Genomic DNA, 57,671 nt, shown 5'->3' on the forward strand with positions numbered 1-57,671 from the left:
TGCATACTGAATCTGCTTGCTCAGTGCCCGAAGCACATCCGGTTCCACACGAATGCGCATTTACCATCACCTTTCCTCTTCCCCTGCAGGCTGTTTAAGCCAGTCCAGCAGCATCTCGTGAAACTGTTCTCTAGTCGTCAGTGCTGCAACTAGCCAATCATCTGAAGCCGCAGTGCTCATCCGGAACAACCAATTGGATACCGCACTTGCAGCAAATGCTGCAGACTGCGACTTCCACCCGTCTTCATTCCATACGAGCAAACGAAGCTCCCCATCTGACTCCTTACCCACCAGACAGCGTGCCAGCGCAAGCGAGCCCTCAGGATCACTTGTCTCCTGTGCGAGTTCATCTGCTACGGTCTGTACCCCGCTGTTCTCAAGCTCATTCATGACATCATAAAATTTTTTCTTGGAGCACATTAGTGCCGGTTTCTCCGCAGGAGAATGGCCGCTCCATTTCATCCGCTCTATCAGAACATCAATGGCTTCACGAACACTTCCCAGATCGCTAAGCCGGAACGAGTCCGGTACGTCGTCAACACGGGAAACTTCAACGACCCGCTCATCCGTGCAATGTATATAACTTTCATACGATTTGCCGTTGATCGTGTATCGAATCCAACAAGCTCTGTCGGACAATCCGGCAATGGCTACCCTGGAGAAAACGGTCGGTGTCATGATCAGCTCATCGGTATCCTGATCCCGAATCAGATATCCTTTGTCAAGCAGGGAGGTTTTCACACGCTCCCACTCCATCGCGATATCCTCCGCCATATAGCCGCGAAACGGATCTTCCACACCAAGCAGTCGGTCTGAACCGAGAATACCCGCCAGGAAAAAAAGTTCTTTTGTTTGCAACGTGACTACCTTTTGCTTAGAATCATGAACCGTCAACATTATGAGCCACCTCCCCTCAAACTACAACATGCCATCGGTCACGAATTTCAGAAATCCAATCGGTCATTTTCCAGCTGTCATCACATGGAACTGCACCTTTAACCCTGGAATATTTACGTTTTACATAATAACCTTGACCTGGAGGCAGTACCTTCAGCCCACCTGAACTACCTCCGGATTCCGAATAAGGTATACGGAAGAACGAGAGATCGTTAGGGTCTAAAGTCCCGAACAGCATTCCGCTCTGGGAAGCCTTCACATCCGTTACCCAATCCGAACCGAAGGTCGGGAAGTCTGCCGGAACCCCGGACAGAATCACGTGTACACCACGATCCCTTCCTTGACGAACAATCGCTCCCAATTGATCTTTTACATTAAAATCGTTTAGCTGTTTGGACAAGGTGTCCGCATCATCGATAACAAGCACAAGTTCCGGTCCACCGGAAATCTCGCCTCTTTTCAGAACTTCATCGTACAACTGTTGAATCACAGGTGCAAGCTGTTCTTCTCGCGATACATGTCCACGGACATGGGGCAAACTGCTGATTTCCCCCAGCCCACCTGCGCCATAACGCATATCTACTGTGTATATTTGTACATCTTCCGGAGAAGCATGATAAGCCAGTGATAACATCCATGTCAACAAAAATGTCGTTTTTCCGCCTTCCATCGGACTCGTCACCATGAAATGTGGACCTTCACGCAGATTAAGCTGGAATGGTTCAAGATCATCCGTAAGCAGTCCTACAGGGACAGTTACAGATGATGTATCCCATGCCTGACCATATGATCCTATCTGAATGAGCAGATCCTTGAGTTTGATCTCTTCCGGAAGCGGAGCAATCTGAGGTGCTTCTTCCCCTGTCCAGCCTTGGCGAATCTCAGCGATCGTGCGGCGCAATGCCGAGGAACGTTTGCCTTCATCTGCCCCGGAAGAAGGTAATGCCGCCTGGAACATCAACGGAGGCACTTGCCCTTTGACCAGACCTCTTCCTGGCGGAAGTTGGCTTGGTGCTTTGGAAGGTCTTCCCACGGCATAATAATAATCACTTGGATCAGATAACTCAAATGAAACCGCATTGGGAATATTGCTTCTGAATTTCTCAAATACATCTGTTACCCGATTCGCAGTAAGTACAAAGGTAATCCCCAGACTTCCGCCTTCACGCAGGATCGTCTCCAGAAGTTCATTTTCCTCCGGATAGGCATTGCGGAATGAAAGATAACCATCGATAACCACCACAACCTGTGGGACAGCCGCATGAGCTGTCCGTCGGTAGGCCGAGATCGTTTTAACACCCGCCTCCGAGATGATATCTTTGCGTTGTGCTGACAGCTTGAGGATATAACGGAATAACCGTTTGATCCGGTCTTCCTCCTCCGCCATCATCACGCCACCGATCTGTGGTAGTCCTGCAAAGTCCTTCATCATGCGGCCCATATCGATAATGTAACCATGCCAAGGCTCAGTTCTGTGAGAACGGGCCAGAGACATAAGCAAGGTCTGAACAAATGTTGTTTTTCCCAGTCCCGGCATGCCGTAAACGACCAGATGGCCTTGATCCACAGGCAATGCGAGCGGTTGTTGGCGCTGATTGGGGAGATCATCCAGCAAACCAACCAGGGGTTTCAGACCACTTGCCCCACCATCAAGCAGCAGATCCCGATTCTCTTCTTCCTGCCATTCCTGAAGACCTTCCCATTCCAGTGTTTCTGGTAAAGGTGGCAACCATGGTCCTGGCAACCGACGGATGCCCGCATCCGCTGCAGACTGAGCAACATAATCAATAAATACTTGAAGCTGTTTCGGAACATCTTCACCTTTGAGAACGGCTCTGCGCTCTCCCGTTAACAGGGGCTCCCGCTTACCGTTTAGGCGTACTTCCATGACAGGCAATACCGTCGTTGAATCCTCCTGTTGGTTATACGGTGCACCACTCCAGGCGAATTGCATTTCTTCAAATACTTCATCACTACCCACCTGAAAATATCCACGACCAGGCTTCGTAATCCAGGCAGCATTTGGAATCTTGATCATGTCCCTGCTATCTCCCTCACTCTGTACGCGAAGGCAGATCCGAAAGCGCGAATTACTCCATATTTTATCGTCCACAACACCGGCTGGCTTCTGGGTTGCCAGAATTAGATGAACCCCAAGTGTTCGGCCAATGGCCGCGATACTAATCAGTTCATCCATGAACTCCGGCTGGTCCCGTTTCAATTGAGCAAACTCATCAATGATAATGACGAGATGCGGGAGCGGCTGCTCATGTCTGGAACGCAGAATTTTATAGTATTCATCAATGTGCTGGAGATTTCCCGCATCATTTAATATTTTTTGCCTTCTGACCAGTTCGGCACGAAGTGAGATATTCGCCCGCTCGATTAGATTTCCATCCAGATTGGTGATTGTCCCTACCACATGAGGTAGATCAACAAATGTATTGGACATACCGCCACCTTTGTAGTCAATCAGCATGAAGGCCAGATCATGCGGATGGAATTCAGCAGCCAGTGAAGCTACGATGGACTGGATGACTTCACTTTTACCTGAACCGGTTGTACCTGCAATCAGACCATGGGGACCATGACCCTGACGTTCAATTTTGTCATGCAGGTTTATCGCTATTTTTTTGCCGCCAGCTCGTACACCCATTGGTACGGGCAGCGTGTCCGGATATCTCGTCTGCCCCCATCTGGATACCACATCCAGATCTTCCACGCGTGATGTGCTCAGCATATCGAATAACGGCAGCACTTGCGGGATATCTGATGCAGATGACCGTTTTAACCGGATCGGTGACATATAACGGGAAAGCGCCTCTGCCATTTCCTTCGAGATCACATCAGGTTTATACGTTTGTTGAATAACATCCGCATCTTCCGTTTTTTTGATATACACCCCTTTGCCTTTGGAGGCATCCATAATCAACTGACAATGCATTGGTAGAGACTCCTTGCGATTAGCCAGTATGATGGTGCATACATCGATGTCCTGAGCCGATTCCAGTAGCAATGGAAGCAACGGTTCCTCTTCAATTAATTGCGTATCGGAGAGAATCACAACGTAACACGGCGTTTGTATGCTTTTCTTGTAGCGGTCTTCCTTATTGTTGCGGCGCCGGTTCAACACGGAAAACAAGCTGTCCGCCAATTGATGCGCACCGCTGTGCCTGTCGGCCATATAGCGTTGTCCCTGGTCTTCATCCCAGATATGGGGCATCCAGCGAAGCCAATCCCATTCCTTGCTGTCCTTTTCTTCATAGAAAGCAGCAAGCTTCAGTTCATCCGGGGAGTGACGTACCGTCAGTTGTGAGATGATGACTCGCAGAGAAGCAAGCACTTCCTCCCGATCACCGACCAGTCCCATAACCTTCGATTGGAACAAAGGCAATGTAATGGAAGCATCCGGTACCGTCTGGAATTCACCCGCAAGTTCATGGGCGGCTTCAATTAGCTCATCCTTCTCATAACCATCAATCCGTGGAACCTGAAGTTTGATACGGAATGGAATCTCTCCCGTACCAATGCGCACCTGAAGGAAATCATCATCCTCTGGTGAACGCTCCCACAAGGAACTGTTCCGGTTCTTCACCACTTGAAGGCACACACCCGGATCCCCATGAATTTCATACAGGCTCTTCACTTGCTCCGCCTGAGCTTCTTTCAGTTCTTCCCGGTGTTTGTCCAGTTGGGCAAGATACATTGTTTTTCGTTCTTCCAATTTTTTGCGATATGATTTCTTGTTGCTCAGATACACGAAGAATGGAATGGTGTAAGAAGTAAGCATCATCATGACCGTCATCATCTGAAACATCATATAATTGCTGTTGCCCATTTTGCCGGTCATATTGATATATACGTAGAAACCAATGCTGACCATGGTCATCATGATCGGCACAATAATGGATATCATGGAAAACGTGGGTTTGCTCGGTTCTGTTGGAGGCCTGAGTATTTCGAGTCCTTCTTCCTTGAGAACCGGTGTCATTCTTGGAGAACGCTGATATAACACATTCACGAAGAGAAGACCTCCTTTAGTTCGTTCAATAGAATGTATACGTTCAAAAGCCCTATTCGTTGCTGTCCTTTTGAAATAATGAACGTCTCCCATATACAGGCGCTTCTTCCGAAGTCGTTGAAAAAGCCCGCTGGACACGTACGCAACTGCCTTGCCGCAGCCCTGTTTCCATTAACTGCTGTGCGTTCTGCGGAGAGAACCACAGCCCCTCCGGAAACTTGGCTTCAAGGATGTACTGAATGCCGTCTCCCGGTGCCTGTCCGAAAATGCGAACGCCAAGTAATGTCTTCAAATGTTCAATGGTGCATTCATCCGGAACATCGATGTCGAACCATTCTCCTTCCTCGCGGCCGGAATACACGGTTAGAATCATCCGAATCCCTCCCATGGTCTCATATGTAAATTGTCCTAATGTCAGATTAAATCAAAAAAAAGAGAATGAATCGTTATATCAACCCTATTTTCTTACATAAACACCCTGTTTGCAATGTGCCACCTGTAATTTTGTTACATATGACCCACGTATATATTAAAATATCGTACATTTGACTCAGAACTTTCGTGGCAGTTATGCTTTTGAATATTGCGAGGATACGAAAATTTTCATTTTCTATTCCATTTAAATGGTAATTAGGTTTTGTTTTTCGGGACTTTTATTCCTTCGCTCACAATTGAATTGTGAACACTTTTCAAACATTACCCACCTTTATGTTTTCATAAGCTGATTTTAAGGTAATTTTAAGCATTGGAATTTAATATTACCTGTATGAAATAACAACCGTGAGGTGATTTCAAGTGAGAACCCTAATAACCTTTCAAAACAAATCAATCCCCGTTTACTTTAATCAAGAAAACAAACAGCCTATGCAGAAGACATTAAGATTGCTTAGCAGTGCTCTTGAGCATAAAATTAGCAACGGTAAACGTGCCATTCAAAAATGTCTGCATTCTTTAATTAGTATTGAGATTGTTAATGGAGAAGCGATTCTCCACAGTCGAAGTGAAAACGACTCCCTTGCTTTATCATTATATTAGAAGGAGTCTACCAAGCCACATTTATGACAAGACATGAAAAAGGAAGCTGTCGTTATAGACAAGCTTCCTTTTTGAGGTGTATACACGTTAACAGCGGATTGCAGTTATGATCAGCCATCACTCAGTGCACTTTGCTAAGGACATAGGCGGCATCATGCTCTTCCGCAATCTCGGCTTTACGAATACGAATGACAAACAGCCGAACCAAATTGGCACGTGTATGTTCTTCCTGACAGGTATTCAGTTTCCTCAGAATAAAGCGGTCAATGGACATGAATTTAAAGCCCCTTTGCCATTGGATTTACGGATCGATTCTTCCGTGTATCCATAAATAACCAGATAGCGTCAGAGCCAAACAGCTTTTCCACTCTTATATTAAGCCGTATTTTGCTGTGGTGTAAAATTGTGCAAAAAGCCCGTCCCACCAAGCTGGGACGGGCTTTCGCATGATTTGTCGATCTTTTTGCAACTCACTCTAATCGTTCATAAACGACCCTGCTAGTTCATCCTTTTTCGACTTATTTCACTCCTGGATATTCCCGATATTGGTGCTGAATGCTGATCCAACGAGTACGTGTAAACTTCTCAATGGCCCAATCACCACCGAAACGTCCAATCCCTGAAGCCTTTTCACCGCCAAACATCACATGCGCTTCATCGTTCACGGACTGATCATTTACATGCACCATACCAGATTCAATGCGCTGGGCAACCAGATATCCTCGATTCAGATCTTTGGTGAATACGGAACCACTAAGTCCATAAGGAGTATCATTCGCCAAACGCACAGCTTCATGCTCATCATGAGCCTTCATGATCACTGCCACCGGGCCAAACAATTCCTGCTGCACAATATCTTGTTCAGGTTTAACATCAGCAAGTACAGTAGGAGACAGCACACTGCCTTTGTTGGTCCCACCAAGCAATAGACGTGCGCCTTCGTCCTTGGCTTTGTTCACAAGATCCTGCAATCGTGTTACCTCTTTTTCCCGAATGAGAGGACCTACGAGTGTTTTGGCATTAGCCGGGTCACCTGCCTGCACATTTTTCGTTTTGGTAACAAATGAATCAACGAATATGTCGTAAATATCAGCATGCACAATGATACGATTCAGAGCCATGCAGATCTGTCCCTGATGCAAAAACTTGCCAAAGACTGCGGCTTCGGCAGCACGTTCAATGTCCGCATCTTCCAGCACAACCATGGCGTTGTTGCCGCCTAGCTCCAGTGCCGTTTCTTTTAAATGTTCACCCGCCAGTTTGCCGATTCCCTGCCCAACTTCTGTGGAACCCGTGAATGAAATTACTTTGGGAATCGGATGAGCCACAAAGTAATCCCCGATCTCACTGCCACTTCCGGCAACGACATTTAGCACGCCCCCAGGCAGACCGGCTTGTTCGAACAAATCAGCAATGAGCCAACCTGCCGTAATCGGAGTGTCTGATGCCGGTTTAATCACCACCCCATTGCCGAGAGCAATCGCCGGAGCTACGGATCGAAGACATAGATGCAAAGGGAAATTCCACGGCCCGATCACACCGACCACACCCTTCGGCTCCCGAATTACACGATTCTCTTTACCAGGAGTATTGGATGGAATAATCTCACCCTTCATACGATAAGGAAAAGATGCTGACTCATCCACAATGCGTTTAGCCGCTGCAAACTCCGCCTCCGATTTGATTCGGGTACTCCCGGATTCTGTGATCAACAGTTGAATAATCTCCTCTTTTCGCTCTGCCATCAGAGATGAAACTTTCCGCAGTACCTCTTCTTTCACAGCAGGTAATGACTCCGCCCACTCAATCGAATTTTTATGAGCAGACTCATACGCCTTATCTATATCTTTTTTATTGGAAGAGCGCCATGTGGCAATAACTTCTCCCGTATAAGGGTTGATATTCTCCATTGTTTTCTCACCGGAGCCATCTACCCATCTGCCATTAATATATTGTTTCGTCCATGTTGTATGTTCGGTTTCCATTAAAGTCATATGAATACGCCTCCTGATCAAAATTGAATGTCACACCTGCACAACGGTGTAATACATCATTAACCTTGTTCAGAATTACGCAAACGTGCAGACCTGAATTAGCTATTCCACTCTTTAAGTTTAAGTAAACAATACACCCCGAGTATTCTGTCCCCCATCTGTACCTCTTTCATCAATCGGGCTGGCTCTTCTCTCCAAAGAGGCTCAATTCTTCCCATCCGTAGCCAACCTCAATCAGATCTTGACCACCAATACGGATAGACTGTGTGTGGACAGGAGTGCCTCCCATCTTCTCATAGAAGCGACAAGCTGAATTACGTTCCAAAGCCCATATGATCAAACGTTTCATATTGAAGGACTGCAGATGATTAACGACATGTGTCGCCAGTTGCCGACCTATCCCCGTTTGTTGCACTTCCTTCAGCAAATATATAGCGTACAACTCTCCATCATAAGGTAATTTGCCTTCACGCTCCTTCCCCCCACAAGCAAATCCGACAATGTTGCCATGATCCTGTTCAGCTACCACCAAGATCTGATCTTTTTCGCCAGAACGAATGGTCCTCTCCCACTGCGACAATCTTGATTCTATAGTCAAATGATCCAAAAAATCGTCGGGCACAATTCCTCGATACGTTGTTTTCCAACTCTCTGTATGTACATGGGCTATTCCTTGCGCATCCCCTTCGCGCGCCGGCCGGATTAACATCGCTATCACTCGCTTTCTCACATAACTGCCATAGCTTTACCATATTATATGTTCATCTTTCTACAATTCCAAATTCATCCACTTCAGTTCTGGTTGTAAGAACTTATTTGGTAACTGGCTATCTTAACCTTATAATACGTGTTCAAAAAGTCTGGTTTTAAGTACCAAGAAGATGGAATGAAGCTAGAAATGGAGTAGCGGAGCGTAGATAGAGCTACGTGAGCAACCACAATGTTTCCTCAGGAAACATACTTCGAAGCCACCCGCTTATTTCGGTTGAGTTTCATATTCGATACTGATCATGCCGCTAGGCATGATTCGTAATCAAAAGCGGACTTTTTGAACTACCTCCCATAAAGTGAAATCCGGCCCTAGGGCCGGATCGTTACTCTAGTGCCTACAGAAACCTTGGACGACAGATCCAGTACATCCGAGTTGTACATGCGTATACAACCATGGGAGACGGATTTGCCAATGGACCAAGGCTCATTGGTTCCGTGTATGCCATAATGGGGAGCGGACAGTCCCATCCACAACACGCCAAATGGCCCTCCTGGATTGGATTGCTTGTTAATAATCGTGAACTCCCCGTTTGGCGTCTGCGTGAGCATCTTGCCTGTGGCTACGGGATAGCCCTTAATCACCTGATTGCCATCAAGAAGATATAACATGTGGTCAGACAGATCTACAATAATCCTGTAATCTGGCATAATGACATCCCTCCTGACCTATCTTATGCAAGGTAACAGATGATGCCCGCCTGATTTCAGACTTCCTCCCACTCTTTCACACTGCGGGAGTGCTTGGGTTTGCGACTAGTGGCCGGTTTGCTGGAAGCGGTACGCTTTCTGGATGCCACTTCTTCCTTGCGTTGCTGATATTGCAATTCCTTCTGCATTTTCAGATAATTATTCAGTCTTTTTTCATCTAATGAACCATCCTGTATGGCCTCTTTCACTGCACATCCTGCTTCCCGTGTATGACTGCAGTCCAGGAATCTGCACGTTGCCGCAAGTTCTTCAATTTCTCCAAACGCATGCGACAGCCCATCATTCCCCTCATCCCATAGGTTGAGCTCACGCATTCCTGGAGTATCGATCAATACGGCTCCCTGTGGAAGTACAAACATCTCCCGGTGTGTTGTGGTATGTCTCCCTCGGCTGTCGCCCTCACGAACAGACTGTGTAAGTTGCACATCCTCACCCATCATCCAGTTCACCAGCGTAGACTTGCCACTGCCCGAAGATCCTGTGAGCGCAACAGTCAACCCTGGCTGCAAATATCGTTCCAGTAAAGATTTGCCTTGGTCCTCCACTGCAGATATCGCAAGCACTTCAACACCTGGTGCGATTCCTTCTACATTTCGGATCTGTTCTTCCACATTGTTGCACAGATCACTTTTGCTCAAGACAATGACTGGCCTTACGCCACCATTCCAAGCCATCATCACGTATCTTTCGAGTCGTCTAAGGTTGAAATCATGATTAAGTGCAGCCACGATTAACAGTGTATCCACGTTTGCGGCGATTAATTGTTCTTTGGTCACTGGACCTGCCGCCTGTCTCGATACCCTGCTCTGACGTGGCACCAGATGATGAATAATTGCTTCTTCACCTGCCTGGCCTGTAATCGCCACCCAATCTCCAACCGCTGGTACCAAACTCGTTTCCAGACTATCATGACGCATTCGGCCCGAAATTCTCCCCCAGCGTTCGCCCTCTTCTGTAATCAAACGTTGCAGGTGTCCATGATCTGCGATAATTCTGGCTGGCTTTCTATCCTGCTCTTCCATTCCTGTCACTTGCCACAGTTCCTGCCACTTTGCAGACCAGCCGTACTTTTCAATATGGTTATCTAAAATATAAATTCCTCCCAAAATAAGTTTGTTTGCTTTTGTTCAAGACCAGTGAACAATTATCTCCGGTTCAGATCAAAACAAAAAACCACGAGTAGAAATACACCCGCGGCAATAAGTAGTTAGACGAATTAAAGATCATCCCTTCTCGTAGATATACCGGATATCCTACTTAACCATCCGCTATATTCAATTCAGGAACACCCTTTTATCGGCAAATCAAAAAGCCACGGGTGCGTCACCCGTGGCTTCATCTGAGCATGACATACTTTACGTTACAATGGATACTGCTATCCAACTAACGCAAAATTACATGCTTTGATCCGTTCCGGAGACGCTGTTCATATTCAAATTAACGTATACTGCATTTAACTTTGTCATAAACAATCGCCTCCCTTGTAGAATTATCCATTATGTTACACACCGGGCTTTGCATTTGTCAAGCCCAAACTTTTTTTTCCAGCCTACTCTATTTGACCTGATCCCAGCGCGTCCACATTTCCTTCGGATTCAGTTCATAGATCCCCTCTTCCCGATACATGAACTGATGCATGATAAATTCCCGCCGAATGGTAGCGAAATCTTCATGATACTTCTGTATAAATGTATTCATTTCTTTCTCGGTATACTTCCGACCGAACTCAAGCTGCTCGACCAGATGACCAAGTACAATCAGCTTTTTCTTGTATTGAGCGGGAATCTGCCGCAGTCGTCCATCTTTGGAGAAAAAATTTCTCATGACCGACGCTTTCAATGTTTCGTTTACATCACTCATATCCGTAACCTCCTCTCGCTTAAAGATAAAGTCAACCGAAGCCTGCGCATTCTCGCGGATAAACGAAGGATTCAGTGTGAAGTACACTGTATTTTTCTCCCGTCGTTCCTTAATCAGCGCCGCCTCTCTCAGCTTGGATGCATGATGTGTCACGGTGGGCTGTGACAGATTCAGCCGCTCGGCAAGTGCCTGTCCGTGCAGTTCACCCTGTGCCAACAACAGCAGCATGCGAAGCCGGGTCGGGTCAGCCAACGCTTTATGATAAGCCACAATTTTCTCCAGCTGCATCATCGTTCATCTCGCTTTCATTTAGATAAATATCTAATTTGATATTAGTCTTTTCCTCTCTCTACGTCAACTCCTTTGGATTCAAGTAAGCTTGTCTGGGTTTAACTCTCTCTTGAACTGGCATTAGCTCGCTTTTTACGGTAGGATTATATTGCTTGAAATAAGGAGGATTAAGAACATGGAAGATGTCATTATTATCGGCGGAGGCCCATGCGGCCTATCTGCTGCCATTGAATGTGAACGGCTGGGACTGTCCGCTGTGATCGTTGAGAAATACAATATCGTTCAATCTATTTATCTGTATCCAACCCATATGCAGTTTTTCAGCACAGCGCCGCTGCTTGAGATCGGAAACGTTCCGTTCAGCACACCTAATGATAAGCCGTTTCGTTATGAAGCACTTGCCTATTATCGCAGGGTAGCCGAACATTTTGGTCTGCGTGTTCATAACTATGAAGAAGCCCGTGAAATCATACGCAAGGATGATGGTACGTTTGAGGTACATACGCTCAATCGCCGCGGGGAAGCCATCGTTCATGTTGGACGCAATGTCGTTGTAGCTACCGGTTATTTTGACCATCCTAACTATCTGGGCATCCCTGGAGAAGATAAAGATAAGGTAACCCACTACTTCCGGGAAGCCCACCCTTATACCCGTACACGTGTCGCCATTATTGGCGGAAGCAACTCAGCCGTAGACGCGGCCATGGAACTGGTTCGGGTCGGAGCACATATTGATATGGTGTATCGCGGCAGTGGTTTGTCCCAGCATATTAAACCATGGGTACGCCCGCTATTCGAGAGCATGGTGACAAAAGGTCATATCACACTGCACCTGGAATCACGCGTGAATGAAATACTCGATGATTCAATTCGTCTGATACACACGGATGGTTCCACTCGGGAACTGGATAATGACTTCGTACTGGCAATGACCGGTTTCCGTCCAGATCGTCAACTACTCACGTCGGTAGGTGTGGAGATGTCTGATGATATGGATAAACCTCTATATGATGAACAAACGATGGAAAGCAGCGTACCTGGTGTATATGTGGGCGGAGTCATCGCTTCGGGGCGTAATGCCAATGAAGTCTTTATTGAATCCGGGCGCTGGCATGGACGGTACATTGCGGAACATATCGTTAGCAAACAACGTGGACAGACTGAAGGGAAATGAAAACCATGGATATGACTTCCCTGCTGCTACTTGTTTTTGCGGCTCTCGGGATTATCAGCAGCAACACACCTGTGACCGTAGCGATGGTATTTCTGTTGTTGCTACGAGTCCTGAACCTGAATCAGGCATTTCCATGGCTTGAAAAATACGGACTTACACTGGGCATCATCATTCTGACCATTGGCGTGATGGCACCTCTTGCCAGTGGCAAGATGAGTCTGCAGACGATCGGTGAGTCTTTCCTGCACTGGAAATCACTGCTCGCCATTGGCGTAGGATTACTGGTGGCATATCTCGGAGGACGTGGCGCTACGCTGATGAGTACACAGCCAACTGTCGTTGCAGGGCTGTTAATCGGAACGGTACTTGGGGTTGCCCTATTCAAGGGTGTACCTGTGGGTCCATTGATTGCTGCAGGAATACTGTCACTGCTACTGGGCAAATCCTGATTCGGTTGTGATCGTTGTGACCTGACATGCTCTGCAGATTGGCTGTATTTCCCACCGTTGTGTGATATACTTCTATTCATGCAAATTATGTACACGAGTCTACAGCAGAATAACCCATATTATGGTTATGCTGTTGCATAAGATATAGATTCACTTTGCAACTATTAATGGCCCAGGAGGAATAAGGAACCATGTCACGTCAGTTTATTACAGAAGCCGTGATGGTGGCTATTTACGGTCAATTGCTAGCGCCGCCCGCGCCTGTTGAATATATTTTTCCTTATACCACCATCCTTGAGCTATATGAATTCCAGACCAGTCCTGATCCCATGATGGATAACCCGGCAGATGATCAGCATGTGAAATCCAAAATCAATGAAATGATTTCTTATTTCGAGGAACCACTGAATAAGAAAAAAATAGAGCGTGCGTTACTTGTTCCATGGGCCAAAAGCCCCTCCATTTTATTTGGTGACCAAGTATCCATTGCCATTATCAATGCAATAGATACGGCACAGTACGGGGAGTATTTCGATCCCATTGAGACAGAATTGCTGCTGACATCTCAGCGCCTGAGTATCCCGATTCTCACCGATCAGGTTGAATTGATCGCACGCATCATTGAGTCTGAATCACCTGTACAGGTATTCGATATCGATGATTTTGATTTTGCGATGGATGATGAATCACTGGATCAGGTGTAATTCATGATTAGAGCACGTGAATCCGATTTTCAAAAAAATGACCTTGTCACCCATTTTACGTGGATGCCAAGGTCATTTTTGCGTCAACTTATTTTATTCTACATTATCCCGAGCTAACAGAATTCGGCTAATTTCATTCAGAGGTGGTAACGACTCCTGTGCGTAAAACTTAAGACCCGCATCACTATTGACACGTGACTCCACAAGATCATCCTGAATGATCACTGTCCGGAACAGGGCAATGACATAATACTCTTCATCTCCGCTCGAATGCAGAGACCGAAGATCAGGCCCTGAATACAGACCTTCCAGTGTCATGGTATCAACGGTCCAACCTGTCTCTTCCCATAACTCCCGATGCGCAGCATCTTCTATGGCTTCCCCAGGGCGCATCTCACCAGCTGGCAACCGCCATTGACCGTGTTCCGCATGCTGAATCAGCAGTAATTCACCTTGTTCGTTCTCAGCCCGCACCGCCGCTTTTACAACAATATGAGAGCGTTTTGCGATATACTGGGCCAAATCTCGTGCTGGCAGATTCACTGCTTATCCCCTCCTCCTATTCGGAAGCCGGTGGCGACCTGTGATTCATTTATTGCCTAGCAGAATACTTCAAGGATTAGATATTTCAGTGTAACGATATTCGATATCCTCACCTTCATCAACGATATCCACATGCAGTTGGTGCCCTTTCAGATACCAATAATCGTGATCTTCCATAAAGAATTGAATTCCCGATACTTCGGTTTGATCGGCAGGATGTCTTGGTTTTTCCACAGCAATACCTAGCGAAAATCCAGGGTGAAGACCTCCGCCTGAGCTATAACGGGCAAAAAATCGAATGCTGTCTCCCTCGCTCAAATTCAGTTCTTCCTTGTACCAGCGAGCAGCTTGATCGGATACATGTATGGTACTCATTTGGTGTCAGCTCCTTCTGTATATATATGTTCCATCATATCTCTACAGGGACTTGAATACAAACCCGAGTGCTCCCATAAAGACAAAATAAATTGTGAAAAATGTTTGACAGATTGTAAAAGCCGGTGTTAAGATGCAAACATACGAGGTCTACATTGTATTTATTTCCAAAAAAGAAAGGGTGATTACGGTGTTTAACAAACATATGATTGTTCAATTCAACACACAATTAAATACCGGAGCACACCCGAAATCATTATTCCGTTCATAAGTCGGCATTACAGGCGGTCTTTCATTAGAACCTCTGTGATGTTTACTCACAATCGAACTTATATATGGTGGCGGCTCTGTTCTCTGAGCCATGCTGCCGTATGATGATATGAAGACATACCGCCTGCGTGCGGTATGTCTTTTTTTGTGGGTACATTTCGGCATACATGAACGGAATCTGCATTTTTCGGACATCGAAAGGAAGGGATAACACTTGTTCTCTGTACTTAAAAACCTGGCCTGGTTCTTCCGGCTGGAACGCAAACGATACCTAACCGGTGTCATTTTGCTTATTCTGGTGGGCATTGCCGAGCTGCTGCCTCCTCGTCTTCTTGGCAATGCCATCGACGAGATTGTGCGCGGTTCCATTACCGGCACCTCACTTACGCGTTATATCTTGCTTATTCTAGGAACGGTCATCATTATCTATCTGGTTACATACGTTTGGATGCACAAACTGTTTGGTGGTGCCAATCTGGTGGAACGGCTTCTTCGTTCGCGCTTTATGGACCACTTGCTGCGGATGACTCCTCCCTTTTTTGAGAAAAACAGAACTGGCGATCTGATGGCTCGGGCCACCAATGATCTTCGTTCCATTGCCACTACAGCAGGCTTCGGCATGCTGACTTTAACAGACTCTACAGCCTTTCTGGCCACCGTACTGTTCGCTATGGGTTTTCTGGTTAGTTGGAAACTGACCCTGGCGGCAATCCTGCCATTACCTTTTATCGCCATTGCCATGATGATCTATGGTAAAGCTGTACATCAACGTTACACCCTCGCACAGGATGCATTCGGAGATATGAATGACCAGGTGCTGGAATCCATTGCCGGTATCCGTGTCGTGCGTGCCTATGTGCAGGAACGTCTGGACGAAAAACGGTTCGCCGATGTGACCGAAGATGTGTATCGCAAAAACCTCGCTGTTGCCAGAATGGATGCCCTATTCGAACCCACCATCCGGCTCTTCGTTGGACTCAGTTATGTGATTGCACTGGCCTACGGCATATATCTTGTATTCCATAATGAAATTACTCTGGGTGATCTCGTATCATTCAATATGTACCTGGGGATGATGATCTGGCCTATGTTCGCCATCGGCGAATTGATTAACCTGATGCAGCGCGGTAGCGCTTCACTTGATCGGGTCAACGAGACATTATCGGTAGAACCTGCTGTACAGGATGTGGAGCAACCTGCTCACGTGACGAATCCGGAAGAAATTGCGATGCAAGATGTTACATTCCGTTATCCTAGCTCCACTGTCGACAATCTCAGTCATATCAGCTTTTCGCTGCGAAGGGGTCAAACCTTGGGTGTTGTGGGTCGTACGGGTAGCGGTAAGTCTACTTTGCTCAAACAACTGCTTCATGAATACCCTGCTGGTTCGGGTACATTAAGCATCTCGGGTCATCCGATTCAGGATATCGCCAAAGATGACTTGCATAGCTGGATCGGCTATGTACCACAGGAACAAGTGCTGTTCTCCAAGTCCGTTCGTCAGAACATTCAATTTGGTAAACCTGGGGCCAGTGATGAAGTCATCATGGAAGCCATCCGTACCGCCGCTTTTGACGGGGATCTGGGAACCTTATCGGATGGACTGGATACACTCGTTGGTGAAAAAGGAATCTCTCTGTCCGGTGGACAGAAACAGCGGGTATCGCTGGCACGTGCCTTTATTGCTAATCCTGATATTCTGATCCTCGATGATGCTTTATCTGCTGTCGATGCACGTACTGAAGCTAAAATCATTGAAAATATACGCAACAAACGCTCGGGCAAAACCACGCTGATCTCGACTCATCGCCTGTCTGCTATTGAACATGCTGACCGAATCATCGTACTGGAGCACGGGAAAATTACGGAAGAAGGCACTCACCAGGAACTGTTAGCCATGAACGGCTGGTACCGTGAACAGTATGAACGGCAACAGGTCGAGTCCAATCTGTCCACGTAGGAGGTCAATACATTGAAGTCTAATACAGGCAAAAGGCTGCTTGATTACGCCTTGAAAGCCAAAGGAACATTTATCGCTGCATTAATTATGCTTACCATTGGTGTTGCGGCCGAGCTTGCCGGGCCGTTCATCGCCAAATCCATGATCGACAATCACTTGCTCGCGATCGAGCAGCCTTTCTATGAGACCACAGCTTCAGATGAAGCCGCAGTCTACAACGGTAAGAACTACAAACGCGAAGGCTTGTTCGAACCGGATGAAAACAAAGGTTCCGAAGTGCGGGTACTACAGGCCGGCAAAAGTTTTTATTTTGTAAACGAACCGGTCAATGCCCCTGACGGAGACCGCACATATGCGGATGGAATCCTCACGGTTACACGCGCAGGTGAAGTAACAGGACAATATGCGGCAGCCCCCCTGTCCGCTGGTGAACTATTTGCTTTTTACAAACCGGAGATGCCCAGCATCTATCAATTAATTGTGTACTACATGATCTTCCTCGTGATCTCGGTCATTATGGAGTTTGGTAAAACATTCTGGCTGCAGTCCTCGGCCAACAAGGTCATTCAAAGACTGCGCAACGATGTGTATGCCCACATTCAGCGATTGCCGGTGCACTTTTTTGATAACCTGCCCGCAGGTAAAGTTGTATCTCGGGTCACAAACGATACAGAAGCCGTCAAGGATTTGTTCGTTGCCGTTCTTTCGAACTTTTTCTCAGGAATCATCACGATTACAGGTGTGTATGTCGCACTCTTCCTGCTCGATGTTCGTCTGGGCCTGATCTCATTATTCGTCGTGCCGATGCTTATTACATGGATTGTGCTCTATCGCAAGTTCGCCACTCGCTACAACACGATCATTCGGTCAAGGCTGAGTGAGATCAATGCGATCATTAACGAGTCCATTCAGGGGATGTCCATTATCCGCGTATTCCGCCATCAGAAACAAACCAAGCAGGAATTCGAAGATCTGAATGATGACTATATGAAACACCAGAACAAAATGCTCAACCTGAATGCCTTCACCTCACACAACCTGGTTAACGTATTACGGAATATCGCCTTTGCAGTGGTCCTGTGGTACTTCGGTTCCAGTGTGCTGGATGGCACAAGTATTATTTCCCTGGGTGTTCTGTATGCCTTCGTCGATGTCCTGGGCCGTTTGTTCCAGCCGATCACCGGTATGGTGAATCAGCTCGCCAACCTGGACTCCTCCCTCGTATCTGCTGGTCGCGTCTTTGAGCTGATGGATGAAAAAGGAGAACCCGTAACTGATGGCTCCATGCCAAGATACAAGGGGAATGTTGTTTTCGACGATGTATCCTTTGCCTATAAAAAGGACTTCGTGCTTAACAATATCTCGTTCAAAGCATCACAAGGTCAGACGGTGGCTCTGGTTGGTCATACCGGTTCGGGTAAAAGCTCCATCATCAACCTGCTGTTCCGGTTCTATGATCCGCAAAAAGGCAAGATCACAATCGATGGTCAGAACGTTAAGGATCTGCCTAAACAGTGGATTCGTGAGCATATGGGGATTGTACTTCAGGACCCGTATCTGTTCACCGGCACCATTGCTTCCAACGTCAGTCTAGGCGATGAGAAGATCTCCCGTGAACGCATTGAACAGGCGCTGCGTGATGTGGGCGCTGAGCGTATACTAGCTCATTTGCCTCAAGGCTTTGACGAACCTGTAATCGAGAAAGGAAGCACATTGTCTGCTGGTCAGCGTCAGTTAATCTCCTTCGCTCGTGCGCTGGCATTTGATCCGGCCATCCTCATTCTGGATGAAGCGACTGCCAATATCGATACGGAAACGGAAGCACTTATTCAGAACGCACTTGAAGTCCTCAAAAAAGGACGTACCACATTCATCATTGCTCACCGTCTCTCCACCATTCGTTCCGCAGATCAGATTCTGGTTCTGCATCGTGGGCGAATCGTTGAGCAGGGTGCACATGATGAACTGATGGAGCTTAAAGGCCGCTATTATAAGATGTACCAGCTTCAGCAAGGTGCGCAAGCAGCAGCGGTCGCGACACTCGAGAATCCATCGGGCGACACAGTTCGAACATCAGCCTCCTTTGCAGGAGGAAATGCATAATATAGTAAAACAGGCAACACAAAAACCGATCTACACAGCTACCTTAGGGGATTGCGGTGTAGATCGGTTTTTTTAGTTTCATCAGGAGCCATGTTCCTTTACCGCTTATTTCCCCCAGACAAAAAACAATCCGCGCGCAACCTCACGGCTGCTGCGGATTGTCTATCCATCCTTTGATCGTATATCCCATGTACATTACGGTCTCCCTTGCGAGAAAAGGAAACTTGCTGCGCCAGGTTCGATAAGCCGTTGTTCGTGTCGGAGAGGAAACGGCATCCATGCCTAGCCCGGCAGCCAGCTTCATGGCCCGTTTCATATGCAGCGGATCACTCACAATTGTATAGGTGTGATAACCGGCCTGTTCACCAATTGGAATTGAATTGACCAGATTCTCCTCGGTAATTCTGGATTTGGTCTCTATACGAATGTCCGCAGGATCTACTCCATGTGCGATGGCATACTTCTGACCCACTTCAGCTTCCGTATGTTCTCCATCATCAGCCGACCCGCCTGTGAAAAGCAGATTACGAACTGTACCCTGACGGTATAATTCAATCCCGTGTTCGATTCGTTCACGAAATACAGGTGAAGGATTATCTCCCTCCACTGCTGCACCCAGAATGATTGCTGCATCCGATACCCTCGATGAATCCTCATCCGTATAAGCAGATATTCGTACTGCCGTAACCACGGTCCATAGGATTCCAACGAATACTACAGTCAGAGCCATAATTAATATCCAGCGTTTCGTTATCCGTCTGCTTGTCATTCATCCTCTTCCAAAGCCCTTGCTTGCATACTCTCGGTATGCATACGCTCCAGCGTTTGCAGAGCTGCTGCGGATTCGGCATCCAGACCAAGCTCTGCAATCCAGGCACCCGTATATTGCTGAAGACGGATCTCCAACTCCTGTGCGCGGTCTTTGAAATCCTCCAATTCCTTAATCATGCGTGATCGTCCTTCCGGACTAAATGTCTCATGAATGCGTTCCTTGAAATAATGATGTACGATACGGTTACGTTGCTGCCATAATTCATTCAATTGGCGTGTCTCTTCCTCAGAGAATGTAAAATGATGACGTACTTCGTGAATGAGCTGCCCCAGTGAACTGCTCATCTTTCGTTCGTACAGATCTTCCAGGTCTTCTTCAGACACAGCCTTGCCCTGAGACATTTTCATTAATAAAATTAGATTGACCAGCTGCTGTTCAAGCGCCTGCCCGTAGTACACGGCCAATCCGTAATAGGCAAACAATTCCCTGGAGTGTTCGCTGTCCAGCATGTCACCATTCTGGATATCTGTATTTTGCATATGCGAGCGCCTCCTTCAACCGTACGATGTTATCCATTCTATGTCCCTCTATCCTAACCAAACCAAGAGCAACATTCAAGTTATCGGGAAGCGCGTCTTCTAACCCCGCAGATCTCTTCTTCCGGACAGCCACACATGGATAATCAGTAACCCCATTGCGTAGAGCACAGTCCAAAGCATAACCGAAACAAACGAGTCCATCTTTGATTCATCAAATAACATCATCTCACGAACCAGATAAAAGGCTGGTGGAAGTATGCGACCAAGCCATTCTAACGATTCAGGCAAACGTTCACTCAACGAGCCTTGGATAAACGATAGTAATAATACAATAATGAGGGCAGGCATACTGCGACTAAGCAAGGGAATGTACGATTTTTGAAAGAATACACTGATGCCTAATCCCAGCAGCGATAATCCCAGATGTCCTAACCAGGTCATCATCCACTCCTCACCTGTGGGTTGTCTTTCGAACATTCCAGCGAACACGGGATATAGCACAGTAATTGCGGTAAGCATGAATTGCATAATCCAGGCACAGATGAGTTGACTTGTTACAACCTTACGCCTGCTTCCTGCATGAAGGACCAGTAATTGAAACTGCTTCGCAGGTTCGGTATTCATCACCATGACTCCATGCCAAGCTGCTGCCAGAAATAACAACATAGCCGTGACACTGTAACTGTCCGCAATTGGGTTGGGTTTGTAAGAATAGATCAGTAACATGGCAATGATATAAAAGATAACCGGTGCAAAATATTTCTGTGAGCGAATGTGATGCCTTAACAAATATCGGGTCAGATAGATCATTCGGCTTCTCCCCCCGCACCATCCATGGAAGAGCTTAAGTCCACAGATTCTGTGACACCTCCACGACTCGCATGTACAGCTGGATGTTGTCCTCCAAGCAGACTTTCCATATGTAATTGACTTTCCTCCTGTTGTACAGACACTACCGAACCTCCGGAAGCCAGAATCATTCGGAGGACATCATCTGTGGATTGTTGAACCACTTTCCAATCCCACAACCAAGATTTTGCGTTCCCCAAGCTCGTATCATGATCTAAAGACAACACTCCCGGTTGATGTGAAATGGATGGATCATTAGCCAGATCCTCTCCAGCAGGAGCCAGACTTTGAATACATACAACCGGTTCGCCAGCTTGCAGTATATCCTCACGATTCCAGTAGCGGAGCACACTGCCTTTCTTCAACACAATCACCTGGTCTGCCAAACGTTCAATAAGCAAGGGTTCATGACAAGCTGTAACAATGCATGTCCCTTCATCCTTCCATTCCCCCAATAGGGATACGACTGCCTCTTGCGCTGGAATATCCAAGCCTGATAACGGTTCATCCAGCAACAAAAGACCACCCGGTCCAGCTAACAGGGCCTGAATCAAATTTACTTTTTGCAATGTGCCCTTGGACAATAGGAGTAACTTCTGAGCGATCGCGGTATCAAGATATAAAAGTTCGCTAAGTTCTCTTATCCGCCCACGTAGTTCTTCGGGGCGAATGCCCCGAATCCGTCCCATCTCCCACAAGTACTCCCTAGATGTAAAGGGTACACGTGGCAAGCCATCTACTGCATACTTTGCAGAACCCTTCAATGTGCGATGAATCGATCCTTTGTCAGGTAACAGAATACCCGCCACCATACGAAGCAATGTGCTTTTGCCCGAGCCATTTCTGCCAACAATCACAGCACATTCGCCCTGCTTCACTTCCAGATTAATTTGATCCAGTACCTGAGCATGACCTAATCGTTTGCTCACTTGTTGAAGCAGTATACCTCGGACTGATGAGTCTGGTGAAGCTTGATCCGACTTCCTGAAAAGACCACGTGTACTCCATGTCACTGGGATCACATCCGTTCTGGAGCTTGCACACCTAGCAAATGTAAACTGTAAGCGAGGCGTTCGGCAGTCCGTTTGGCCAATGCCACCCGGAAGGATCTTACATCAGATGACGCATCCGCAATCCGTTCGGCGTGATAGAAGCGGTTGAACGCCTGAGCGACATCTATTGTGTATTTGGCAATAACCGAAGGTTCATTCCGATGAATTGCTTTTGCCAGATACTCGGGATATTCACCGAGCAGTTTCAGCAACGCCCAAGCGGTATCTCCGATACCGGATGAAGTGGTCACTTTTTCATTCTCACCATCCGCAAGGCTGGCGTTAGTCAGATGGTTTTCATTTTCTACACGTATCGCCTCTTCTGCCTTGGCAAGCACACTTTGAATCCGAGCATGGGTATATTGCACATAAGGTCCGGTCTCTCCTTCAAAACTCACCGCATCTTCCAGTGAGAAGTCCACATCGTTTAAGCGATTATTGCGCAGATCACCGAAGATAATAGCACCTACACCAACAGCCTCAGCTACCTTCTGAGGGTTCTCCAGATTCGGGTTTTTCTCTTGAATAATCTGCAAAGCACGAGCGACTGCCTCATCCAACACTTCCTGCAAGAAGACGACTTTACCGCGACGTGTAGACATTTTCCGTCCCTCAAAACGCATTAATCCAAACGGGATATGTTCACATTTCGCAGACCATTCATGCCCCATCCGGGAAAGGACCGCAAATACCTGCCGGAAATGCAGCTTCTGCTCGCCTCCGACCACGTATAACAAGCGATCTGCCTTCATCACCTCATGACGATACACCGCCGTAGCCAAATCCCGTGTAGGATAGATGGTTGTTCCGTCTTTTTTGATAATCAGGCACGGGGGCATGTTCTCGTCCTCCAGACGTACCACGAGTGCTCCATCACTCTCTTCAAGTAAACCTTTCGCCTTGAGTTCTTCAACCACCGCGCCCATCTTATCATTGTAAAAGCTCTCCCCCAACGTATGGTCGAACTGTACATTCAGACGTTCATACATCCGGTTGAATTCCTTCATGCTGACTTCCACAAAGAACGCCCATAACCGCTGTGTTTCTTCATCCCCTTGCTCCAGCTTGCGGAACCACTCCCGTGCCTCCATCTCCAGGGAAGGATCGTTCTCTGCCTCATCGTGAAAGCGCACATACAGTTCCAGGGACGTACGGATCGGATCTGCCTGCAATGCTTCATCATTGCCCCATCTTTTGTATGCTGCGATCTGTTTGCCAAACTGGGTTCCCCAGTCTCCCAGATGATTCACACTTACAGAGGTATAACCCGCTTCGTTATACAACCGATACAGTGCTGCACCAATGACAGTAGAACGCAAATGTCCGATACCAAAGGGTTTCGCGATGTTAGGAGAAGACATATCAATCACGACACGCGAACCCTGACCAAGCTGAAGCTTACCGAATGCGGCATCTCCCAGTTCTTTTAGCAGATTCGGCGCGAGCTCCTCCCGATTAAAGCGGATATTTACATACGGCCCGGCCGGAGTCGCTTCAATTCCAGATGCCTGTAATCCCGTTGCGAGCTCAGTTGCAATGACTGCCGGTGCTTTTTTTAATGACTTCGCTAATGCAAAACAAGGGAATGCTGCATCCCCCATCTCCGCTTGTGGTGGAACCTCCAGTAATCTCATAACTTCTTCTTCAGTCAATCCCGTTAAAGGCGCAATATCGGCCGCAGCCTGCTTCATCAACATGTCAAACACTCCTTATCCATTCATTAGTGGCTGAAAATTAACACAAAAAAGCTCCCGTCTCTACATAAGAGACGAGAGCTGACTTAACAGTTCCCGCGGTACCACTCTAAGTGAACAGGTTGCTCTTCATATGCATCAACATGCATACCCGCAGAACCTGTTCCGCTCGATGCGTATAACGGTCGCAAGCCGAGTTACCCTCAGACAGATCTGGCCTATCCCCAATGGGGATACGTACATCTTTTCGGATAACCATCTCACGGGTGCGGTTCACACAGGTCATGTCATACCGGCTTCCACCTATCCCGGCTCGCTGTCATGTATGGATCTGGCTACTCTCCCGATCATTGATATTCTTCGTTTCAATTCATTCCCATCATTATACATACCACGTTTAGACTTGGCAACCTGCATTAAAAATCCCCTACAGAAAGGCAATACACATAGGCACATCGTCTCAGATGCCTGTGTTCACTACCTTCCCTTAGGGGACCAAGGTCATTATCGGTTTTTATTATATGTTCCAGTGAAATAGTAATTATGCTACTGCTGCCATCAACCGGCAAGCTTCTGCACATCTGCGGCAAGCCTCTGCACATGCTTGGCAGTGATCGTGGTTGTGTTTGCCACACTCTGCGGCGCAAGCTTCACAAGCTTTCACACACAATTCGCATATTTCAGCAATGAAATCACTTCCACGTGTCATCGCTTGTGCAGCAAAACTGCAGATCTCCGCACATTCCCGATTCAAACGGATACAATCACGAAGCATCGCCAGATCATATTCTTTCAGACTCGATATGTAACATACGTTGCAAGCATTCATGCACTCCAGGCAAGCATCGATACATTGTTGATATTGTTGTTGTGTCATTTAAAGTTACCTCCCAGGCAAAGTTTGCTATGCTTCTTAATACCCAGTTGGGAGGAATATTGAATCATCCAACTTACTTTATCGCTTCCAATTCCAGTAATTGGTCACGAATGACAGTTTGGTCAAAATGTTCACCTATAAACACAGCAACATTAGGGACATTTCCCTGAGGTGTGATCTTCATGTAGTCCGATTCACGGTAGGCATACTGGAACCAAAAGCGGCTCGCCGTGTCACTAAATGATAAAATACCTTTTGCTCGATACACATCACGTGGCAATGCGGATACAAATTGTTCAAACGCCTCGCTGTTCACCGGTTGACTGAAATAATGCGTATAAACCATGACATGTTCGTGTGAGGCATGAGGAGCGGAATGCTCGTGACTGTGGTCATGAACATGGCTATAGGATGCGTCATTATTCGTAGCATCGCCTTGAACCGACTGATGTCCATGATTGCATCCATGTGTACCACAGGTTTCCGTATGCTCATGGTGAGCCGGCTTATCTGCTTCAGAAGCTGAATCATGCACATGCACGTCTGCCCCACTGCGAAGCAACAGATCCATCTCCACCTCACATTTGACTGTAGGGATTACAGGTGCGAAGCCATTCCATTTTGCCAAAAGCTGTTCCAGGTCCTTCAGCTCCTGCGCACTCACCCGATCCGTTTTGTTCAAAAGAAGCACAGACGCGCAGCGAATCTGCTCCTGCATCAGTTTAAAGGTCTGCCCCTTCTGCTCCTGATACAGACCAGATAGATGTGCTGCATCCACAACCGTGATGAGACTTTTCAGTTCCAGTCGCATGTAGAGTGAGGTCTCCGTTACCGCATCCAGAATCTCCATTGGATTCGCCGCACCGGTTGCTTCAATAACGATCACATCAGGTGATTCCTCCTGAACGAGATCAGCAAGTTGCAATCCCAAGTCACCACGTACTGTACAACAGATGCATCCACCTAACATCTCTGTCATGGGAACGGCGGAATCCACAATCTGACCATCCAGATTGACTTCGCCTAACTCATTCATAACCACTGCGGGACGCAAACCCTGCTGTTGCCAATGTTCGATCAACTGAACAAGCAGTGTTGTTTTGCCACTCCCCAAAAAACCTGACAGTATATATACAGGTATGGATTGTTCTTTTAAAATTGTTTCATTCATGCGTATACACCTCTCTGATTGTCCTTCTTGTAACCTGATCTATTTGTATCTAGCGAGTGTACACCATCCCGCATTCGTTATGCAATCATGTTCAATTCTTCCCCAGTACATTGCCTGATGCTAACGGATGGTCTATGCTATGAGGACATGTTGATTGAAGGAGGAAGTTTCATGACTAGTTCAGTGGAACAACATCGCCAGGAAGCTCCGACCACGGTATCGTGCATGATTGTTACAGTGTCAGACACGCGCACCAAAGACACGGACACCAGTGGCCAGCTCATGCATCAGCTTCTGAATGAAGCAGGGTATCAGATTGTTGAATACATCATTACACCAGACGAAACGGAGAACATTCGAAGCATCCTGCAGGATGCAGCTGTTCGTGATGATATTGAAGCCGTGCTGCTTAGCGGCGGAACAGGAATTGCTCCCCGAGATACGACATACGAAGCGGTATCCTCATTGCTCGACAAGGAACTTCCAGGTTTCGGTGAGATCTTCCGATTTCTCAGTTACACCGAAGATATCGGTTCAGCTGCCATCCTGAGCAGAGCCGTCGCTGGTACGATTGGACGCACTGCGGTATTCTCCATGCCAGGTTCCAGAGGTGCCGTCAAATTGGCCATGGAAAAACTCATTTTGCCTGAACTGCGGCATGTCATGCGTGAAATATATAGACCCGTCTGAAAGATCAGACGGGTTTTCGGGTTTATTTTCAGCTGTAAGTTATAGTACGACGGGTATCTCACTCTACTTACCTTAGTTGCCCCAGCACATGTTGGAACACCTGCATGACATCCTGTTCATACTTGTCCTTTTCCCCACCCGAAGCTGTATACACGAGTGAGACGTATCCTTTGCTGCGAATCGTTGTCCGGCCAAGCGCATTCTCCAAGACAGCCTCATCAGCATTCTCACTATACATTTGTTTCATGCCGGCAGCACGGGTTGCTGCATCACTGAAAATGTGGACTTTCACGATATGTCTACTACTTCCATTCAACAAGTACATATAAGAGATCCCACCATGGCCATCATCTTCAAACATATTATTCATCAGCTGAATGCTTTTTGCTTCAAAACTCTTACTGATCTCACTTACCAATTCACCGTTTAATCCGTGTCCTTGACTCTGTGCCCGCACATTCCCTTCATCTGTCGCTTCACGGGTGTAGACCTTCCGCTCCTGCTCAATGGATGATGCCGAACAAGCCACCAGGGACCAGACACTTGTGATCAACACACCACTTACAAGTATCGACTTCATTTTTCTTCGAACCAGACTTCGTCCTTTTCTATCAAAACACATGCCAATCCTTCCTTTCCAGTCACATGTACTGTGACCCAATCAGGTAGAATTAGCATGTCTTAGGACTTGGAAACTTATGCGGATGGCAGATCTGATATTGTATTGACCACAGTCCGACCTACCGCACCACCTTGGAGTATCGTCTCAAGCGTGTGCGGCAACTGGTCTAGAGAAATTTCGCGGATTCCCAGTTCCAGCGCGCGCTCCGGTTTCCATTCTCCGCCGAGCAGTTCCCACAGCCGTTCCCGACGTTCCATCGGACAATATACAGAGTCTATACCAATAAGCTGGATACCACGAAGAATAAATGGAAGTACCGTAGATTCAAAAGCTGTGCCTCCGGTTAACCCGGATACCGCTACTGCACCTCCGTATTGAATCTGTTTCAATCGCTCCGCGAGAGCAGGTCCTCCTGTTGGATCAACAACACCCGCCCATAGCTGTTTCCCCATAGCTCCTTTAGCTGGAGCATCAGCTTCTTCACGAGTAATAACCTCTGAGGCTCCCAAGTTTCGGAGCAATGACTCCTCCTGATCCTTCTTGCCTGTGCTGGCTGTTACTTGGAAGCCAAGTTTCGCCAGAATCGCCACGGCCATACTTCCAACGCCCCCCGTTGCACCCGTAACCAGAATCTTGCCTATCGCCGGGGTTACTCCAGCCTGTAACAGCGCATCTACCGAAAGTGCAGCCGTAAATCCTGCGGTTCCAATTGCCATGGCTTCTTTCTCACTGAGACCCGGTGGAAGAGGCACCAGCCATTCACTGCGCAGACGAGCATACTCGCTGTACCCTCCGTAATGAGATACGCCAGGCTCGAACCCTGTACTGATTACCCGATCTCCTGGTGCAAAACGTCCACTCACGGACTCTTCTACCGTTCCGGCCAGATCGATACCCGGTACCATCGGGTATTCACGAACGACACCACCCTTCTCAAGAGTCGCAAGTCCGTCTTTATAATTGACACTGGAATATTGCACCTGTACCGTTACATCTCCATTCGGAAGATCTTCCTTCTTCAGTTGCTCTATACCCGCTTTCACTCCGCCCTGCTCTTCTTTACGAACAACATATGCGTTAAAATGGTTTTTCATCGATAGCCACTCCTTTTTCGGATTTTATATATTTTTCCATTAAGCACATGAATTGTTCGCATTCAGGCTTAACGTAATCATCAAGCTCTATCTCTCCTGAGCGTCAACAGATAAATTAGCGGACCCACAATAGGGATGATGCCTGCCGCGGCCCAAGCTGGTGAACGTCGACTACCTTTGGCGTCCCTGTATATTGCAATCACGGAAAGCAAGGTCAACAGTACAAAATCAATCGTCATAATATGTACAAAGGATGATTGCTTGAACGCCTCCACATATACATCCGGATGACCTTGCGTCACGGCGTAGAATGCGGTCCCCAGCGTCAACAGCAGAAGGACTACATGCGTCAACTTGTGAGCTGCCACTCTTCCAATTCCCGACTCCCGCTGACGACCAAAATGCAAGCTTGTATAACCCGAAGCTCTATTTGCGGATGATGACCACACATAGTAGGGAAGCAGGGCAAAAGCACCTAGTCCAAAAGAAAGCAGAACAAAAGGCCAAGCCGGTACACGGCCACTTCGTTCTTTCACCGATGTTCTTAACAGCATACAGGCATAAACTGCCGGGAAAATACCTAACCACGAAAACACAGTAAGTAACCAAGGCTCTTTGCTTTGCATGGTGATTAGTTCTTTGAATATCGGATCACTTCCAGGTGATTGCCCCGGTGCCAACAACAATGCATAGGCAATAAAAGCGATCCAGATCAGACCCAATATCCATCTCATGTCTGCACCTCCTCTTACTTTCATCCCCTACAGCTATGGGATTGAATCAATAGTTGCAGAATTTGGCGTCTCCTGCGCTTTCCCGAGAAATAATGACTGCTATTCCCTACAACTTCTTGAATTGCTGATGACCACTATCAGTATAGCCTGCTACCTTGGCGGTCTGTCCATGAGATTTCTTACATACGGGTCCGAGTTAATCGGATCATATAAAAAACGTCTATCGACATACTTTCTGAAGACAGACCACGTTTAGCTGAAATTTTGCTTGTAAGCGTCGAATCGTTCAACCTTCGCTAAACACGTATACATTCCATGATCATCAAAAAGGCATACGCCAGTATTCTTACCTGGTTATGCCTTTTTGTCATTCTTAAGTTTAGATCATTCCTCTGTGGATTTCACATGTTCCGCAATAAGCTTCTGCTTCATATTCCATGCCGCAGGGCTAATGTTTACACGGTAGATCTCCGGGTTGAGCTTCCGTTGGTATTCAGGCCAGAACAGATTCATCTGTTCCCGGTGATACGCCCGAATCTCATCCAGATTAGGCAGCTCATACACTTTGCGTCCGTTCACAAAGATCGGCTCCAGCATATTGACCGCTTCGTAGCGGGTAACGGTTTTTTTCAGGTAAGGGTGTAGCGGGTTGAACAGCTTGAGCGGTCCGCCTTGGAGCGGCTGCTCTTCATCTGGATAGCAGATATAATCCGCAATCGCTTTGCCATGTTTCGGATCAATGATCCGGAACACTTCCTTTTTACCTGGAGTGGACACCTTTTCAGGATTGGCAGAAATTTTGATCGTAGGCAGCATGGCACCGTCCACTTCACGTTCTACCAATTTGTACACTCCACCCAAAGATGGCTGGTCAGAAGCGGTAATCAACTGTGTGCCGACACCCCATGTATCAATCCGTGCTCCTTGTGCCTTCAGGTTGAAAATCGTGTTTTCATCCAAATCATTGGATGCTACAATTTTCACATAATCCAGGCCAGCCTCATCCAGCATCTGACGTGCCTGAATGGACAAGTACGCAAGGTCACCGCTGTCCAGACGAATCGCATTCATCTTTTTGCCTTGGCTCTCCAACTTCTTGGCTGTTTTGATGGCATGAGGTACGCCACTGTTCAACGTATCAAAGGTATCGACCAACAGCGTAACCTGGTCCGGCAACACTTTGGCATACACGTCAAACGCCTCCTGCTCGCTCATAAAGCTCTGTACCCAGGAATGGGCGTGTGTACCTGCTGTTGGGATTCCGAAGCGCTCTCCGGCCAGCATGTTGGAGGTTGCATGGAAGCCTGCTACATACGAAGCACGTGCGCCCCAGATGGCCGCATCCGCTTCCTGTGCACGCCGTGTACCGAATTCGAGCAACGTATCCTGTTGGGCTACCTGTTTGATCCGCGAAGCCTTGGTTGCAATCAACGTCTGATAATTCATGAAGTTAAGTATTGCCGTCTCCACCAATTGTGTCTCCATAATGGAGCCTTCTACCCGAATGAGCGGTTCGTCAGGGAAAACAATTGCTCCCTCCTTCATGGAATGAATCGTGCCCTGAAATGAAAACTGGAGCAACTCTTCCAGAAAGACCGGATCGTAATTTTCCTCTTGTTTGGATAAAAATTTGATGTCGTCCATTGTAAACCGAAGCTGGCTGATGTAGTTCACAATCCGTTCCAATCCGGCGAATACCGCATATCCGTTGCCAAAAGGAAGCTTACGGAAATAGGCTTCAAATACCGCCTTCCGCTTGTGAGTACCATTCACCCAATGGGCGTACATCATATTGATCTGATATTTATCCGTATGTAAAGCCAGGCTAGTTGTCTGCATTTGTCTCATCCTCTCTGACTTCCGCTCGTGCCCCCAGATTTCAATTGAGGACACGGGTTAACATATGGAGACTCATTCTTCATGATTCTGTTCATTCGCATTAAACAAACAAGTCTCCCGTAAAACTCTATACACCATTCACCACATTCATCCGGTTCTTAACAGGCAGAACCAAACAGAATTATCGATTAAATTACGCAAGGACTGTCTCACTCGCCTTAACCACCGAAGCACCCAGGCTGGAACGAAAATGTCCTAGCGCCCATTCATGTCCTGCCGGATTAAAGCTGGCAACAGCATCTTCATACACCGTAATATGAAATCCTTTATTGTAAGCGTCCACTGCGGTATGCAATATGCAAATATCCGTGCATACCCCTATGAGTGCAATATCCGTAATTCCACGTGCACGCAGTCTGAGTTCCAGATCGGTTCCACAGAATGCACTATATCTCGTCTTATCCATCCACCGAATATCGTTTTTCCGTACTTCCATCACTTGGGCAAGACGTCCATATAACTGTCTCCCCGCTGTATCTCTGATGTTGTGAGGTGGGAAAAGTACCGTCTCCGGGTGATACGGATCATTTTCTTCGTGCAGGTCCACGGCCATGATTACCTCATGTTTGTTATTACAATAAGCCTCGGTTACAGCTGCAATCGTCTCTTCGATCTCTACCGCCGGCTGCCCTACAGGTAAAGAACCTGTCACAAAATCATTCGTAAAATCAATCACAATCAGTGCTTTCATCGTCAACACTCCCTTAGCCCAGAAATGGTTGATCCTGATTCAATCCAATTGACACATCTGCACCTTTTTACGTGTAGATGGAAAGGCGTGGCACGAGTTCTGTAAAACGATATAGCTGCGCCGGACGTTGCGAGTACTGGTTGGAACTCACCAAGTTCCCCTCTTCATCCCGTACTTCTTCCACAATGCCTTTGCGACTGCGGGTAGACGTAATCTTGCGAATGAAGTTTGGTTCTTCAAAATCCGGTACTACACTTTGAATAACCTGATATAATTCACTTAATGTAAAATCACGTGGCAGGAACTGACGAGCAATCGTCGTCTCCAGCATCTGTTGTTGAATGCGTCGATATGCATCTTCAATGATTGTTCTGTGATCAAAGGCGAGTTCCAATTCTTGCAACGCCTCCTGAATCGTGAACAATCCAACGTCCTCAGCATCATCTGCTGCTTGGCGTTGATCCAGCATCCATTCTTCCACAAGCGCGAAAAATGCGTGAGAGATAATCCAGCCCCGCGGGTCACGACCCGGCTGACTGTATACATTCAAGTACTCCAGATGTCCACCGTCTACACCTGTCTCTTCCATCAACTCACGCTTTGCTGCACCGTAAATGGATTCATTCTCCTGACAAAAACCACCGGGTAATGCCCATCTACCTGCAAAAGGCCAGCCTTTGCGCTTAATCAGCATCACTTTCAATTCCCGAATGGGAAGTGTCTTGGTCACCGTCTTGCGCTCCCGCTTGGTCAAGGTGAACATAACGATATCCGCAGGAACTCCATCGGGGGTACGATATTTCTTGGAACTATAGGCACGTGCTGCTTGTTCGTCGCTCTCTGAATTGAAGTGTTCGTAGTTTTCGTTCATGGGCACCACCGACTATTTTCATTTTGATAATTTCATTATGACATAATAATATATTTTGTCAACAGCGGGATTCATACTTTACGTTCTCGGACGTGCTATACGGAAAGTAGCCGTAGCCATGCATCCCAACGTGCCAGATGCATCACGAACCTCTGATTGAGTCGTAACACTGCGTCCAGCCTGATGTAACACTGTAGCCGTCACCGTTAATTCCCCTTGTTTCATGGGTGCGAGAAAATGTACATTCAGATTGGTTGTCACACAGCCATCTACTTCCATTGCTGCTGTTGCAACCATCCCCATCGCCTGATCCATCAGTGAAGTTAATACACCCCCATGAATAATCCCCATGGAGTTGGTATGATGTTCGCCTGCTGTCAACGCGATCTGTACTTCTTTGCCATCTCCTTTAATATATCGACATCCGAGAAATCCCCAGAATCGTTCGGCTCCGTCTTCTACCATTTTGTCCAAAATGCTCATTATTCATTTCTCCTTTTTCACTGTACGTATCATGCTCTCTTGATGTCATGTGCCTTTAACATTAAAAAATCAGCGCGCCACACAAAATAACCCCACAACGTGGAGCTTTGCTTGGAATGATATTCCGAGTACTTGGCGACAGCCACTCCACGTTAAGAGTTATGCAATGTAAGAAAAGCTTCTGATTGAAGCCTTATCGATGATGCCACATTCGTGGTTTGGCAGTTGCTTTTCTTGCGATTATCGAATCCTTCAGCTCCGCTGAAAACTTATAATTCTATAATCGTCAAAAAAGGCGCGGACAGCGTCCGCACCCTTCCGTCATTTAACCGCAACTTGTCGGAGGTGAATCCGTTCCAGCCTCCACGTTTACTTTTTCGGAAACCGTATCCCGGATTACAGAGATCACTAACTGAAGCAAGTAGTTGATGTCGCTCTGGCTCTGCTGGAATTCCGTAACCAATGGAATACTGTCCAGTTCGCTTTGCAGATCTTCAATTTCCTGTTCAATTTTGCTGACCATCTCCACATTTTTGAAGCTCTCAAAAGCAACGATCTCTTTTTGTTTCTTCTTGATCGTTGCGATCAACTGCTGGATGCGCTCATGATCACGAATTTTGGTTTCAGCCTGTTGGAACTGTCTAACTTCCTCACTCGTTCCGAGCATATCAGCCAATTCTTTGGCTTTTCCCATAATGTCGTCGCGTATGACCAGATTGCGCGTATCGTAGGTAGGCATTCCGTAATGGTTGTACTGCACTTCTTCCTGCGCCACTGAAATCGCTCCATTCTATGAGATGATATAAGATGAGAACCTGGGCTCAAATGAGTTCAAACGTCTGCTCCATGACCGCTACGAGTACGGATCGTTCTTTTGATCGCTGTTGTCTCCGTTTTTTTCTAATTAAACTTTTTCAAGGTTAAAAATCCGGAGACAAAGGCGTAGCATATGCTTCCGATGTGGCTTTCTTCAGAAAGCCTTTAGCTTCGCTTCTACAGACCGATTCCGTCCCCTCCGCTACTTGGGCGAATGTCCGAACCTGATATTGAACCCCAAAGTTCTCATCTTATTGGTGTGTGTATTACTGATTGGCAGCTACCGGCTCAGAGAGCAGGTTGCCCCGAATATAAAAAGTCATCGGATCGGTGATTTCCACTTGTACGAAAGTACCGATCAACTCTTTGGGTCCTTCAAAATGCACCAGCTTGTTGCTGCGCGTACGTCCTGCCAGAACTTCGGAATTCCGCTTGCTCTCACCTTCAACGAGCACTTCAACAACTTTGCCACGTTGTTCTTCATTGCTTCGATGGCTATATATGTTGATCGTTTCGTTCAAGCGCTTCAAACGTTCCTTCTTCACTTCCATCGGTACGTTGTCTTCCATCACCGCAGCCGGTGTACCTTCCCGTGGGGAATAAATAAAGGTATAGGCAAAATCATACCCTACTTCACGGACAAGGGAAAGTGTATCTTCAAACTGTTCTTCCGTTTCCCCCGGAAAACCAACAATAATATCCGTTGTCAACACAACATTCGGGATGGCTTTCTTAATTTTGTCAGCCAGTTTCAGATAGTGTTCCCGGCTATACTTGCGGCTCATGCGTTTAAGTACTTCCGAACTGCCAGATTGCACTGGTAGATGAATGTGCTCTACGAGATTTCCGCCCTTGGCCAGCACTTCAATCAAGTGGTCATCGAAGTCACGTGGGTGACTGGTTGTAAACCGCACTCGCGGAATATCAATTTGACGAATGGCATCCATCAAGTCCCCAAAGCTGTACTTCAGGTCGGTGAAGTCCTTGCCGTACGCATTCACATTTTGACCAAGTAGAGTGATCTCCTTAAAGCCTTGTCGTGCCAAATCCCTAACTTCGGCAATGACATCTTCAGGACGACGGCTGCGTTCTTTGCCCCTCGTAAACGGGACGATGCAATATGTACAGAACTTGTCGCAACCATACATAATGTTCACCCAGCCGCGCATACCCTCACGTTTCTTCGGCAGGTTCTCAATAATGTCGCCTTCCTTGGACCACACCTCAACAACCATTTCTTTGCTGAACAGCGCTTCCTGGATTAGATGTGGCAGTCGATGCACATTATGTGTACCAAAGATCATATCCACAAAGCCATGCTTCTGCATGATTCGGTTGACGACGCCTTCTTCTTGGGACATACACCCGCATACGCCAAGTAACAATCCCGGACGTTCAAGTTTTAGCGTTTTCAGGTGACCAAGCTCACCAAATACTTTATCTTCCGCATTTTCTCGTATGGCACATGTATTGAGCAGGATAATATCAGCTTCTTTGCGATCCTCTGTAGCCTGATATCCCATTGATTCAAGAAGTCCTTTGATGGTCTCTGAGTCATGCTCGTTCATCTGACATCCATACGTATATACAATATAGTGTTTGCCTTTCCCTATGTTTTTCAGTTCATCGGGAACGGCATTTTCGTATAACACCTGGACGTCTTCCTTGCCCCGCTGTTTCTCCTGACGATGATTAGGTTCCGATTTGATGTTAATCTCACGACCCCGGATTCTTATCTTTTTGCTGAATTCATCTTGCGAAATTACTTTGGCATCGGAGAAATCAAAATATTGGGAGTAATCCTTTTTTGAGTCTTTAGCCATTTCCTTCGGTCACTCCTTACAGCCTCAATTAATAAAAAATCGTTCATTCATCCCTGTTCCACGTGAATTTCTTGCCGGGAACATTAAAAGAGCATTACAGCAAATTATAGCATGAATTGGGCTGTAGTTCCACATGCAAACCGCACGTCCCTTCGCCTAATCCGAGACATGCCATGCTCTAATGAACACTTAGAAAACAGAAAAACCTGAGCTTTGCCAACAGGGCTGGAATTAACCGACCCTTAATGGCTGTGCTCAGGTTTATACGTTATTCAGACTGCCCTAGTAGGCTGCTGAAGCTATTCCATGGTATTAATCGATGATTTCAGCAGTGTCGCCATTACGAGCGCCAGCAGCGTTAGCCTCATCCGTATCAATATGCATGTCCAGTGCGAAAGAATCAGATACACGAGCCAGTACATTTTCCAGTACCAGACCGCGATCTCCGCCGAGGCGAACTTTCAGCATTTGTTTGTCCTCGATACCCCATTTAGCAGCATCCGAAGTATGGAAGTGAATGTGACGAGCAGCAACGATGACACCTTTATCGATCGTTACTTCGCCAGCAGGACCTTTAATCGTGATTCCTGGTGTACCTTCAATGCTTCCAGATTCACGAACAGGTGCTTTAACACCAATCGCAAATGAATCTGTCATGGAGATCTCCAGTTGCGTTTCAGGGCGAACAGGTCCAAGGATACGCACTTTATCAAACTGTCCTTTCGAACCAATGACCGCTACAGTTTCGTTAGCAGCGTATTGGCCAGGCTGGGACAGAGGTTTAAATTCAGTCAGTTCATAACCTTTGCCAAACAAAATTTCAACGTGCTCTTGGGATACATGAATGTGACGGGCAGATACGCCCACAGGTACTGTTTTACTCATTGTAAATTTCACTCCTTGTTTATCTATGGCCTGAACTCAGGCTCTTAACAATCCAATGGTATTATACCCCTTTTTGGAGTGAAATGAAAACGAACTGGTGAAAATTCATGAAATACACTTATTTCACCATCATTCCCCTCCTTTATTTGGAAAACAAGCTTTATTCAACCCATTCTGTCCCACAGAACACTTTACTATTTCACGGAAGCCCCCTTTATTTTAGGATTTCCCTCTGGCAAGTGTTCCCTCAGATAACTCATCGCATTCCCCCACAACCAGCCGCGCACTAAATGTTCATCATAATGTTTGAGCAGGAGTTCCGTCAGTCTTGGATAATGCCCCGAGTGTTCAAGTCTCTGAATATACGTTGAGATTCCGTCAAAATCAGACCCCATCATCAGATGGTTCTGTCCGCCCTGAGAACAGATCTGCTCGATATGAGGCAGCAAGTCTTCGATAAGCACTTCCCCCTCCTGTTTAACAAACCAGGGTACAAACGTCAGTCCGATCCGCCCTTCGCGGGCAATGATGGCCTGGATCTGATCATCTTTCAGATTGCGCACATGGGGGCATACGCTATAGCTGTTGGAGTGGGAGGCGATAAAAGGACGCTTACTCAAGTCAGCTAGTTCCCAGAACCCTTTCTCCGTCAGATGCGACACATCCAACAGCATTCCGATTTCATTACACTGGCGCACCAGTTCTTTCCCTTTCTCGGTCAGACCCGCCCCCCGCTTCTCCATGACTCCGTCAGCCGCCCAATTGGCATAATTCCACGTTAGTCCAATGATTCGAACGCCCATCTGATAACATAACTCCAGATAGAACAGGTTGCCCTCCAGACCATCCACACCCTCCAGTGTGATTAATCCCCACGGACCCTCTGTTTGCTCCACCTGAGCCACCTGCTCACGCCATAACAACGTCTGTGTGCCGCTAGGCCGCCCCTGACTTCTCTCTACACGACTACGATAAATCTCCAACTGCCCCATCACATGTTCAAACTTGCCTCTGCCAAGTACTTCGGGTAAATAGATGGCGAACGCCTGCAACCCTACCTTCCCTTCTTTCAAGCGTTGCAAATTCACATCCAGTTCTGGAGCATCTTCAAAAGAAAGAGCAGGCTGCATCAAAATTTTGCTCAGTGCATCACAGTGAAAATCAGCTACACGCCAATCAGACATGGACAAACCCTCCTCAATATTTTATTGCGAAGAAAACGCAAAAAAACCTGTCTACATCCATCGTAAACAGGTTCAATGCATACTGCATGTATTATCTGGGCTCCACAATCAGCTTAATGGCCGTTCGGTCCTCGCCGTCGATCACAATGTCTGTAAAAGCTGGAATACAAATCAGGTCAACTCCGCTTGGTGCTACAAATCCCCGGGCTATCGCTACCGCTTTAATGGCTTGGTTCAGTGCTCCCGCTCCAATTGCCTGCAGTTCAGCATTTCCACGTTCACGAAGAACCCCTGCAAGAGCGCCGGCTACAGAATTAGGATTGGACTTTGCTGAAACTTTTAATACATCCATGGTAAGTACCTCCCTGGGAATGTTGAAAGTTTGTTTCCACTTACTAGATGTTATTCGCGGGAGGCAAAAAAATTCCTTCTTTTTAGACGGGTTTCCCTGCAAAATGGGACAATACCCCTATTCCATGCGCCACTCGTCCTCCATCAGACGAATTTTTTCGATGCGTGTTGCCGCACCTGTAGCTTCATCAATTTCAACAAACACACCATGGAAATGCCATTTGCCATCATCCACAACGAAACGTACCGGGAGCTGGGTGTAGAACTTGCGCAGCACGGCCTCACGCTCCATGCCCAATATGCCGTCACGCGGCCCTACCATGCCCGCATCCGTCAAGTATGCCGTTCCTCCAGGCAAAATCCGATCATCGTTACTTTGTACATGTGTATGAGTACCTACAACGAGAGACGCACGTCCATCCAGATGCCATCCCATGGCAATTTTCTCTGACGTCGCTTCAGCATGCATATCGACCAGAATACATTTATAGTCCTGACGCAGCTCATCAACAATCTCATCAGCTACACGGAACGGGCAATCCAGAGCAGGCAGGAACGTTCTTCCTTGCAGATTGACAATCGCCAGCTCTTTCCCTTCGCCTTTGACAACCGTGTATCCTCGTCCTGGTGTGCCTGGTGGAAAGTTCGCTGGACGAATCATGCGAGGCTCATCATCTATAAAATCAAAAATATCCTTATTGTCCCAAGTATGATTACCAAGTGTAATACCATGTACACCCCAGTTGAAAAACTCATTTGCAATTGCCCCGGTAATGCCGCGACCTGCTGCCGCATTTTCACCATTCACAATCACCACATGTGGCTTATACTTCGATTTCAGGTACGGTAAATTTTCCTTTAATGCCTTACGTCCCACGTTGCCTACAATGTCACCAATAAACAAAACTTTCACTGATTACTGCCTCCTCAATTCCTGCAAAGTTCTCTTTTTCGAATGTTGAACCTTTGCAGGACTCTATCTCTTGTTCCATGATCTGTATTTATACAAAAAGCCTTTGATTGAATATGGAATTCAGTCGAAAAAGCCTAGCCTCTTTTTGAAAACACACTTTAAGAGGCTATCAAAAGGAAAAGTGGCCCATTACCGCGGCCACTTTTCCGTATTGCTCTATTTTGCGTATTCAACCGCACGGGTTTCCCGGATGACGGTGACTTTGATGTGACCCGGATAGTCGAGCTCATTCTCAATCATCTTCGTGATGTCACGGGCGAGACGGAAGGCTTCAGCATCATCGATCTTCTCAGGCTGTACCATAACACGAACTTCGCGTCCGGCCTGAATGGCGTACGATTTCTCGACACCTTCGAAGGATTCCGAAATCTCTTCCAGCTTCTCCAGTCGTTTGATATACGTTTCCAGCGTTTCGCGGCGTGCGCCTGGTCTTGCTGCGGAGAGTGCATCTGCTGCACCAACCAACATGGCAATGACCGAAGTCGCTTCGCAATCTCCGTGATGGGACGCGATACTGTTGATTACAACCGGATGTTCTTTGTATTTCTTCGCCAGTTCCACGCCAATTTCGACGTGTGATCCTTCCACTTCGTGATCCAGCGCTTTACCGATGTCATGCAATAGACCTGCACGTCTTGCCAGAGTTACGTCTTCTCCGAGTTCGCCAGCCATCAATCCAGCCAGATAAGCGACTTCCATCGAATGTTTCAAGACGTTTTGACCATAACTTGTACGGAACTTCAACCGGCCCAAAATTTTTATCAGATCCGGATGCAGACCATGCACGCCAACTTCAAAGGTAGCTTGCTCACCGTATTCACGGATGCGCTCATCCACTTCTTTGCGGGATTTCTCAACCATCTCTTCAATCCGTGCCGGGTGAATACGTCCGTCAGCCACCAGTTTCTCCAGGGCAGTACGGGCAATCTCACGGCGAATCGGGTCAAAGCCCGACAGAATAACAGCTTCTGGCGTATCATCGATAATGAGGTCAATCCCTGTAAGGGTTTCAAGCGCACGGATGTTACGTCCTTCACGACCGATAATCCGGCCTTTCATTTCTTCATTTGGCAGGGTAACAACAGATACCGTTGTTTCCGCTACGTGGTCAGCCGCACAACGTTGGATAGCGAGTGTAATAATCTCGCGGGACTTTTTGTCCGCTTCTTCCTTCGCTTGTTGTTCAATGTCCTTGATCATTTGAGCCGTCTCATAACGAACTTCCTGTTCTACGTTGGACAGTATGATACTGCGTGCGTCTTCCATAGTGAGGTTGGATATACGTTCCAACTCTGTCACCTGGTTTTTGTAGATCATTTCGATCTGCTGCTGAGTCTCATCAATTCGTTTCTCTTTGTTAGCCACTTGCTCTTCTTTACGTTCGAGTGATTCCAATTTTTTATCCAGCGACTCTTCTTTTTGCAACAATCGTCTTTCTTGTCGTTGAATTTCATTCCGACGTTCACGAGTGTCTTTTTCAGCTTCAGCACGAATGCGATGGATTTCATCCTTCGCTTCCAGCACTGTTTCTTTCTTCAGTGCTTCTGCCTCTTTCTTCGCGTTCTCCACGATTTGTACGGCAGCTTGTTCCGCACTAGAGATTTTAGCCTCTGCAAGAGATTTGCGAATAAAATATCCTACTCCGAACCCAATGATTAGCGCGGCCACAACGAGAACGATCGTGATTGCAGGATTCATACTGTTCACCTCCTCGTTGGTTCCTCCAAGGCATTCCTTGGGTCAATTTGCAGTTTTCAAACCTTACATATTTTGGGAATAACGAATACTCACGGCGATCCCCCGCCGATTTTCATTTCACATGTACATGTTTCCACGTACTATTCACTGTTTCCAGCGAACCCATAATTAAGAATGGTATAAATCTTAAGAAACCGAAACCGCTTTTTTGGAAGGAAAAAGAGTTGTCCATTTCTTACAGACTCATGTCCATTTTAGTATTTGACGAAAGAAATTGTCAAGAGAATGCAGTATAGAGACTCTAGTCTGCTAATCCCATAACAACGCTTCGTCATCTTCGGCGTCTTCAGCCTCATCTTCTTCAATTAAACAATTCACGACCCGGCGCACCATATCCATTGAAAAACCACGTCTCATTAAGAAGGGAAGCGTTTTATTTTTCTTCTCTTTGACGTCCCCTTTGACCTGATTCCATTTTTTTCGTCCGGCACTCAATGCAGTCTCAAATTCCGCATCCGCACTGACACCTTCCAGCGCTTCAACAATAAGATCATTGGCAATGCCCTTTTGACGGAGCTCTTGCCTTATCCACAGTTTTCCCTTCCGCTTGCCCTCCATACGCTGTCTTGTCCATTCCTTCGCAAATAGGTCATCATCCACCAAATTCTCGCGCTCAAGTCGATCCAGCGTCTCTTCAATTAAAGGTGCAGCAAACTCTTTTTGACGAAGTTTCTGACTTAATTCATGTCGTGTACGCGGCTTATGCTCCAAAAAACGTAGAGACTGTGTATACGTCCGCTGTCGCTCGTCAGCTACAATGATTTCTTCCAGATCCTTCTTCATAAACGTATTGCCTTGAGTCATCCTGTATTTAATCATTACATCTTCAAGAACCGTTATGGAGTGGATGCCAAAAGAGATTCGATAACGAGCTTGCCTGTGCTTTGTCCGTTCTACACGCGTAATTATAAGTTCTTCGTTGTCCGGAAATTGGGATAGGCCATCCTGTTCTGCTTCTTCATATAAATCCTCGTCATGTTGATCCATTCAGGTCTCCCCTTTCACATCATTTTTATTCTGACTACGTCAAGCACATCTTCACATAAAGAATGCTAATACAAAAGGCCGGGAACTCAGCCCGGCCTTTATCTACACAGTAGCGTGCCAACAGCCCCTGTCCACTGGGACAGGGGCTGTTGGACAGCAAGAGCAGTCCCACTACAATCAACTTATCCAGATTGATCCAAGCTCAATCAGATAAGTTTATGGAGCCCAGTGGGAAACACCCTCAGGGCCTCCCAGTAAGGGAGGCTTTGAGAGATTACTCGTTGATTTCAAACAATTCTTGTTCTTCTTCTGCTTCTTTTTGTTGCTCTTCACTTGTTGGCGCAGGAACTGCGGTAGTCAAGTTACTAGCTACCCGAATTTTTTGTTCAATGATTTCAGCAATATCTTTATGCTCTTTCATGAACTGCTTCGCGTTCTCACGGCCTTGTCCTAAACGCTCACCTTCGTAAGAGTACCAAGCACCACTTTTATTAACGATGTCCAGCTCAGTACCAATATCAATGATACTGCCTTCTCTCGAAATACCCTCACCATACATGATATCCACTTCCGCTTGTTTAAACGGAGGTGCCACTTTGTTTTTCACAACTTTAATACGAGTACGGTTACCAATCATGTCATTGCCTGATTTGATACTCTCAATACGACGTACATCCAGACGTACCGTAGAATAAAACTTCAGAGCACGACCCCCAGGTGTTGTTTCCGGGTTACCAAACATAACGCCGACTTTCTCACGAAGCTGGTTGATGAAGATTGCGATTGTTTTGGATTTGCTGATTGCACCAGACAATTTACGCAACGCCTGAGACATCAAACGCGCTTGCAAACCAACGTGTGAATCACCCATTTCGCCTTCAATCTCTGCTTTTGGAACCAATGCAGCTACAGAGTCAATAACGACGATATCTACTGCACCACTGCGTACAAGAGCTTCTGCAATTTCCAGCCCTTGCTCACCCGTATCTGGCTGAGATAGAAGCAATTCGTCAATGTTAACGCCCAATTTACTTGCATATTGAGGATCAAGAGCATGCTCAGCATCGATAAAGGCTGCTTGTCCACCAACACGTTGTACTTCAGCAATCGCATGCAATGCGACAGTTGTTTTACCTGAAGATTCAGGTCCATATATTTCAACAATACGGCCTTTAGGCAAGCCGCCTGTTCCTAATGCAATATCCAAAGCCAAGGAACCACTGGGAATAATTTCCACATTCATATGAGTGGACTCACCCAGTTTCATGATGGATCCTTTACCAAATTGCTTCTCTATTTGACGGAGCGCCATATCAAGCGCGGCACGACGGTCTGACAATAAGCTCACACCCTTTACTGTTTATAAGATAATGATACCTTGTTTTAACACGTTTGCCAAGCTTTTTTTCGAACATACATTCGTTTTTTTTTGTAAAGGCCGAGGCGCCTCTTCCTCAAAGAAACTTTCCATTAAACAGAAAAAAGAACCGTAAACAAGGCTGTAAAGCCTAATTCTGCGGTTCTTCCGTCTTCCTTAATTATACTTCTTTAGAGCTTCAAATGCAATCGAAGCTATTAACTAATCAATCCATCGCCACAAGTTTTTGCCATAGGCGATAGAGAATCGCTTTGGCTGAACGAATGCGGACAGTCTCGCGATTACCATTAATACGCAGCTCATGAATTTCCGTCTCTTTTCCACGTTCAGCCAGAGCGATGAAGACAAGTCCGGGTGGCTTGCGTTCCGAATATCCCGGTCCAGCTACACCGGTAACAGCCAAGCCAAAATCAGCATCGCCAATCATGCGAATCTGCTCAGCAAGCACTTTTGCAACCTCAGGACTTACCGCTCCAGGTGCATCTTCACCTTCCAGATAATCATGAGGCACATTCAGCAGCTTTTCCTTAATCTCATTGGAGTAACATACGATTCCACCTTTGAGCATTGAGGCACTTCCCGGTACAGAAGTCAAACTTTGCATGACAAGACCTCCTGTACAGCTCTCAGCAGCGCTAAGCGTCAGCCCCATGTCAGACATCATGGTTACAATTGTGTACTCTATAGGCACATCCTCATTCGCGTAGAGATGTTCTGTCAAACGCTCCCGAATCTGAACCTCCATCGCATCCAGCTTCAGCTTCGCCTCTCCTTCACTCGCAGCCTTAGTGGAGACACGTACCGTAACTTCGCCTTCGCTCGCGTAAGGAGCAATTGTAGGGTCTGTCTGCGCGTCAATCAGATCCAGCAGTCGATCCTCCAGAGCAGATTCACCGATACCTGCGAATTTGAGCATTCGGGAATAGATCGGCATTTCTTCTGTAAGCACATGCTGGAACAGCCAAGGCTTGACTTCCTGTTCGAACATTGGAATTAGCTCTTTGGGTGGTCCAGGCATCACAACATAATGTTTATCATTATCAGAAATCGCATTTCCTGCCGCAAGACCCGTTTCATTGGCCAGAGGTGTCCCACCCTCAATAACAATTGCCTGACGTCGGTTATTCTCTGTCATGTCCACATTACGATCTCTGAAAAAGCTCTCAATTTTATCCATCGCCATTCGATCCGTATGCAGTTTTCGGTTAAGAACAGCTGCGAGCGCATCCTTGGTCAGATCATCTTGAGTGGGTCCGATGCCACCGGAAAATAAAATAACGTCAGCACGGCCCTGTGCAATGCGAATAGCTTCACTAAGTCGGTTCAGGTTATCCCCAACCACCGTTTGGAAATATACATCGATCCCCATCGCAGCCAATTCACGGGATAGGTATCTGGCATTGGTATTGACGATTTGTCCAAGCAGTAGCTCTGTGCCAACTGCAATGATTTCTGCCTTCATTGAGCATCCTCCTGTACATGTGGTGAGTGATCAAAGGGCAATAGGATAATTTCCTATTGCCCCTGACCCAATGCTTCCTTCATGATTACCCATTTTTAGAACCAACTATTATGCTTTTGTTAAATGAAGCAGGTTTTTGTTTTTGATAAAGTAATCGATACCCGACCAGATGGTAATAAGCGCTGCTGCCCATACTGCGATAATATCGACGTGAATACCCGTGTATGAGAACGGGAAATTGTTCAACAGCAACAACACAATTGCCACAATCTGCACTACCGTCTTCAGCTTGCCCCAGGCACTCGCAGCAACAACCGAACCATCCAGCAATGCGATTTGGCGCAAGCCGGTAACTGCAAATTCACGACTAATAATAACCACTGCAATCCAAGAATCCAGCTTGCCCATCTCCACGAGCGAGATCAAAACTGCAGTAACCAACAGCTTGTCTGCGAGCGGATCAAGCAGTTTTCCCAGATTGGTAACCATGTTATTTTTCCGCGCAAGGTATCCGTCGATTCCATCTGTGCTTGCGGCGATGATAAAAATAACAGCAGCAATCAGTTGATTATACGGAAGCGAAAAGCTTCCAAGCTGCAACGGCTCTGGATAAAATGGAAAATCCACGAGCAGGAACACCATCAAAAAAGGGATTAAGCAAATTCGTGCAAGCGTAATCCGGTTGGGTAAATTCACAAGACGCCCTCCCTCATATCCTCCATTACTCCAAACAATCATCATAATCCCGTTATCATCATCCGGAACATGAAATGTACAGTTTCAATGTCAATCCATATTAACATGATCCCACTATGTAGAAACGCAAAAAATAAAGTCAACCGCTCAAAAGCAAAACCGCTTTAAACGTTCCGGTGACTTCCAGAAGATGTACTGCTTTTCACAAAGTCAGCAAACGATGAGGACTGGACTTGATGCATGACTGCCAGCAATGCACACTTAGTATAATATACGCCTAATACCATGTCAAAAAACACTTCTGCTACAAGAAGGTCTTATTACTTGAAATTTGTATATTGCAAATCCAGAGGCAGGTTGGCACCATTTAACAGCTGCATGACTGCTTGCAAATCATTTTTACTCTTACCCGTTACCCGTAGCTGGTCTCCCTGAATCTGACTCTTCACTTTCAACTTGGAATCCCGAATCAGAATATTGATTTTTTTGGCGATGTCCTGATCAATCCCCTGTTTAAAATTCAAGCGCTGGCGGACAGTACCAGAAGATGCTGGCTCTACCTTTGCGTAATCAATGTTTTTCAATGGTAGACCACGCTTCGCCATTTTGGATTGAAGTACGTCAATGACAGCCTTAAGTTTGGTCTCATCATCAGATACGATTGTTAACGCATCCTTATCCAGTTTCAGGCTGCTCTTGCTGCCCTTGAAGTCATAACGAGTGCCAATTTCCTTCTCGGTTTGTGTAACAGCATTTGTCAGTTCCTGCAAGTCCATTTTGGACACGATATCAAATGAATTTTCTGAACTCAAAACAGTCACCCTTTCAGTTAATCATATGTTCTGTAACATTATAGAGGATACCCCAAGCAAAAGTCTAATTTCAAGATGTTCTATACAAAGAAAAAAGCATTTTTGGCTTCCACCTGAAGTGGCTGCCAAAAATGCTTACTGGTCCAGCTTCCAACTAATAGCGGCTGCGGTTGGGCTGTCTGAACATATCGAGCACACCCAAAAGCACATGTGCAAGTCCAAACCCCAATATTCCGTAACCCCAAGCACTTGGAGTCAGATAATAACCCAGGAGGCTGACAATGATCCCTAAACCCGTTACGATCCAGCTGACTGTCACAGCCATCCACCTCACTTCACCAAAAGTTAACTGCAAGTTAAGACACAGTTATTGTCTCCTGCAGTTGACCGGGTTATTCGCTACCAGTGGTACCCTCTGTACTGTCCGTTGAACCATTTTCAGCACCTGTGGAAGTAGCAGTATTGCCAGTGTCTTCACCAAGCTTCAAACGGATCCGATTGGTTGCCTTACCATCCGTTACAACTTGCCCGCCAACCTCAATCGTGGTCGCTGCAGCGTAACCGGACTTAATGTACATGCCTGCACTATCCAGCTCAAAAGTATAGCTGTCGCCTTCGGCTGTGTTACCATACTCCAACTTCTCTCCGCTGGAGTTCTCGCCCTTGTATACTTCCAGCCAGCTATGACCTGTGGCTTTGATCGTAACCGTTACAGGTTTGCCTGTACTTCCGTTAACTTTGAAGTTCGTAATATTGCCTGACTTCCCATCTTCTGCAACCGTTACAGCAGACGATGAATTATCTGTCGGTTCTTCCTGATTTTCTCCCGTCTGACCGTCTGTTTGGCCATCAGTTTGACCATCAGTTTGACCATCCGTCTGTCCTTCCGTGTCCGTTCCGCCACCGTTACCGCCAGCGTCGCCTTCACCCTTACCATCAGTGCCTGAGTCTGTTGCAGGCGGATTAGATGCCTGTCCGTTATCGGCAGGCTGATCCGGTTTATCTTCAGGCTGTTGTTGACTGTCTGTAATTTTGACCGAATCAAGTCCTTGATTATCCGTTTCATCACCATTGTTATACACCACGTATACATACAACAGTACTACGATCAAAACAGGGAATGTCCACATCAGTGCGACAGACATCCATCGATTACTACGCTCAACCGGACGGCTGGAACGCTTCTGTATTACCGGTTCCATCGTTGCTTCCGCCTCTTCTGCCGGTACGTCTTTTTTGTGTCCCTCCAGCAGCTCATCAGGGTTCAGTCCAACGGTCTCCGCATAGGTTTTAATGAAAGCACGCACATAGAAGCTACCCGGCAGCACTTTATAGTCTCCTGCTTCTATGGCCTCCAGATACCTCTTGCGAATTTTTGTCATTTCCTGTACATCGTCAAGACTCATCCCTTTTTGCAGCCGGGCCTCTCTTAACTGCTGACCCAGTTCAGACATGCCATCTCCTCCTTATGTTTATCTCATGAGTTGTTGCTAATCTATTCCATGATTCCGTACGGAGCCTTATAGTTCGTCGGTATAGCTTGCCGTAAACGTATCATAAATAATTTCTTCATTTGGAATATTGCGCAATTCAATAATAATATCAAAATCATTAAAATCATATTCGGATTCCTGCACAAAAATATCCGGATGTTCGATAACCTTTGTACTTGGCATCGACATAATATCCTGCAACAAATTGTAATGCCGCTCACTGGAACGAATCGTACTTACAATTCCATCAATGATGAAAACATTGTTCGGGTTCAATTCGTCTTCGGACATTTGACTTCTTATCGTCTGACGAAGAAGTGTGGAGGAAACAAAAGTCCATCGCTTCATCGCACATACGCTGCCCGCAATAATGGACTCCGTTTTACCAACACGAGGCATTCCGCGCAAACCGATGACCTGATTGCCTTCCCTCTTAAATACTTCACCCAAAAAGTCCACAAGTAACCCAAGTTCATCTCGTGTGAAACGAAATGTCTTGCGATCATCCGAGTCACGGTCAATATATCTGCCATGACGCACAGCCAAAATATCCACCAATTTAGGTTGACGCAAAGCCGATACGGTGATGCTGTTGACTTTGCCAAGCATTTCACCAAGCAAACGGATTTTCTCATCATCATCCGATTCAAGCAGCATACCTCGCGTTTTGCCTTCCACACCGTTAATGGTCAATATATTCACTTCAAGCATCCCCAGCATAGAGGCAATATCGCCTAACAAACCGGGTCTGTTCTTATGTATTTTATATTCCATGTACCATTGTTTAGATTCCATTTCAACACCCCGTAATGCATTATTCCACATTATTCGACAGCAACAGAACGTGTCCACTGGACAGCAAACTGAGACATCTTCTAAAAATGGGTCACGTTAATGATATATAAAATGAAAATGAATTACAAGAACAGCTCTGTAATCCGTTTGTAATCATTAGAGAAAAGCCCCCTTGCGGGAGCTCTTCATCTGTAATCTTATGCGTTTTGTTTGGCCAATTTGACCATCAGGCACGCGATCGTACGACGCTCATCTGCATCGCCGACATCCCATAACTCTTTCAATGCCCGGTTGGAATGGTTCGCCGGATCGACTTTCTCATCAAGGAAATCGCCGATTTCATACGCAAGTTTGTTGATGGTTTCTTCACTCATCCCCATCTTCTCTGCTTGCAGTACGCGGTCACCCAGGAACTTCTTCCATGTGTCAAAGCTGGAGAGCACTGTTTTTTCTGTTGACATGATAAATCCTCCTTAGATGACGCATGAGATTTAAAATCAACAGTTGTAATATGTGCTTTCGAAGCATTTTATATACGAGCATTTTGAAAATAATCCGGAAGACGGATGCTTCTCGGCCAACCTTCACTTGTTTCGTTCATAGCCACTCAAGTTTACTTGCTGCTTACGTTAACCAACCGCCATTTGGACTGATAATCTGCCCATTGATATACCCCGATTCAGGGAGGGCGAGAAAATAAACCAGTGATGAGATTTCATCAGGTTGAGCAAGTCTTCCTGCCGGAATTTCCTCTTCCAGCATCTTCAGTTCACTCTGATCCAGATGGTTCAACATGGATGTCTGAACGGCGCCAGGAGCCACAGCATTTACGGTTACTCCGGAAGGTGCGAGTTCTTTTGCAAGTGCCTTGGTGAATGCATTCACCCCGCCCTTGGTTGTGGAATACAGCACCTCGCAAGAGGCACCAGACAGCCCCCAGATCGACGATACATTAATGATTCGACCATACCTTTGGGAGATCATGTGAGGCATCATTTCCTGTGTACACATAAACGTGCCTTTGAGATTAATGGCCATCACTTCATCCCAGATCTCCTCTGTAACATCAGACAACATCCCATAGTGCGAGATTCCTGCATTGTTCACGAGGATATCTGGCATGAGATTGTGTGACTCCAGCTTCTCACGCATACGTTCAATCTGTTCCCGGCTGCGAAGATCCGCAGACACCGTCATGATTCTCCCACTGCCCTGTTCCATGCACCGTCTGGCAGCTTCATTCGCTGCCTCATGCGATTTCATATAGTGTATAACAACATTCATTCCCACTCTGGCGAAACGTTCTGCGATAGCGGCTCCGATGCCACCGCTTGCTCCAGTCACCAGTACAGTCATTTCCCCAATTGCCTTCAATTGTCCTGTTCCCCTCTCCATATCAAGGACTCACGACTAGCGATACAGCCAGTTGATCCCAGCGAATATGCTCTCTCAGTCTGAAATTTACATCTTCCAGTGTAATCGATTCATAGAGCGGAAGCATATTGAAGAAATCACCGCCACGGAATTGCTGACGTGTAAATTCATGCGCAATGTTCTCCGGAGAATTGAGCATACGCAAATATCCGCCTATTTTCTTTTTGCGTGCACGTTCAAAATCCGTGGATTCGAACCCCTTTTCTACAATGGCATCCACTTCTTCACGTATACGTGCCAGCAGTTGATCCGGATCTTTCGTGTCACCACCAATAGCTGAAAACGCATATTGCGGCGAACTGTTATACTCATGTCCAAAGCTGTCCGAGATCAGATCTTCATCATAGAGCTTCTGAAATAATCGTGTGCTTGAACCAAACAAAAGATCCATCATCAGCTGCGTTGTCATATCCCGCCGCAACAATTTTTCTCCAGTAAGTCCAATGTCCGTCTCCTTGAATCCAAAGAGACATTTTGGCAGTGAAACAGCCAGTTTTGCTTCCCGTCTGGCTTCTCCTACTTGCTCTGGCTCCGGTTCGAAGAAACGTTCGATACTCCCCTGTGGCTTATAATCCTTCTGTTCTTGGTTCGAACGAACCATATCAATCACTTCCTGTGGATCTACACCACCTACCACGAATAAGAGCATATTACTGGGGTGATAGAAGGTGTTATAGCACTCATACAACATCTCTTTGGTAATCGTACGAATGGATTCCACCGTTCCTGCAATATCGATATGCACCGGATGTTTCTGATACATGGCCTCAATCAATCCAAAATAAACTCGCCAATCCGGATTGTCAGCATACATGTCAATTTCCTGCCCAATAATGCCTTTTTCCTTTTCCACATTTTGATCCGTGAAGTAAGGATTTTGCACAAAGTCAACTAATGTTTGTATATTTTCATTCACATATTCGGTCGCTGAAAACAAATAAACCGTCTGATCGAAGCTCGTAAATGCGTTAGCTGAGGCACCGTGAGACGCAAATGTTGCAAAAATATCGCCTGTGGGTTCTTCAAACATTTTGTGTTCCAGAAAATGGGCAATTCCATCCGGAACCTTGACTGCTTCCTGTCCCTCAACCTGAAAATGATTATCCACCGATCCATACTTGGTTGCAAACGTAGCATACGTTTTCTGGAATCCCGGTTTAGGCAAAATATAGACATGCAGTCCGTTATCCATTACTTCGTAATATAGTGTCTCCTGCAAATGTTCATACCGAATGCTCTCCACCGACTATTCCTCCTTCTCGTCCCGCAAGAAATAAATCGTATCCAGACGGAACTGTTCTGCCGCCTCACGAACATCTTCCTTGCTAATATGTTCTACCTGAGCTAGCAGTTCTTCAGCCGTTCTCTCTTTGCCAGACAACTGTCGATTGAAATCATAAGCGATCATCTCAAAAGCAGAATCCTGCATCTCCTTAAGCAGGTTACGGATCATTGCTTTGGTCTGGGACATTTCCAGATCACTGATTGTACCGCTTTTCATTTCTTCCAGCTGCTGCTTGATGATCGTGACAGCCTTCTCATAATTAGGGATTTCAATTCCGGATTGAATCGTGGCAATGCCCTTATGTCCGTCATATCGCGAAGAAGCGTAATACGCCAGGCTTTCTTTTTCACGAACATTAACAAACAGTTTGGAATGAGGATACCCACCGAGAATCCCGTTGTACATGAGTGCCGCTGCATACTGAGGATCTCCATAAGTAATCGATGTACGGAGTCCCATATTGAGTTTTCCCTGACTCACATTCAGTCGCTCAACAACGGTCTCTACTTCCTTATCTCCTCGAACTGCCGCCTGTGCCTGGTAATCGGAGGAGGAGGTTCGATCTACATTGAAATGACGTTGAACAAGGTTCTCCACCTCTTCCAGTGTCGTATCCCCTACCACATACAGATCCATACTCGCCTGTTGAAGCCACTCCTGATAAGACGCAGTCAGTGTGTCAGGCTCAATCCCGGGCAGATCCTTTCGCTCACCCAGGGGGTGAAGACGGTACGGCTCGTTCTTGCACATTTCCTCGATACTGCGTTCAGCGGCATACCGCATTTTATCATTTACGATGGACTCCAGCTTTTTCCGAACCGTCTCTCGCTCTGCTTGTACATACGACGTCCTGAAATGTCCATTCTCCTGTGCAGGTCGGGTAAGAACCTCTCCCAGGAAGGCAAATGACCGATCCAGCAGCTGCTCATCGCCTCCAACAAAGGAGTCATTAATGGTATCCATCCGAAACTGTACTATCTGATAATCCCCGCGTTTATAGACGTCAAAACCAAAACCGGCTCCATACAGATGCTCCAGCTGTTCACGAAATTGCGTTGTTTCCGGATAGGACTCCGTCCCGCGTCGTAGTACAAAAGGTGTCAGCGCTACTTTGGTTACTGTATTTTCTCGTAAGGGAACGCCTGCATATAGCGATATAGCAAACGTTTTGAAACGTTTAGTCGGAAGCACATGTATACGAAACTCTCTCTTGCTGCCTCGTTCGAATCCTGATGTATTCAAATGTCAAAACCCCTTTACGGCGTCATTTGTCATGCAATCGTATTACGCTAAATGTAACAACCATTTTAACCCATTCAAAAGGCAAGAAGCAACCGAAGTCACGCCTTCTGGTTGCTTCCAACATCATCACATACAAAAAATATGCTGCCCGATTGTTTTCACCTGTGGACGGGTCCAGATCCATTTGGATGTTGCTGTCTTGGGATTAAAATAATAGAGACAACCACCAGATGGGTCCCAGCCATTCAGGGCCTGCTCAACTGCCTTCTTGGCTTGTGCGTTTGGTTCTAGATAGATCTGTCCGTCCGCTACAGCTGTAAATGCACCGGGTTGAAAAATTACCCCTGAGGGTGTACTCGGAAAGCTTGGGGATTTTACGCGATTCAGAATAACTGCCGCTACTGCGACTTGACCTTCAAACGGTTCACCCCGGGCTTCACCATATACGGCGTTAGCCATAATCTTGAGTTCATTCTCGGAGAGACCGAGTGCATTGGCAGATCCCATATTGTCTTGCTCTTTATCTGCCGTATTGTTGTTGCTTCCTCCACCCCCACCAGAGGATTCCTTGTGTAGCGGCGGTTCTGTTGGCGACCATTTGGTTGACGCATTGTACAGCTTGAGCTTGGTTTCAGCTCCAACCACACCATCTGCCTTCATGCCAAACTCGGATTGAAACCATTTGACGGATTTCAATGTGCTGCTGCCAAAATTACTGTCGATTTTACCATTGTAAAATCCCAGATACTTCAGACGTCCCTGAAGTTCATATACATCCTGACCGTAACTTCCATATTTCACTGTATTGCTGCTAAACGTAGGCAAGGCCTTTTCTTCTACCTGCGGTGTACGCTCGGCTGAACTTTCCGTTGCTGTATTCCCAGGAAGCAAATAACGGATTCCCAATGCGGATATCAGCAAAATAGCAGTGAAAAGCCATAGGTTCATTTTTCGCATCGACTGTGCTCTACCTTTCTCTTGTGGGATTAACAGAATCGCTAAGGTTATTATGACAAGCCTGCTTGTTTCCTATGCACCAAATCATCCGATCTTTGGAGTAGATGGCAAAACTTCAGTCTGCAGAGTATACAAAAAGCCCCCAACCAATAGGTTGAGGGCTTAAACGACCGATGCTCCAAGTCACTATGAGCTTATTTTATTCTGTTGATACTGTTCAAGCGATACCAGCACTTCCCGTGGTTTGCTACCCTCGTAAGGACCGATGACCCCCCGGGCTTCCATGGAGTCAATTAAACGCGCTGCACGTGTGTAACCAACCCGCATACGACGTTGCAATAGGGAGACTGACGCTTGTTTTGCCTCCAAAATAATCTGTACCGCTTGCTCATATAACTCATCCTGTACTTCATCTGCCGCCTGAATGGAATCATCCACTTCAGGTACAATGGACTCATCATACTGCGCTTCACCTTGACCCCGTACATAGTTTACAATATTCTCGACTTCTTCATCGCTCATAAAGGCACCTTGTACACGAACCGGTTTGGATGCACCCATAGGCATGAACAACATGTCTCCACGACCCAACAGCTTCTCAGCCCCACCCATATCCAGAATCGTTCGGGAATCCACTTGTGAAGATACGCCGAAGGCAATTCGAGATGGAATGTTAGCCTTGATTACCCCGGTAATAACGTCAACAGACGGACGTTGGGTGGCAATAATCAGATGGATTCCGGCTGCACGAGCCATCTGAGCGAGTCTTGCAATGGCATCCTCGACATCTCCGGCTGCAACCATCATGAGATCTGCAAGCTCATCCACAATGACAACAATATAAGGCAGAACAGCCGCAGGATTGTCTTTCATCAGATTGTTGTAACCCTCGACGTTACGTGTACCTGATTTGGAGAACAGTTCATATCGTTTCTCCATCTCGACCACAATCTTTTTGAGAGCAAGTGACGCTCGTTTGGGATCAGTTACAACTGGCGCCATCAGATGAGGAATGCCGTTATATACGTTCAACTCAACCATCTTGGGATCGACCATCAGGAACTTCACTTCATCCGGCTTTGCTTTGTACAATATGCTGGTAATAATTCCGTTAATACACACAGACTTACCGGAACCTGTCGCACCCGCGACCAGCAAATGGGGCATGCGAGCCAAGTTACCAATGATTGTCTGTCCGGAGATGTCCCGGCCAAATGCAATGGTCACTTTGGATTCTGCATCCTGGAATGTTGCCGTCTCCATTACTTCACGCATCGTTACAACCGACACCTCGCCATTAGGAACCTCGATACCTATAGCGGACTTCCCGGGAATCGGCGCTTCCATCCGAATATCTTTTGCAGCCAGAGCCAACGCAATGTCATCAGTCAGACTGACAATTCTGCTGACCTTGACACCGATATCAGGCTGAATTTCATATCTTGTAACAGCAGGACCCCGAACCACTTCAAGTACTTTGGCACGAACACCGAAGCTTTCCAGTGTAGCTTCCAGCTTACGCGCTGTCTGCATATAATCCTTCTGGTCGCCTGCCTTACCCGCATTGTTAGGCTTGGCAAGAAGACGGAAGGATGGCAGCTTGTACGGCTTCGGAGGAGGGGGCGGTGGTTTCACTGGTTGCGTGTCCTCCCCTTCAGGAGTTGGAGTATCTGCTCCCAACATTGCATCATTAGGCACTTCTTCTCCACTCTGATGCCCATCCTCAGCATTTAGCTCGTCCATACCTGCACCGGATGCTGACCACTCTGTCTCTACCAGTTCATCCGTTATTTTAATGTCATGTTCGCCCTGTTGAACTACTTTTGGATCAGCGAGATCATCAGGGAAAGGATAAGCATCGTCCAAATCATCTTCAATGCCTGCATCTTCGGCTCTGACATGCTCAAAAAAGTCTCGAATGATCGGCGCTGAGTTAGGTTTGGCCTGAACCGGAACATGTGATGAAGCTGATTTGTTCGCTACGTCTTCGGTTGCATCCTGCCACGTCTCTACATTGTGATCTTGCTCGGCGCGGTATACAATCTGTTCTGTTTCAACTGAATCGACCTCATCCATTTCACGTCCTGATGTCTCTTGCTCTCGATTAGCTCCCCATTTTCCAAAAAGCTGAAAGAATATTGGGGCTTTTCGTTTTGGCAAATGTTGTTCCTCTAATTCATCCTCGTACTCGTCTTCATCATCTTCAACAGGAACAGGTACCACTTTACGAGCGTTACCTTTTTTCCTTCCATCAGAAGTTACAGCTGATCGTGCAGAAGACCGCGATTCCATCTTCTTGTACATCGAACTCCCGGCATCCCAGACCTTGGTTCGGAATATTCGAATCAGATCCACATAAGATAGACTCGTAATCAACATAAAACTGATGACAAACATGACAATCATGATGAGTCTCGCACCCAGACTGCCGAACAGCCACAGGAAAAGAGCGAATTGCCCAGCTCCGAGATAACCACCGCTGATATCCTTGTTAAGCATGGAGTCCCTCTCCCCTGGTACAACAGGGGTTAATAACTCGGTTTGCATATCATTATGTACCTGTGTAATCACAGCACCAGGCTCAAGCGCACCAACCGGAATGAGCTTCTGGTGCATTGCGGAGACGGTACTCATCAGGGTTAAGGCAAAGACCAGCAATACCAGTCCTGTTTTGCGTGTGGTCCAGCCACTCGGCCATTTCCGGTGAATCATCACCATGAGACCATAATAAATACCAACAAGCGGAATCGCAAAATAAAACTTACCAAGCATCAGTCCGAACATCTTGGAAAGCGAACGTCCAACGGTGGCTTCACCCGATAATGCTATGACAGCAAGGGTAATAAGCACAATTCCGTAAATTTCATATTTTAAAACGCCACTAAAACCAGCGCCCTTTTTTTTCCTCTTTATTCTTCTGGCCAAAATCAGGTCACCCCCAGAAGAATATTATACCATACAAATATAATCCGTACATATGTTCTTTTTCTGCTCAATTTGTCTGAATTCGTCGCGTTATGCTGATCCCAAGTTACCCGAAAGCGGAATGGTCGAACCGGGCATATTGGCAGGATTAAGATAGGCTTCGAGTGGACAATCCAGCAAACGTACAATAACGGCTTCATTGTCATTTACAGGCCTCACCTGCATTAATAAACCATTCATCTTGATTTCTCTTGTATCTTCGCCCTCTTTCCACATTCCTGACCAGAGTTGTTCAGGGGGCATCACTGTATATAACGTCATTGGGTATAACCTCCCGCTTGCAGCGTCTGTCTCTTGTCTCCTATGAGCTGATTTAACTGAGCAATGGCTTGCCCAATTCCGCCTACCGCATCCATCAATCCATATTTCACTGCATCCGCGCTTCCTACAGCTGTGCCGATGTCCCGGTTCAACTCACCGGTCTTAAACATCAGTTCTTTGAACATCTCTTCCGAGATATTCGAATGAGACGTCACGAACCGTACAACCCGCTCCTGCATTTTCTCCATATACTCAAACGTCTGAGGTACACCTATGACAAGGCCGTTCATCCGTATGGGATGGATTGTCATCGTTGCACTTCCGGCAATCAGGGAATACGTTGAAGCTACAGCAATCGGCACTCCAATGCTATGTCCGCCTCCAATGACCACAGTGACCGTAGGTTTGCTTAGAGAAGCAATCATCTCTGCAATGGCCAGACCGGCCTCTACATCTCCACCTACCGTGTTCAAAATGATCAGTATACCTTCAATACGCTGATTCTGCTCTGCAGCCACCAGCTGTGGAATGATATGCTCATACTTTGTTGTTTTATTTTGTGGCGGCAATATCAGATGCCCTTCGACCTGTCCAATAATGGTCATACAGAAAATATTTGATTCACCTGCCGGCGACTGTGTCTGCCCGAATTGCTGAATCGTCTCTGTCACGGGCGAGATGTTCTTGTCCTCTTGAATCGGAATCTCTGGCGCTTCAACTTCCGGTTGATTGGATTTTGACGCCTGCTTGCCATTCATACGTTCATTCATTTCATTAATCCCCTTCTCCAGAAACATTTAATGTATTCCTTAGTATGGGGATTTTTCCAGCCGCCTTATACCCGCTACATCCAAATTGCTTACATATTGACCATATTGCTGATCTTCCTGAAAAACGCAAA

56 protein-coding genes and 1 other annotated feature (1 of these 57 running past the window's edge) are annotated in these 57,671 nt (G+C 46.6%); of the genes, 7 read left to right on the plus strand and 49 right to left on the minus strand.

Translation table 11 applies throughout. The annotated features are described in order from the left end of the window. The 4 genes in view from ACX9NY_RS11905 to ACX9NY_RS11920 are tightly spaced (at most 52 nt apart) and all read right to left on the minus strand, a layout consistent with a single transcriptional unit that may run on beyond the window. On the minus strand, positions 1-60 hold the start of the coding sequence (locus ACX9NY_RS11905; protein WP_472478688.1) for a WXG100 family type VII secretion target. The gene continues 489 nt to the left of window position 1, outside the view; only the first 60 of its 549 coding nucleotides appear in the window; it begins with the start codon at positions 58-60; the stop codon falls past the left edge of the window. Positions 61-66: 6 nt separating this feature from the next. Beyond that, positions 67-897 carry a hypothetical protein gene (locus tag ACX9NY_RS11910; RefSeq protein WP_339241715.1) on the minus strand — a complete coding sequence of 277 codons (831 nt, stop codon included), beginning with the start codon at positions 895-897 and terminating at the stop codon, positions 67-69. A 16-nt stretch (positions 898-913) separates the two neighbouring features. Next, complete coding sequence (gene essC / locus ACX9NY_RS11915) at positions 914-4,918, minus strand: type VII secretion protein EssC (RefSeq protein WP_472478689.1); 4,005 nt, start codon at positions 4,916-4,918, stop codon at positions 914-916. Positions 4,919-4,970: 52 nt separating this feature from the next. Continuing rightward, entirely contained in the window at positions 4,971-5,291 is a 321-nt protein-coding gene (locus ACX9NY_RS11920; protein ID WP_339241711.1) for a hypothetical protein, read from the minus strand. Positions 5,292-5,713: 422 nt separating this feature from the next. Here ACX9NY_RS11920 and ACX9NY_RS11925 point away from each other — a divergent pair, with 422 nt between their 5' ends. Beyond that, positions 5,714-5,953, plus strand: a complete 240-nt coding sequence (locus ACX9NY_RS11925; protein WP_074094612.1) for a hypothetical protein — start codon at positions 5,714-5,716, stop codon at positions 5,951-5,953. A gap of 121 nt (positions 5,954-6,074) precedes the next feature. Here ACX9NY_RS11925 and ACX9NY_RS11930 read toward each other — a convergent pair whose 3' ends face one another. From ACX9NY_RS11930 to ACX9NY_RS11955, 6 genes are all read right to left on the minus strand, one after another. Beyond that, a complete protein-coding gene (locus tag ACX9NY_RS11930; RefSeq protein ID WP_339241709.1) occupies positions 6,075-6,227 on the minus strand; it encodes a hypothetical protein in 153 nt (50 codons plus the stop codon). A 244-nt stretch (positions 6,228-6,471) separates the two neighbouring features. Further along, a complete protein-coding gene (locus tag ACX9NY_RS11935; RefSeq protein ID WP_472478690.1) occupies positions 6,472-7,947 on the minus strand; it encodes an aldehyde dehydrogenase family protein in 1,476 nt (491 codons plus the stop codon). Positions 7,948-8,119: 172 nt separating this feature from the next. Beyond that, on the minus strand, positions 8,120-8,656 hold the full coding sequence (locus ACX9NY_RS11940) for a GNAT family N-acetyltransferase (protein ID WP_472478691.1): 537 nt from the start codon (positions 8,654-8,656) through the stop codon (positions 8,120-8,122). Positions 8,657-9,027: 371 nt separating this feature from the next. Continuing rightward, positions 9,028-9,366, minus strand: a complete 339-nt coding sequence (locus tag ACX9NY_RS11945; protein ID WP_076318547.1) for a L,D-transpeptidase — start codon at positions 9,364-9,366, stop codon at positions 9,028-9,030. Between the two features lie 56 nt (positions 9,367-9,422). Beyond that, complete coding sequence (gene rsgA, locus ACX9NY_RS11950; protein ID WP_472478692.1) at positions 9,423-10,532, minus strand: ribosome small subunit-dependent GTPase A; 1,110 nt, start codon at positions 10,530-10,532, stop codon at positions 9,423-9,425. A 448-nt stretch (positions 10,533-10,980) separates the two neighbouring features. Beyond that, the gene (locus ACX9NY_RS11955) at positions 10,981-11,574 is read right to left on the minus strand and encodes a DUF2087 domain-containing protein (RefSeq protein ID WP_339243025.1); all 594 of its coding nucleotides are present in this window, start codon (positions 11,572-11,574) and stop codon (positions 10,981-10,983) included. A 178-nt stretch (positions 11,575-11,752) separates the two neighbouring features. Between ACX9NY_RS11955 and ACX9NY_RS11960 the strand changes: the two genes are divergently transcribed. The 3 genes from ACX9NY_RS11960 to ACX9NY_RS11970 all read left to right on the plus strand — a co-directional run bounded on the left by ACX9NY_RS11960 (position 11,753) and on the right by ACX9NY_RS11970 (position 13,904). Continuing rightward, on the plus strand, positions 11,753-12,751 hold the full coding sequence (locus ACX9NY_RS11960; RefSeq protein ID WP_472478693.1) for a YpdA family putative bacillithiol disulfide reductase: 999 nt from the start codon (positions 11,753-11,755) through the stop codon (positions 12,749-12,751). A 5-nt stretch (positions 12,752-12,756) separates the two neighbouring features. Beyond that, a complete protein-coding gene (locus ACX9NY_RS11965) occupies positions 12,757-13,200 on the plus strand; it encodes a DUF441 domain-containing protein (protein ID WP_339241702.1) in 444 nt (147 codons plus the stop codon). A 191-nt stretch (positions 13,201-13,391) separates the two neighbouring features. Next, complete coding sequence (locus ACX9NY_RS11970) at positions 13,392-13,904, plus strand: ADP-heptose synthase (RefSeq protein ID WP_339260504.1); 513 nt, start codon at positions 13,392-13,394, stop codon at positions 13,902-13,904. Positions 13,905-13,997: 93 nt separating this feature from the next. Here the strand turns inward: ACX9NY_RS11970 and ACX9NY_RS11975 are convergent, their stop codons facing one another. Then, positions 13,998-14,447, minus strand: a complete 450-nt coding sequence (locus ACX9NY_RS11975) for an NUDIX domain-containing protein (protein ID WP_339241699.1) — start codon at positions 14,445-14,447, stop codon at positions 13,998-14,000. A 69-nt stretch (positions 14,448-14,516) separates the two neighbouring features. Then, entirely contained in the window at positions 14,517-14,822 is a 306-nt protein-coding gene (locus ACX9NY_RS11980; protein WP_472478694.1) for a HesB/YadR/YfhF family protein, read from the minus strand. Positions 14,823-15,306: 484 nt separating this feature from the next. Between ACX9NY_RS11980 and ACX9NY_RS11985 the strand changes: the two genes are divergently transcribed. Both ACX9NY_RS11985 and ACX9NY_RS11990 read left to right on the plus strand, forming a co-directional pair. Beyond that, the gene (locus tag ACX9NY_RS11985) at positions 15,307-17,052 is read left to right on the plus strand and encodes an ABC transporter ATP-binding protein (protein ID WP_091031779.1); all 1,746 of its coding nucleotides are present in this window, start codon (positions 15,307-15,309) and stop codon (positions 17,050-17,052) included. A 12-nt stretch (positions 17,053-17,064) separates the two neighbouring features. After that, positions 17,065-19,155 carry an ABC transporter ATP-binding protein gene (locus ACX9NY_RS11990; protein ID WP_472478695.1) on the plus strand — a complete coding sequence of 697 codons (2,091 nt, stop codon included), beginning with the start codon at positions 17,065-17,067 and terminating at the stop codon, positions 19,153-19,155. 142 nt (positions 19,156-19,297) lie between these two features. On the opposite strand, the gene ACX9NY_RS11995 is transcribed toward ACX9NY_RS11990, so the two are convergent. The 7 genes from ACX9NY_RS11995 to ACX9NY_RS12025 form a co-directional block, all read right to left on the minus strand. Further along, a complete protein-coding gene (locus ACX9NY_RS11995) occupies positions 19,298-19,924 on the minus strand; it encodes a YdcF family protein (RefSeq protein WP_472478696.1) in 627 nt (208 codons plus the stop codon). After that, a complete protein-coding gene (locus tag ACX9NY_RS12000; RefSeq protein WP_053061520.1) occupies positions 19,921-20,466 on the minus strand; it encodes a hypothetical protein in 546 nt (181 codons plus the stop codon). The genes ACX9NY_RS11995 and ACX9NY_RS12000 overlap by 4 nt, the downstream gene beginning before the upstream one ends. A gap of 99 nt (positions 20,467-20,565) precedes the next feature. Further along, complete coding sequence (locus ACX9NY_RS12005; RefSeq protein ID WP_339241694.1) at positions 20,566-21,276, minus strand: hypothetical protein; 711 nt, start codon at positions 21,274-21,276, stop codon at positions 20,566-20,568. Beyond that, positions 21,273-22,328 (minus strand): ATP-binding cassette domain-containing protein, encoded by a 1,056-nt coding sequence (locus tag ACX9NY_RS12010; protein ID WP_472478697.1) that lies wholly within the window; start codon positions 22,326-22,328, stop codon positions 21,273-21,275. Before ACX9NY_RS12010 ends, ACX9NY_RS12005 begins: the two co-directional genes overlap by 4 nt. Positions 22,329-22,333: 5 nt before the next feature. After that, positions 22,334-24,064, minus strand: coding sequence for an arginine--tRNA ligase (gene argS, locus ACX9NY_RS12015; RefSeq protein ID WP_472478698.1), 1,731 nt, complete (start codon positions 24,062-24,064; stop codon positions 22,334-22,336). 64 nt (positions 24,065-24,128) lie between these two features. Further along, positions 24,129-24,421: a binding site (T-box leader), on the minus strand. 181 nt (positions 24,422-24,602) lie between these two features. Beyond that, complete coding sequence (locus ACX9NY_RS12020; protein WP_253433942.1) at positions 24,603-24,938, minus strand: four-helix bundle copper-binding protein; 336 nt, start codon at positions 24,936-24,938, stop codon at positions 24,603-24,605. A gap of 73 nt (positions 24,939-25,011) precedes the next feature. Further along, positions 25,012-26,109: a CobW family GTP-binding protein gene (locus ACX9NY_RS12025; protein WP_339260490.1), complete on the minus strand. Its 1,098-nt coding sequence runs from the start codon at positions 26,107-26,109 to the stop codon at positions 25,012-25,014. A gap of 171 nt (positions 26,110-26,280) precedes the next feature. Here ACX9NY_RS12025 and ACX9NY_RS12030 point away from each other — a divergent pair, with 171 nt between their 5' ends. Then, positions 26,281-26,799, plus strand: a complete 519-nt coding sequence (locus ACX9NY_RS12030; protein WP_472478699.1) for a MogA/MoaB family molybdenum cofactor biosynthesis protein — start codon at positions 26,281-26,283, stop codon at positions 26,797-26,799. 67 nt (positions 26,800-26,866) lie between these two features. Here ACX9NY_RS12030 and ACX9NY_RS12035 read toward each other — a convergent pair whose 3' ends face one another. The 30 genes from ACX9NY_RS12035 to ACX9NY_RS12180 form a co-directional block, all read right to left on the minus strand. Next, positions 26,867-27,421: a hypothetical protein gene (locus ACX9NY_RS12035; protein WP_472478700.1), complete on the minus strand. Its 555-nt coding sequence runs from the start codon at positions 27,419-27,421 to the stop codon at positions 26,867-26,869. A 74-nt stretch (positions 27,422-27,495) separates the two neighbouring features. Further along, positions 27,496-28,515 carry an oxidoreductase gene (locus ACX9NY_RS12040; RefSeq protein ID WP_472478701.1) on the minus strand — a complete coding sequence of 340 codons (1,020 nt, stop codon included), beginning with the start codon at positions 28,513-28,515 and terminating at the stop codon, positions 27,496-27,498. 80 nt (positions 28,516-28,595) lie between these two features. Continuing rightward, a complete protein-coding gene (locus tag ACX9NY_RS12045) occupies positions 28,596-29,249 on the minus strand; it encodes a hypothetical protein (protein WP_472478702.1) in 654 nt (217 codons plus the stop codon). 384 nt (positions 29,250-29,633) lie between these two features. Then, positions 29,634-31,088 carry a nicotinate phosphoribosyltransferase gene (locus tag ACX9NY_RS12050; RefSeq protein ID WP_091017227.1) on the minus strand — a complete coding sequence of 485 codons (1,455 nt, stop codon included), beginning with the start codon at positions 31,086-31,088 and terminating at the stop codon, positions 29,634-29,636. A 193-nt stretch (positions 31,089-31,281) separates the two neighbouring features. Then, the gene (locus ACX9NY_RS12055; protein WP_472478703.1) at positions 31,282-31,839 is read right to left on the minus strand and encodes a cysteine hydrolase family protein; all 558 of its coding nucleotides are present in this window, start codon (positions 31,837-31,839) and stop codon (positions 31,282-31,284) included. Between the two features lie 67 nt (positions 31,840-31,906). Beyond that, positions 31,907-32,710, minus strand: coding sequence for an NUDIX hydrolase (locus tag ACX9NY_RS12060; protein WP_339241682.1), 804 nt, complete (start codon positions 32,708-32,710; stop codon positions 31,907-31,909). 78 nt (positions 32,711-32,788) lie between these two features. Then, positions 32,789-33,193 carry a PaaI family thioesterase gene (locus ACX9NY_RS12065; RefSeq protein WP_339241680.1) on the minus strand — a complete coding sequence of 135 codons (405 nt, stop codon included), beginning with the start codon at positions 33,191-33,193 and terminating at the stop codon, positions 32,789-32,791. Positions 33,194-33,518: 325 nt separating this feature from the next. Continuing rightward, entirely contained in the window at positions 33,519-33,932 is a 414-nt protein-coding gene (locus ACX9NY_RS12070) for a YlbF/YmcA family competence regulator (protein WP_197997748.1), read from the minus strand. A gap of 343 nt (positions 33,933-34,275) precedes the next feature. Further along, a complete protein-coding gene (gene miaB / locus ACX9NY_RS12075) occupies positions 34,276-35,832 on the minus strand; it encodes a tRNA (N6-isopentenyl adenosine(37)-C2)-methylthiotransferase MiaB (protein WP_472478704.1) in 1,557 nt (518 codons plus the stop codon). 312 nt (positions 35,833-36,144) lie between these two features. Further along, positions 36,145-36,717 carry a phosphate propanoyltransferase gene (gene pduL / locus ACX9NY_RS12080; RefSeq protein WP_017689107.1) on the minus strand — a complete coding sequence of 191 codons (573 nt, stop codon included), beginning with the start codon at positions 36,715-36,717 and terminating at the stop codon, positions 36,145-36,147. 194 nt (positions 36,718-36,911) lie between these two features. Next, positions 36,912-37,901, minus strand: a complete 990-nt coding sequence (locus ACX9NY_RS12085; RefSeq protein ID WP_342572601.1) for a dipeptidase — start codon at positions 37,899-37,901, stop codon at positions 36,912-36,914. A gap of 91 nt (positions 37,902-37,992) precedes the next feature. Next, the gene (locus tag ACX9NY_RS12090; RefSeq protein ID WP_007430104.1) at positions 37,993-38,253 is read right to left on the minus strand and encodes a stage V sporulation protein S; all 261 of its coding nucleotides are present in this window, start codon (positions 38,251-38,253) and stop codon (positions 37,993-37,995) included. A 117-nt stretch (positions 38,254-38,370) separates the two neighbouring features. After that, a complete protein-coding gene (locus ACX9NY_RS12095) occupies positions 38,371-39,165 on the minus strand; it encodes a TIGR00282 family metallophosphoesterase (RefSeq protein WP_145146946.1) in 795 nt (264 codons plus the stop codon). Between the two features lie 216 nt (positions 39,166-39,381). Continuing rightward, positions 39,382-40,923, minus strand: a complete 1,542-nt coding sequence (gene rny, locus ACX9NY_RS12100) for a ribonuclease Y (RefSeq protein WP_472478705.1) — start codon at positions 40,921-40,923, stop codon at positions 39,382-39,384. Between the two features lie 309 nt (positions 40,924-41,232). Continuing rightward, the gene (locus ACX9NY_RS12105) at positions 41,233-41,970 is read right to left on the minus strand and encodes a regulatory protein RecX (protein WP_339241674.1); all 738 of its coding nucleotides are present in this window, start codon (positions 41,968-41,970) and stop codon (positions 41,233-41,235) included. Positions 41,971-42,244: 274 nt separating this feature from the next. Then, positions 42,245-43,309: a recombinase RecA gene (gene recA / locus ACX9NY_RS12110; protein ID WP_062833851.1), complete on the minus strand. Its 1,065-nt coding sequence runs from the start codon at positions 43,307-43,309 to the stop codon at positions 42,245-42,247. Positions 43,310-43,553: 244 nt separating this feature from the next. Then, on the minus strand, positions 43,554-44,810 hold the full coding sequence (locus ACX9NY_RS12115; RefSeq protein WP_339302956.1) for a competence/damage-inducible protein A: 1,257 nt from the start codon (positions 44,808-44,810) through the stop codon (positions 43,554-43,556). 108 nt (positions 44,811-44,918) lie between these two features. Next, the gene (gene pgsA, locus ACX9NY_RS12120; RefSeq protein WP_062833849.1) at positions 44,919-45,506 is read right to left on the minus strand and encodes a CDP-diacylglycerol--glycerol-3-phosphate 3-phosphatidyltransferase; all 588 of its coding nucleotides are present in this window, start codon (positions 45,504-45,506) and stop codon (positions 44,919-44,921) included. 320 nt (positions 45,507-45,826) lie between these two features. After that, complete coding sequence (locus ACX9NY_RS12125) at positions 45,827-46,318, minus strand: YajQ family cyclic di-GMP-binding protein (RefSeq protein ID WP_253433904.1); 492 nt, start codon at positions 46,316-46,318, stop codon at positions 45,827-45,829. Between the two features lie 154 nt (positions 46,319-46,472). Next, entirely contained in the window at positions 46,473-46,637 is a 165-nt protein-coding gene (locus ACX9NY_RS12130; protein ID WP_167350848.1) for a hypothetical protein, read from the minus strand. 73 nt (positions 46,638-46,710) lie between these two features. After that, complete coding sequence (locus ACX9NY_RS12135; RefSeq protein ID WP_472478706.1) at positions 46,711-47,772, minus strand: helix-turn-helix domain-containing protein; 1,062 nt, start codon at positions 47,770-47,772, stop codon at positions 46,711-46,713. A gap of 66 nt (positions 47,773-47,838) precedes the next feature. Continuing rightward, entirely contained in the window at positions 47,839-48,606 is a 768-nt protein-coding gene (locus ACX9NY_RS12140; protein WP_036609270.1) for a DUF3388 domain-containing protein, read from the minus strand. Between the two features lie 197 nt (positions 48,607-48,803). Beyond that, positions 48,804-49,067: a DUF3243 domain-containing protein gene (locus ACX9NY_RS12145; protein ID WP_017689119.1), complete on the minus strand. Its 264-nt coding sequence runs from the start codon at positions 49,065-49,067 to the stop codon at positions 48,804-48,806. Positions 49,068-49,230: 163 nt separating this feature from the next. After that, on the minus strand, positions 49,231-50,001 hold the full coding sequence (gene ymfI / locus ACX9NY_RS12150; protein ID WP_253433898.1) for an elongation factor P 5-aminopentanone reductase: 771 nt from the start codon (positions 49,999-50,001) through the stop codon (positions 49,231-49,233). 1 nt (position 50,002) lies between these two features. After that, positions 50,003-51,283, minus strand: a complete 1,281-nt coding sequence (gene yfmH / locus ACX9NY_RS12155; protein WP_472478707.1) for an EF-P 5-aminopentanol modification-associated protein YfmH — start codon at positions 51,281-51,283, stop codon at positions 50,003-50,005. Between the two features lie 3 nt (positions 51,284-51,286). Further along, a complete protein-coding gene (yfmF, locus tag ACX9NY_RS12160; RefSeq protein WP_472478708.1) occupies positions 51,287-52,567 on the minus strand; it encodes an EF-P 5-aminopentanol modification-associated protein YfmF in 1,281 nt (426 codons plus the stop codon). A gap of 126 nt (positions 52,568-52,693) precedes the next feature. Continuing rightward, entirely contained in the window at positions 52,694-53,524 is an 831-nt protein-coding gene (gene sleB / locus ACX9NY_RS12165) for a spore cortex-lytic enzyme (protein WP_339260469.1), read from the minus strand. A 186-nt stretch (positions 53,525-53,710) separates the two neighbouring features. Beyond that, complete coding sequence (locus tag ACX9NY_RS12170; protein ID WP_472478709.1) at positions 53,711-56,449, minus strand: FtsK/SpoIIIE family DNA translocase; 2,739 nt, start codon at positions 56,447-56,449, stop codon at positions 53,711-53,713. 90 nt (positions 56,450-56,539) lie between these two features. Next, positions 56,540-56,770, minus strand: a complete 231-nt coding sequence (locus ACX9NY_RS12175) for a YlzJ-like family protein (RefSeq protein WP_036609282.1) — start codon at positions 56,768-56,770, stop codon at positions 56,540-56,542. Further along, positions 56,767-57,540 carry a ClpP family protease gene (locus ACX9NY_RS12180; RefSeq protein ID WP_339241658.1) on the minus strand — a complete coding sequence of 258 codons (774 nt, stop codon included), beginning with the start codon at positions 57,538-57,540 and terminating at the stop codon, positions 56,767-56,769. Before ACX9NY_RS12180 ends, ACX9NY_RS12175 begins: the two co-directional genes overlap by 4 nt. Positions 57,541-57,671: the final 131 nt, after the last annotated feature.

Source organism: Paenibacillus sp. CB74, assembly GCF_055687625.1.

What these genes read in the sequence shown, in the direction of transcription:
- ACX9NY_RS11910 (WP_339241715.1), bottom strand. Translation starts at nt 897, where the DNA reads ATGTTGACGGTTCATGATTCTAAGCAAAAGGTAGTCACGTTGCAAACA.
- ACX9NY_RS11920 (WP_339241711.1), bottom strand. Translation starts at nt 5,291, where the DNA reads ATGATTCTAACCGTGTATTCCGGCCGCGAGGAAGGAGAATGGTTCGAC.
- ACX9NY_RS11930 (WP_339241709.1), bottom strand. Translation starts at nt 6,227, where the DNA reads ATGTCCATTGACCGCTTTATTCTGAGGAAACTGAATACCTGTCAGGAA.
- ACX9NY_RS11935 (WP_472478690.1), bottom strand. Translation starts at nt 7,947, where the DNA reads ATGACTTTAATGGAAACCGAACATACAACATGGACGAAACAATATATT.
- ACX9NY_RS11940 (WP_472478691.1), bottom strand. Translation starts at nt 8,656, where the DNA reads ATGTTAATCCGGCCGGCGCGCGAAGGGGATGCGCAAGGAATAGCCCAT.
- ACX9NY_RS11945 (WP_076318547.1), bottom strand. Translation starts at nt 9,366, where the DNA reads ATGCCAGATTACAGGATTATTGTAGATCTGTCTGACCACATGTTATAT.
- ACX9NY_RS11955 (WP_339243025.1), bottom strand. Translation starts at nt 11,574, where the DNA reads ATGCAGCTGGAGAAAATTGTGGCTTATCATAAAGCGTTGGCTGACCCG.
- ACX9NY_RS11960 (WP_472478693.1), top strand. Translation starts at nt 11,753, where the DNA reads ATGGAAGATGTCATTATTATCGGCGGAGGCCCATGCGGCCTATCTGCT.
- ACX9NY_RS11965 (WP_339241702.1), top strand. Translation starts at nt 12,757, where the DNA reads ATGGATATGACTTCCCTGCTGCTACTTGTTTTTGCGGCTCTCGGGATT.
- ACX9NY_RS11970 (WP_339260504.1), top strand. Translation starts at nt 13,392, where the DNA reads ATGTCACGTCAGTTTATTACAGAAGCCGTGATGGTGGCTATTTACGGT.
- ACX9NY_RS11980 (WP_472478694.1), bottom strand. Translation starts at nt 14,822, where the DNA reads ATGAGTACCATACATGTATCCGATCAAGCTGCTCGCTGGTACAAGGAA.
- ACX9NY_RS11995 (WP_472478696.1), bottom strand. Translation starts at nt 19,924, where the DNA reads ATGACAAGCAGACGGATAACGAAACGCTGGATATTAATTATGGCTCTG.
- ACX9NY_RS12000 (WP_053061520.1), bottom strand. Translation starts at nt 20,466, where the DNA reads ATGCAAAATACAGATATCCAGAATGGTGACATGCTGGACAGCGAACAC.
- ACX9NY_RS12005 (WP_339241694.1), bottom strand. Translation starts at nt 21,276, where the DNA reads ATGATCTATCTGACCCGATATTTGTTAAGGCATCACATTCGCTCACAG.
- argS (WP_472478698.1), bottom strand. Translation starts at nt 24,064, where the DNA reads ATGTTGATGAAGCAGGCTGCGGCCGATATTGCGCCTTTAACGGGATTG.
- ACX9NY_RS12020 (WP_253433942.1), bottom strand. Translation starts at nt 24,938, where the DNA reads ATGACACAACAACAATATCAACAATGTATCGATGCTTGCCTGGAGTGC.
- ACX9NY_RS12025 (WP_339260490.1), bottom strand. Translation starts at nt 26,109, where the DNA reads ATGAATGAAACAATTTTAAAAGAACAATCCATACCTGTATATATACTG.
- ACX9NY_RS12030 (WP_472478699.1), top strand. Translation starts at nt 26,281, where the DNA reads ATGACTAGTTCAGTGGAACAACATCGCCAGGAAGCTCCGACCACGGTA.
- ACX9NY_RS12035 (WP_472478700.1), bottom strand. Translation starts at nt 27,421, where the DNA reads ATGTGTTTTGATAGAAAAGGACGAAGTCTGGTTCGAAGAAAAATGAAG.
- ACX9NY_RS12040 (WP_472478701.1), bottom strand. Translation starts at nt 28,515, where the DNA reads ATGAAAAACCATTTTAACGCATATGTTGTTCGTAAAGAAGAGCAGGGC.
- ACX9NY_RS12045 (WP_472478702.1), bottom strand. Translation starts at nt 29,249, where the DNA reads ATGAGATGGATATTGGGTCTGATCTGGATCGCTTTTATTGCCTATGCA.
- ACX9NY_RS12050 (WP_091017227.1), bottom strand. Translation starts at nt 31,088, where the DNA reads ATGCAGACAACTAGCCTGGCTTTACATACGGATAAATATCAGATCAAT.
- ACX9NY_RS12055 (WP_472478703.1), bottom strand. Translation starts at nt 31,839, where the DNA reads ATGAAAGCACTGATTGTGATTGATTTTACGAATGATTTTGTGACAGGT.
- ACX9NY_RS12060 (WP_339241682.1), bottom strand. Translation starts at nt 32,710, where the DNA reads ATGAACGAAAACTACGAACACTTCAATTCAGAGAGCGACGAACAAGCA.
- ACX9NY_RS12065 (WP_339241680.1), bottom strand. Translation starts at nt 33,193, where the DNA reads ATGAGCATTTTGGACAAAATGGTAGAAGACGGAGCCGAACGATTCTGG.
- ACX9NY_RS12070 (WP_197997748.1), bottom strand. Translation starts at nt 33,932, where the DNA reads ATGCCTACCTACGATACGCGCAATCTGGTCATACGCGACGACATTATG.
- miaB (WP_472478704.1), bottom strand. Translation starts at nt 35,832, where the DNA reads ATGGCTAAAGACTCAAAAAAGGATTACTCCCAATATTTTGATTTCTCC.
- pduL (WP_017689107.1), bottom strand. Translation starts at nt 36,717, where the DNA reads ATGAGTAAAACAGTACCTGTGGGCGTATCTGCCCGTCACATTCATGTA.
- ACX9NY_RS12085 (WP_342572601.1), bottom strand. Translation starts at nt 37,901, where the DNA reads ATGTCTGATTGGCGTGTAGCTGATTTTCACTGTGATGCACTGAGCAAA.
- ACX9NY_RS12090 (WP_007430104.1), bottom strand. Translation starts at nt 38,253, where the DNA reads ATGGATGTATTAAAAGTTTCAGCAAAGTCCAATCCTAATTCTGTAGCC.
- rny (WP_472478705.1), bottom strand. Translation starts at nt 40,923, where the DNA reads ATGAATCCTGCAATCACGATCGTTCTCGTTGTGGCCGCGCTAATCATT.
- ACX9NY_RS12105 (WP_339241674.1), bottom strand. Translation starts at nt 41,970, where the DNA reads ATGGATCAACATGACGAGGATTTATATGAAGAAGCAGAACAGGATGGC.
- ACX9NY_RS12115 (WP_339302956.1), bottom strand. Translation starts at nt 44,810, where the DNA reads ATGAAGGCAGAAATCATTGCAGTTGGCACAGAGCTACTGCTTGGACAA.
- ACX9NY_RS12135 (WP_472478706.1), bottom strand. Translation starts at nt 47,772, where the DNA reads ATGTCTGAACTGGGTCAGCAGTTAAGAGAGGCCCGGCTGCAAAAAGGG.
- ACX9NY_RS12140 (WP_036609270.1), bottom strand. Translation starts at nt 48,606, where the DNA reads ATGGAATCTAAACAATGGTACATGGAATATAAAATACATAAGAACAGA.
- ACX9NY_RS12145 (WP_017689119.1), bottom strand. Translation starts at nt 49,067, where the DNA reads ATGTCAACAGAAAAAACAGTGCTCTCCAGCTTTGACACATGGAAGAAG.
- ymfI (WP_253433898.1), bottom strand. Translation starts at nt 50,001, where the DNA reads ATGGAGAGGGGAACAGGACAATTGAAGGCAATTGGGGAAATGACTGTA.
- sleB (WP_339260469.1), bottom strand. Translation starts at nt 53,524, where the DNA reads ATGCGAAAAATGAACCTATGGCTTTTCACTGCTATTTTGCTGATATCC.
- ACX9NY_RS12175 (WP_036609282.1), bottom strand. Translation starts at nt 56,770, where the DNA reads ATGACGTTATATACAGTGATGCCCCCTGAACAACTCTGGTCAGGAATG.
- ACX9NY_RS12180 (WP_339241658.1), bottom strand. Translation starts at nt 57,540, where the DNA reads ATGAATGAACGTATGAATGGCAAGCAGGCGTCAAAATCCAATCAACCG.